Genomic DNA, 57,197 nt, shown 5'->3' with positions numbered 1-57,197 from the left:
AGCCTCTCCACGATACTGGCCTTTTTCGCCTTTACCTGGTTTATGCTGCATTCCGTTGAAAAGCATTTCGCCGAGCAGGATGTCAGCGATCTGCAGCAAATCAGCACCGCGATGCACCGCATCCTGCAGTCTCCGGGCGATCCTGACCAAAAGAAAATCAGTAAAATCAAAGAGTCGATGGCCAGCTACCGCAACGTGGTCGTTCTGCTTCTGGATCCGCAGGGCAATACCCTGTTCAGCTCGGCGCAAGGGGCGGCTTTGCGCCCGGCAATGAACACGGCGAACTTTAGCGAACACCGCCGCGCGCAGGATGTGTTTCTCTGGACGGTAGAGGACCCGGCCAACCCCATGCACGCCGGGTCCGACATGAAAATGGAAACCTACCGGATTATCGCCTCTTCAGGCACGGCGACGCTGCAGGGCAAAACGCAGGGCTACGTCATGCTTATCGGGCTCTCCATCAATTTTCATCTGCACTACCTTGAGGCGCTGAAAAAGAATCTCCTGGCGATTGCCGCGGCGATCAGCCTGCTGATTATTCTTGTCATTCGCATCGCGGTTCGTCAGGGACATTTGCCCCTGCGTAACGTCAGCAACGCCATTAAAAATATCACTTCAGAAAACCTGGACGCGCGGCTGGAGCCGTCCCGCGTGCCCGTTGAGCTGGAACAGCTGGTCATCTCCTTCAACCATATGATCGAAAAGATTGAAGATGTCTTTACCCGTCAGGCGAATTTTTCCGCCGATATTGCGCATGAAATCAGAACTCCCATCACCAACCTGGTGACGCAAACGGAAATCGCGCTGAGCCAGAACCGCTCGCAGAAAGAGCTGGAAGATGTTCTGTACTCCAGCCTTGAAGAGTACAACCGGATGACCCGGATGGTCAGCGACATGCTTTTCCTGGCGCAGGCGGATAATAATCAGCTCATCCCTGACCGGGTGATGTTTGATTTAAGTGCGGAGGTCATGAAAGTCTTCGATTTCTTCGAAGCCTGGGCGGAAGAACGCAACGTTACGCTGAAATTTAACGGGATGCCCTGCCTGATAGAAGGCGATCCGCAGATGTTCAGAAGAGCAGTAAATAATCTGCTCTCCAATGCCCTGCGCTATACGCCAGCGGGCAAAACGGTGACGGTCTCACTCAGAAAACAGGATAACGACATTGAACTGATGATAGAAAATCCCGGTAAGCCGATCCCTCAGGAACATCTGGCAAAGCTGTTTGATCGTTTCTATCGCGTCGATCCGTCGAGGCAGCGCAAAGGCGAAGGCAGCGGGATCGGGCTTGCCATCGTGAAGTCCATCGTCACCGCGCACCACGGAAAAGTCCGCGTGGAATCGGATGCGGTATCGACGCGCTTCATCCTCTCCGTGCCGGGAAAAGTGGCCTGAGGCGTCAGCGCACGGTCCGACACACTTCCAGCACCTTTTCCCTGAGCCATCGATGCCCCGGGTCCCGTTCCATGCGCGGATGCCACATCTGTGACACCGTAATGGTCCGGGTTTTAAACGGCAGCTCAAAAACGTGCACGCGCTCGTTCATCGGCTGATTGAGCAGGTACAGCGCCGGCACCATGGCAATGAGATCGGACGCCAGCGCCACGGATAGTGCCGTTGGAAATCCGGGCACCACGCTGGCGACCTTGCGTTTCATCCCCCGTTCCGCCAGCGCGTCATCGACAAACCCGTGTAGCGATCCGTCCGGTGAGGCCACCACATGGCCCCACGCGACATAATCGTCAAGGCTGACGTCAGGTTGTAATGACAGCGGATGTCCCTTGCGCACCGCGCCAACAAAACGATCCTGAAAGAGCCGTTGCAGCCGTATTTCCGGCCCCATATTGCTCTGCACGCCGATCTCCAGGTCGACCAGCCCCTCACGCAAATAGCGCGAGGTTTTTTCAGGTTTCGGCGAGAAGCGGATGCACACCCCGGGCGCAACGCTCGCCACCGCCGCAATCAGCAGTGGCCCAAACGCCACCACAAAACCGTCGTTGGCTCTGATGGTGAACAGCCGCTCGAGGCTTTCCACCTTGAGCGCGTCGGTGGAGGGCTGCAGCACAGCCCTCGCCTCATGAACGGCGCTTCTGGCGCGGTCCCGCGTGGCTTCGGCCCAGGGCGTCAGCACCATATGACGACCGGCCCGTACCAGGATCGGATCGCCTGTCACCTCCCGCAGCCTGCTCAGGGTGCGGCTCATGGCAGAGGTGCTGAGGTTCAAACGTCGCGCCGCGCCCGCCACGCTGGCTTCGGCCAGCAGAACGTCGAGCGCAACCAGAAGGTTAAAGTCAGGATCGACCACGGTGACTCCTAAGATAAGGCGTTATATGCAACGATTAAGTGCAAATGCTGCGTCTTCCGCCCTGTATACCGCATGATTATAGTTTCGTCATCACTATTCTTATGCGGAGTAACGACGATGACGCTATTTTCAAACCTGCCCGGCGATGAAGGCTTACCCGGTCATGAACGCGCCCGGGTCATGGCCGCCGTCATGACCACCACGCTGATGGGCGTCTTTGACGGCACCATGATCAACATCGCGCTGCCCTCCATGGCAAGGGCGATGCAGGTTCCCGCGAACGTTGCGGTCTGGTTCGCCAACGGTTACCTGCTGTCAGCGGCAATGACGCTAGCCATCTTCGCGGCGCTGGCGGCGCGCGTGGGCTATCGCCCGGTGTTTCTTGCCGGGCTTGCCACCTTTACGCTCACCTCGCTCGGCTGCGCGCTGGCAGCAACGCCGGAAATGTTAACCGGCATGCGTATTCTGCAGGGCATCGGCGGCGCGGCCACCCTGAGTATCGCCCCGGCGATCCTGCGCTCCGTTTTTCCGGGTCGACTGCTTGGCCGCATTTTGGGGCTGCACGCCCTGCTTATCGCCTCCAGCACGGCGATTGCCCCCGTGCTGGGCGGAACGATACTGGACGCGCTGAGCTGGCAGTGGCTGTTCGCCATTAACATTGTCCCGGGCAGCGTTGCCCTGCTGCTGGCGTGGCGGGCCTTGCCGCGGGAAACGGCCATTGACCGCTCGCCCTTTGACGCGCCGGGCGCCGTGCTCTCCGCCGCGCTGTTAGGTTCGGCGATTATGCTGGCCGACAGCCTTCAGCGCGTGACGCAAGAAATTAACCAGGCGGCCACAGGCTGGGGGCTGCTCACGCTGGTTAGCGCCCTCGCCTTTATCTGGCGGATTCGGCGCGCGCAAAGTCCCATACTGCCGCCCGTCATGTTCAAAAACGGACGCTTTACCCTCGCAGCCCTGACCTCACTGGCCTCGTTTGTCAGTCAGGGCATCACCTTTGTCGCGCTGCCGTTCCTGTTTCAGAGCGTGTATGGCTACAGCCCTGTGGTCTCCGCGCTGCTGTTCACCCCGTGGCCGGTTGGCATCGTGTTGATTGCACCGCACGCGGGGCGCTGGGCAGATACGATTTCCGCGCCGCTGATCTCGACAATCGGGCTAATGATTTTTGTCGGTGGGCTGATCCTGCTGGCGACGCTGCCGGAAAGCCCTTCCGCATGGAATATCTGCCTGCGCAGTCTGGTTTGCGGGATTGGGTTTGGCTGCTTCCAGAGCCCCAATAACCGGGAGATGCTCTCTAACGTGGCGCGGGAATATGCCAGCTACGCCTCCGGCGTGTTGTCGATTGTGAGGACATTCGGCCAGTGTCTCGGTGCCGCCGCGGTGGGCGTGCTGCTGGCGACGATCGAATCAGACCATGACCGGGCCGTGCATTTTGCGCTGTGGATAGCCGTGATAGCCTCAACGGGATCGGTGTTATTTAGCGTGAGTCGGCTGCGCCCTGCAGTTCGGGCATCAGCGTAAACTGTTGCAGCGCCTTCCGGCGCTGCTCGTTTATAACGCCTACGCTGTAAGGCGTTCATTCCACGCATCAGTGTATTGAATATTTCCGTCCAGGATTTTCCATGTGATTTTTGCGTATCGCAAAGATACATTTTCCAGGTGACCAGTACCGGGACAATCTCTTGTATCATGCATAACTGGAGTTATTGAAATGACTTTCACACCTTCCATAAGAATATTGAAGTATTCCACTTCCTGACCAGCATCATTGATGTGATAGAACTTTAATTCAGCACTTTGAAGCGTTTGACCTGTAGCCACTGCTTTGTATAGATAGGGTGAAGATGAATCAATTGCTTTTGTTAAACTGAAAGCTGAGTGTTGCCTTGTACCTGTAAGTTTACCTGTTGCCTCATCTGTTGGAATGCTCAGGTTATGGATAAGATCTCTAAGCTCTATGCTTCCTTCACGGTCTGCAACATCAGAACCGCCACGGATCATTGCTCCACCATCGTCTTTCAAAAAGAGGTGTACTGGTACAGCCATTTCTAAAACTCCTTATGCTAATTAATCTCTTATTCCATTTGCTATGAGGTTAATTACAGGCATGATCGCTACACCATCTGCATAGAACAGATCCGAATTAGTGAATGAATAAACCTTACCTGTGATTTTTATATTTACCGTGTTCCCATAAGCAGAAGCTGTAACATTGCTTGTATTGGCTTCAAGGAACGGCGATCGATCTTTAAGGGCCTTCATAATGTTCCCGCTTTTGTCTTTATCTAAATAGAAGCGGTAAATATCCGACACCGTAGCTCCTCCGTCATCATACTTTGTTATGTACAGTGTGACGGTATCAGATAGTTTCTGTTTGCTGACAAAGCTATCGCGAGGAGGTGCATTAAAATAGTATTGATATGTCAGAAACCCGCAAACAACGATCAATAAAATCGTTGTGAGTAAACAATGAAGCCGTTTAATAACCGTGTTTCTTTGCATATTCAATCCCTTGACTTATCCAAAACTGATCGTGAGGATCATCCCCATATGGCGGTTTTTGATACCAGTGCCTCCATTTCTTTTTGGAGGTTTTAGCTCTTTCCTGCGCCCATCCTGCCCCCATCAATAACGTTTCTGATGGTATCCCGGCAGCATAGCCAGCCGAACCATAATTGAAGTTCCCAAAGTTTGCTAACTCAGGGTGTCCTTGCTTGTAATCCCACGGCCCCTTATTTCTTACTTTTTGATAAAACCAAAGATAGGTTGTAGGGATAGCCATATTTCTACTCATACCATGCGCTCTTGCAATCCTCATGTTTGCTAATGCGAGCGCGATTCCTTCTTTTGGTAACAAAGGTATAACAGCCATATTAACCATTCTTTTCACATAGATATATGGCCGCGTATCGTACACTTTTGCGATAGTAAAAAAGATATCTGTTTCAAGACAAATGACGGAAAAATAACCGATTAAGGTATTGATCGCATTAAAAATCAAAGAAATTTAGGCTGCGCCCTGTGGTTCGGGCATCAGCCTGATTCGCCCGACGGCGCTACGCTTGCACGGGCCTACAAGGAAGCTTTGCACAATGTAGGCCGGGTAAGCGCAGCGCCACCCGGCAAGAAAGACGGCGCGTTCGTTTACTCCAGCGCCAGCAGCGCAAAGCTCGCCAGCCAGTGCCCGCCGCTGTAGTGGCTGCCGACAACATGCTCAACGCTAGCCGTCAGGTGTTTCGCTACCGCCTCGCGCAGCGCCTGCTGCGCCGGATGGCTAGCGGGAAGCGCTCTGGCAATATGCTTCATGCACCAGGCGCGGCTGAGGTTTAATCCGTCGAGATGGGCAATTTTCGGGTCGGTACGATCGCTCACTTCCGCCGGGTTCATCAGCGCCGCAACGGAGCCGACATCCGGCAGAAACGCGTCAAACCAGGCCGGGAAGTCTTTTAACACCTTGCTCATCAGCAGCGCCTCGGTCAGCGCCCCGGAAATATACTCATCGCCGCCGGGCTCGTAGTGGGCAGGATAGCGCGTGTCGGCGAGATAAAACCGCTCCGCCGCCGTCACAATCGCCTGCTCAAGCGCGCTATCTTCCACGGCGCGGGCGTAATCCAGCGCCAGCGCGAGGGCAAACGCCGTGTTGTAGTGCGTGCCTACGCGGATCGGATAGGTGAGCTTGCTGAGATAATCCACCAGCCGGTTTCGAATATCCTGGGTTATCGGCTCAAGCGTCCGGTACCAGCCAGCGGCCTGCGGCAGCGACGACTGCTTTAGCTCCTGGGCCAGCGCCAGCAGCCAGCCGTAGCCATACGGGCGCTCAAACGAGGCGCGGAATGGCGCGGTGAAATAGGCCAGCTCCTTCGCCACGTTCTCGTCCGTCAGGTGCTCGTCGACAAGCGCGACGATCGCATCCCGGCTCGGCAGTTCAGGGTAGAGGCGCACGCAGCGCAGCAGCAGCCAGTAGCCGTGCACTGCCGAGTGCCAGTCAAAACAGCCGTAGAAAATCGGGTGCAGTTCGCGAGGCGGCAGCACGTCGCCATCATCATTCAGCAGGTGCATGATGTGGTTCGGGTATTCCTGGCGCAAATAGGTCAAAGGCATGCGGGCAAACGCGTCAGCCTGATGTTGCGTTAATTCCATAACAGCTCCTTAGCGAAACACGAGGAAATACATGAGGAACACGTTCACCACCAGCAGGGTTAACGCGGTCGGGATCTGGATCTTGATCACCTGATATTTGTCTTTCAGCTCCAGCAGCGCGGCGGGAACGATATTGAAGTTAGCGGCCATCGGCGTCATCAGCGTGCCGCAGTAGCCCGCGTACATGCCAATCGCCAGCAGCGGCGCCGGGTTGCCGTGATGCACGTTAATCAGGAACGGCAAGGCGATGCCGGCGCTCAGCACTGGGAAGGCCGCAAACGCATTCCCCATGATCATGGTAAACAGCGCCATCCCCACGCAGTAAATCACCACCAGCATAAAGCGGTTATCCGGGTTAACGAACAGGCTCACCACCTTCTGAACCGAATCACCAGTATTGGCAGCCACGAACACGCCGCCGAGCATGGCCAGCATCTGCGGCAGGATCACCGCCCAGCCGATGGTATCGACAAGACGACGAGACTGGCGAATAGCGTGCAGCGGCGTGCCTTTGGTCAGCCACCAGCCGGTGAGGATCGCCGCGACGCAGGCCACGCACAGCGCCGCGAGGGTGAGCTGCTTCTGGTCGAGAAGATAAACGCCGCCAATCGACACGCCCTTCAGGAACAGCGTCCCGATAACCGTCACCACAGGGATCATCAGCGCCGGCAGGAATAGCCAGTTTTTAAGCCGATTTGACGACGCGAGACGTTCGTCTTCGGTGGACATTTTATAGTGCCCTTTCCCGACAAGACCAAAACCCGCCAGCAGCGCGATAGCGATAACGCCCCCGCCGATTATTCGGTACGCCAGCGATTTGCCCAGCTCCTGAACCATCAGATCGCCAAACAGGAAGATCCCGCCAAACAAGAACCAGAACAGCGCAGTAGTAAAACGCTTCGGATTGGCGCGATCGCGCAGGGTCATCACAACCAGCAGCATCACGACGAAGCCGATCAGGTAGTACACGCGGTTAATGGTAATAAGCGTCATCATTGCGCGGCCTCCTGCGTGTCCTGCTCTGCACGCCAGGCCATGACGTCGCGACGGATGCTGGCATCGAGGCGCAGCAGGCGCGTCATATGAATAACTAATGCCGCAATAGCGGTTGGGATAGCCCACAGGCCGATATGCAGCGGTTCGATGCCCGCAATACCGTTTTCTTTCAGGAACGCGTCGATCAGCAGCACCGCCCCGAAGGCAATAAAGATATCTTCGCCAAAGAAGACCGCGATGTTGTCGCACGCGGCGGCATGGGCTTTGATTTTGTCGCGAATGTGCTGCGGCAGCTCGCCGTATTCGTTCAGCGCCGCCCCTTCGGCCATCGGCGCCAGCAGCGGGCGCACCGTCTGAGCATGACCGCCCAGCGACATCAGCCCCAGCGCGGCGGTGCCCTCACGGGCGACAAAATAGAGCATCAGAATACGCGCCGAGGTGGCACTGGCGATCTTAGCCACCCAGGCCTGGGCGCGCTCCTTGAGACCGTAATATTCCAGCAGACCAATCACGGGCAGGATCAGAATGAAGGTCGCCAGCGATCGGCTATTCACGAACTTTTCGCCAAAGGTCTCCAGCAGCATCCCGAAATCCATACCGACCAGCAGACCCGTCGCCAGCCCCGCCACCACGACCACCAGCAGCGGGTTGAAGCGCAGTGCAAAACCAATAACCACGATCGGTATCCCAATCAGCGGCAACAGCGTAGTACCGTCCATAACGTTTACCCTATCCAAAGTGAGCGTTGCGCGCCGACGGCTATTTTTTTAATTTGCGGCGAGCGATGTTGTGTTTTTCGTCAGGTTTCGGAAAACCTGCGCTAAAAAGCTATATCTGAACCTCAAAAACATGTAAACAAATTATCAATAAAATGTTCTTATTTTATCGATGAGTTTACATTTCTGGCTAAGGAACGTTATGACCTCGAAAAAGAGTGCTTCAACCGATCGCGACGATATCAACGATGGCCGGATCGTCTCTTCCCGTCATCTGGTGTCCGAGCGCTGCGCGGAGCTGTCAGAGCTGGAGTACGCGCTGATCATGACCAGCAACGCGTTCAATAAATGGATGGTGCGCTGCATGACAGCAGCCGGCGAACCCGATATGGGCGCATTTGACGTCTCGCTGCTGCATCACGTGAACCACCGCGACCGCAAGAAAAAGCTGGCCGATATCTGTTTCGTTCTTAACGTGGAAGATACCCACGTGGTGACCTACGCCCTGAAAAAGCTGGTCAAAGCGGGGTACGTGACGAGCGAGAAAGCGGGCAAAGAGCTCTTTTTCTCGACTACCGAGGAAGGAAAAGCGTTGTGCATGAAATACCGGGACGTGCGGGAGGCGTGTCTGATCGCAATCCACGCGGAGAGCGGCATAGCCGGGAAGTCGATTGGCGAAACCGCGCAGCTGTTACGCACGATCTCCTCCCTGTATGACACCGCCGCCCGCGCGGCGGCATCACTCTAGGGCTAAGGACGTCTGAACAGCGTAATACTGCGTCCGGCCAGTTCGTACTCTACGGTTTCGGTGAACGCTGTCCCGGTGGCAGCGCCATCTGCCGTAGACAGCTCCAGCACCCATCCCCCTTCGCCAAACTGCGGGATCTGGAACGGCACGGTGCCTTCAAACGGGTTGAACAGCATCAGCACGTCGTGCCAGATGCCGTCCTCCTGCCTGAGATCCGGCCTGCTGATGGAGACGCCGAGCGTTGAGCCTTCATCCCACTGCTCGGCCTGCTGCGGGCCGCCTCCGGCATTGAACCAGCGGATCTCCAGCCCGTCGCGCCAGCTTTCACGGCGCAATAACGGCTGCGATGCGCGAAGCGCAATGAGCCGTCGGGTAAACTCGCGCAGCGCAGCGTCTTTTTCGGTTATTCCGTTCCAGTCGATCCACGAAATTTCGCTGTCCTGGCAGTAACCGTTGTTGTTGCCCTTCTGCGTGCGGCCAAACTCGTCCCCCGCCAGCAGCATCGGCGTGCCGTGGGAAAACAGCAGCGTGGTCAGGAAATTACGCTTCTGCCGTTCGCGGGTAGCAATAATATCTGGGTTCTCCGTCGGCCCTTCTTCGCCATAGTTGTACGAGCGATTGTCATTATGCCCGTCGTTATTGTCCTCGCCGTTGTCGGCGTTGTGCTTCTCGTTGTACGACACCAGGTCATTCAGCGTAAAGCCGTCGTGAGCGGTGATGAAGTTAACGCTGGCCCACGGACGACGCCCGCGCAGATCGTACAGATCCCCGGAGCCCAGCAGGCGTGCGGCAAAGTCGTTGGAGACGTTATCACCCTTCCAGTACTCGCGTACGGTATCACGGTATTTGTCGTTCCATTCACCCCAGCCCGGCGGGAAACCGCCGACCTGATACCCGCCGGGTCCAATATCCCAGGGTTCACCAATCAGCTTAAGTCTTGATAACACCGGATCCTGAGTCATGGCGTCGAAGAAACCGCCGCGCGGATCAAACCCTTCCGGCTCGCGGCCCAGTATCGTCCCCAGGTCGAAACGAAAACCGTCAATATGCATCGATTCCGCCCAGTAGCGCAGCGAATCCATCACCATCTGCAGCACGCGCGGGTGCGAGGTATTGACCGTATTTCCCGTCCCGGTGTCGTTGATGTAGTACCGGTGCTGGTCCGGCAGGGTGCGGTAATAGCTGTAGTTATCAATCCCCTTAAACGAGAGCGTGGGGCCAAGCTCATTTCCTTCCGCTGTGTGGTTGTACACCACGTCCAGAATCACCTCGATGCCCGCATCGTGATACGCGCGCACCATGTCGCGAAAGCCCTGGATCCCCGCCGGGCCGTAGTAGCGCGACGCCGGAGCAAAAAAGCCGAGCGTGTTATAGCCCCAGAAGTTCTTCAGGCCGCGGTCAAGCAGGTGCTGGTCGTCGGGGAACCAGTGAACAGGCAGCAGCTCCACCGAGGTGATACCAAGACTCTTGATGTAGTCGACCGAGGCTTTGTGTCCCATCCCCTCAAACGTGCCGCGCAGCTCCGGCGGAATGGCCGGGTTCATCTGGGTAAAGCCCTTCACGTGGCTCTCATAGACGACGGTATGCGGCCAGGGCACGATTGGCCGGCTGTTGTCCTGCCAGTCAAAGGCGTTCGGGTCGATGACCTTGCATTTCGGGGTGAACGGCGCGCTGTCGCGCGTATCAAAGCTTAAATCTAATTCGTCATGCCCCAGCTCATAGCCGAAATGGGCATCGTTCCAGTCGATATCGCCAACCAGTTCTCGAGCGTAGGGGTCGATAAGCAGCTTGTGCGGGTTAAAGCGGTGACCGTTTTCCGGATCGTAAGGGCCGTAGACGCGATAGCCGTACAGCGCGCCGGGCTTCAGATCCGGCACATAGCCGTGCCAGACCTCATGGGTATATTCCGGCAGTTCCAGCCGGGCGATTTCGTTTTTCCCGGACGGATCAAACAGACAGAGTTCCACCCGCTCGGCGTGAGCGGAGAACAGCGCGAAGTTGACGCCCTTCCCGTCATAATTCGCCCCCAACTGCTGGCCATGACCGGCCCGAATTTCAAACGTAGTATCCTTTGCCATTTTCGTTCTCCACGATTATTCGCAGGTAAGCAGAACCAGTACACATCCCTTTTCTGACGTTAAATCCAGCGTCTCTTGCAGAATGCGGCTCTCACCGCTGAACAGATCCCGATAGCGTTTCCCCGCCAGCTCCTCGGGTATCGCCACTGTGGTATTGACCCACAGCTGATGATTATCGGTGACATCAAAAACCAGACGCGGCACGGCGACAATCAGCGCCTCCTCGTCCTTAACGCGCGCATAGACAATCAGATTCTCCTCGCGCTCGCCGGAGACCTTAAGCGGCAGCCAGTCGCCGTAGCGGAAAAGCGCGTCGTAATGCGGACGCAGCCGCAGCAGCGTGGCGGTGACGAACTGCTTAACGCGCCCGTCTCGCCAGCCGGCCGGATTGTCAAACACGCTGGCATCCGCCGCGCTGAGATTTTGCACCAGGGTCGGAAAATCCGGCTCCCGCCGGTTATCCGGGTCGACAAGGCTAAAGTTAAGCGCCTCGCTGCCCTGATAGATATCCGGCACGCCGGGAGCCGTCAGCTTGATCACCGTCTGGCTGAGGCTGTTCATCAGCCCGGCCCGGATAAAGGGCTGCATCGCCTCGCTAAAATCATGCAGGAACAGCGCATTGTCCGGCGAAAGCAGGTGCCGCGCGTAGCTCAGCACCACGCTCTCATAGCTCTCGTTGCTGTCGATCCAGTCGGTGCGCTGTTTTGCCTCGCGCAGCGCTTTCTCGAGGAAGCCGATAAAACGCGCTTCCAGGGATGCAAGCCCTTCGGCGTCGTCCGGAGACAGCGTGGCGGGCCAGACGCCCGCCAGCGCCTGATAGATCATCCAGGTATCGGCAGCGTTCGGCGCGGTGCCGTCATTGAGAAAACGCACCTGGGTCTGGTTCATCTGTCGCCAGCGGGCCAGGTTCTCGCCCCAGCGTTCCGGCGCTTCCGTCAGGGTGTAGAGTCGCGCCCGGGCGTCTTCCCCGCGCTTGGTATCGTGAGTTGAGGTGCCCAGCAGCGCGTCGGGCTGACGGGCCAGACGAATGCGCATCTCCTGGTGGAAGCGGGATAATGAAAACGCGCGCGGCGTCGGGTCGGCGCCCACTTCATTGAGCGCCAGCTCGAGGTTGTGGCGAAAGAACAGCGTGTCTTCAACGGACTTCGCCATCAGCGGCCCGGTAAGCTGCTGGAAGCGGGTTCTGAAAAGCGCGGCGGACTCGCGACAATCTTCCGGCAGGTCGCCGGTAAGAATGCGCACAAGCAGGCTCAGCGCCGCTTCCGACGTCTCCACGCTGGCAACCACGCGGTTAAGCAGCGCCACGTCAGGCGGGGTTAATCCCTCCCGGGTGCCGTAGGTGCGGTAGACCGGAAAGGCGATAAGCAGCTCGCGCAGCGCGTGGCGGATCTCCTCGCGCAGCAGCGCAACCTCATTGCGGCGGGCCAGATCGTCAGCAAGGTTAAGCAGCGTGGTGAACTCACCCTCAAAATTGCGATCGGTCATCAGGCCCTTGGCATCGCGCAGTTCCGCGTGGCGATCGACCGTTATCCCCAGCGTTTCGCCGTGGATGGTCTCCAGGCGCGACAGGTTATCATCGTCGACCAGCACTTCCGCCAGCGAGGCGATAAACTCGTAGCCGGTGGTGCCGGATACCGGCCAGTCGGCGGGGAGCTGTTCCCCTTTGGCGAGAATCTTTTCGACCGTGATGTAGCAGTCGGGCCCGGCCGCCTGCCGCAGGCGCTGCAAATAGCCCAGCGGATCCGCCAGACCGTCGACATGGTCAATGCGCAGACCATCCACCACGCCCGCGTGGACCAGCTCAAGGATCAGCCGGTGCGTATCGTCGAAGACTGCGTCATCTTCAACCCGAACGCCGACCAGCCCGGTTATCTCAAAGAAGCGCCGCCACGAGAGCTGCTTCGGCGCTTCCCGCCAGGACATCAGCCGCCAGCTTTGCGCTTCATGCAGTTCAGCGATGCTCTTATCCTCGCTGTACGTGCCGGGGTTGAGCGGATACGCCGTGTCGTAATAGACCAGAGAGGCCTTTCCCGTGACAGTGTCACTCTTCAGGGTGATGGCCCCCTTCTCCAGCTCCGCCTCAAAGGTGTCGCCGAGGAACGGCAGCGTTAGCGGGCGCGAACCGTCGATATCAAAATAGCGGAAATAGCGGCTCTGCTGGCCGTATTCAATTACGTCCCGCCACCAGGCGTTTTCCAGCGAGGTGGACATATGGTTCGGGACAATGTCCAGAATCAGCCCCATGCCGGCCTGCTTAAGCGCCGCGGCCATGCGGTCGAAACCGTCTCGTCCGCCGAGTGCGGGGTCAATTTCATTCGGGTTGGTCACGTCATAGCCGTGGGTGGAACCCGCGGTGGCGGTAAATACGGGCGACGCGTAGAGATGGCTGATGCCGAGATCTTTCAGGTAAGGCACCAGCGCCGCAACGCGGTCGAAGGTCATGCCATTGCGGAACTGAATACGGTACGTGGCGGAAGGGATCATAACGATGCTTCTCCATCAGCAAAGCGAACGACAATACCGTTCGGCGGTAAAACGTCAGTGACTTCCGGCCAGGCAAAGCGCGTCTCACCCGCGAGATCGGGCAGCGCGGCGGGCTTATTACCGATATTCAGCGCCAGAGAGAGCGTCCCTGACGGGAAATGCCAGCTCACCGCCACCATGCCTGGCGCGGTCTTAATTACCTTGCCCTCAACGGCGCCGCTATGACGCAGAAGCGGAACGATATGGCGATGACGCAGCGTCAGCAGGTGGCGCGTGAAGCGCAGCCACGTTTTGCCTTCGTCGGTGGCAATCTTATTCCAGTCGAGTTTTGAACGGATGAAGGTGTTCACGTCGTTCGGATCCGGGACGGTTTCATCGTGCCCGGCATGGCCGGTAAACTCTTTCGCGCGCCCTTCCCGCACCGCCTTTGCCAGATCGCCGTGAAAATCGGTGAAGAACAGGAACGGATGCGTTTCCCCAAACTCCTCGCCCATAAACAGCAGCGGGATATGGGGAGAAAGCAGCAGCGCGGCAAGCAGCACCCGCGTCTTGTCGGCACCGGCCAGGGCGATCAGCCGCTCGCCCTGGGCGCGATTCCCGGTCTGATCGTGGTTCTGAATAAAATCGACGAAGAACTGCGGCGGCTGCGTCTGGCACTCCACCCCGCGGGATTCGCCGGTTTGCAGCGAAATCTCGCCCTGGTAGACAAAGCCTTCCGCCAGCGCCCGGGCGAACTTTTTCTCCGGCTCAAAGGCAAAATCCTGGTAATACGCGTGGCTCTCGCCTGTGGCAAACACGTGGGCAGCGTTGTGGAAGTCATCATTCCACTCGGCGGTGAACAGCGGCGTGTTGCCCTGTTCATCGCGCGGATGCAGGAAAATCACGTTGCGGCTGTCTTCCGTGGTCAGGTGAACGTGGCGGTGCGGGATCGCCTCGCGGATTTTAGCGGCAATCTCCTCCAGAATGTGCGTCTCAGCGCTGTCTTTAATCTGGTCGATGGCGTCAAAGCGCAGGCCGTCCAGACGATACTCCGTCAGCCAGTAGAGCGGCGCATCGGTGATGTACTGCCTCACCGGCTCGCGTTCGTAAGCGATGCCGTTGCCCCACGGCGTCATCCGATCTGCATCAAAGAACGAGGGCGACAGCAGAGGCAGATAGTTCCCCTCGGGGCCGAAGTGGTTAAGCACGATATCCAGCACCACGGAAAGCCCCAGCCCGTGCGCGGCGTCGATAAACGCGTGGAAATCCTCCGGCGTACCGTAGGCTGAGTGCGGGGCGTACAGCAGCACGCCGTCATACCCCCAGCCGCGGGTACCGCCAAACTGAGAGACGGGCATCACTTCAAGCTGGGTAATACCGAGCTCAGCCAGATACGGCAGCTTGTCGATAGCGGCCCGGAAGGTGCCCTCAGGGGTAAACGTGCCGATGTGCAGCTCGTAGATAACCGTGTCTTCCCACGGCCGCCCTGCCCAGTCCCGGTTGAGCGGCTGGTAGCGTTGGGGATCGATAACGATGGAGGGGCCGTTAACGTCTCCTTTTTGCGCGCGCGAGGCGGGATCGGGCACCGTCATGCCGTCCTGCAGAACAAATTGATATTCTGCACCGTGCGTGACGCCGGATACGTCTGCCTGAAACCAGCCGTCGCCAGCTGCCGTCATCGGCACGTCGGCGGCCGCCAGACGTAGCGTAAGTTCTTTCTGTCCTTCTGCCCAGACGCGAAAACGTACAACGTCATCGGAAATAAACTCAGCACCCCACTGCTTTTGAAATGTCCTGAATTCCATTCATTGTCCTCGAATGACCCACATTTTACGCGGAACGAAGTACAAGCTTAGTTCAGGATTAAAAGTGTGTTAGGCCAGCGAATTTAACCGCTTCGTCTATTCTTTATGAAATTACTCACTACCGGGAATACTATGCAGATTCGAAAAGGACTCAGTACCGACCTCACGCGCCTTGAATGCTGTGACTTTTCTTTCACCATTAGCCACATTGCGCGAGAGCCCTTTATCCACTGCGATTTGCATATCGAAGCCGTCGCCGTGCCCTGGATTAAAACCTACGAGCTCGATATCCAAACCCTTGAAAACCACTGCGTTAATCCGGACGCCATATTTCTTATTGCCGAAACGGATGACGGTGAAATTGCAGGATTTATTACCGCTTCGATCGGCTGGAATAAATTTATCTCAGTGGATTATATTGCCGTTGAGCGTACAAAACGCAGAACCGGCGCCGCGCAAAAATTGATGGCCGCCGCCCACGTCTGGGCCCGCAGCGTAAACGCGCCGGGATTACGGCTTGAAACACAAAATGTGAACGTTTCTGCCTGTCTGTTTTACCGCAACTACGGGTTTACCCTGGGCGGATACGATCGTTATCTCTACAACGCCTTACCGGAAAAAGACGAGATCGCCCTGTTCTGGTATTACATGCTGGTCTAACGGCACGGCCTTCATATTTCTGTCATTGAATTTCATTACGCTTTCGGGATTTTAACAAGGGTGTTGAGGAAAAAAGTGTGAATTCAATGGCTAAGGCATTACTGCTGGCATTACCTGTTTTGAGTGCAACGGCAGCGGCGACGGCCGCCGGGGGCGATCTGTGTGAACCCAAAGCGTACGAAATGGCGCTGCGCTATCAGCAGAAATCGGCAGAGATCGTGGCTCTTCAGCTGCAGACGTATCGGTTTGCCACCGAGCGTTTCAACGAAAAGTTAAAAGATCTGAAAACGCCTGAAAATTACGCCGTGGTTATGGACCTGGATGAAACGGTACTTGATAACACCCCTCTGCTGGTGCGCGACACCGAACAGTGTCACGACTATACAAAATGGGACACCTGGAGCGACTGGGAAAAACAGGGAAAACCCGGCTTAATTCCGGGCGCGAAAGCGTTTCTTGACCATGTGAATCAAAGCAAGGTCCGTATCTACTACGTCTCGGACCGCATGCAGGAAAACAAAGCCGATACGCTCAGGACGTTAGAAGCTCTGGGACTTCCGCAGGTGTCCGATGAAAGCGTGCTTCTGGACACGGTCAGCAAGGAAGAGCGTCGCCAGAGCATCCTCAAAAAGCAGCAGATCGTGATGCTTTTTGGCGACAGCCTGCCGGATTTCGCCGTGCAGTTTAAAAATAAAAAGCCGAGCGAGCAGCAGCGTGAGCTGGTTGAGGCCAGCGCGGAACACTTCGGTAACGACTGGATTGTGCTGCCAAATGCCGCTTATGGCTCCTGGTCCAAAGCCACGCCGGACAGCTGGAACGCACCTCTGAAAAAATAACGTGTTACGAGCCGGGAAAGGCAGCATCGCCACCCGGCTTCTGCGCTGTGCTATCCACTGCGTTTATAGGTCCTATCATTTCTGGGCAGGTTCTTATAATTTTACGAAGAAGTAAGATGAGCGCTTTCAAAGGAGACTCGTATGCTTACCGTGAAAAAACTTGCTCTTTCTACGCTGATTTCCAGTTCATTGCTTTTCTACCCTGCGCTGCAGGCGGCGGCAGAGACGCCCCAGCACGTCGTTAAACAACCGGCGGGCGGATACAGCGTTCAGGTCGGCGACGTTCTGGTCACCTCGTTTACGGACGGGACCGTCGCGCAGGATCTACACAAGCTGCTGCGCCGGACAACGCCGCAAAAAATCGATGCGCTGCTCGCGAAGAATTTCCAGACCAACCCGCCTGAAGTGTCCATTAACGCGTTCCTGATTGCGATGCCCGGACATAAAATTCTGGTGGATACGGGCTCAGGCCAGCTCTTTGGCCCCGGCAACGGCGGACGTCTGATTGAGAGCCTCGCCACCCAGGGGATTAAACCCGAGGACATTACTGAAGTCCTGCTGACCCACGCCCACTCCGATCACGCGGGCGGCCTGGTGAAAGACGGCAAGGTGGTGTTCAGCAACGCGCGCGTTTTCGTTGGCAAACCGGACGTCGACTTTTTCTTTAATGACGAGAATCAGAAAAAAACCGGCTACGGCAGGAACTACTTTGACGTCGCGCAGAAGACCTTAAAACCCTATCTTGACGCCGGTAAAGTGGTGCCGTTTAGCGGCACTTCGGAGATTCTCCCGGGGCTCACCGGCACGGTTCATCCCGGCCATACGCCCGGCTCAGCCTTCTACACGCTGACGAGCAAAGGCGAGAAGATCACCTTTGTCGGCGACATCATTCATGCCGCGGCGGTACAGTTCCCGCAGCCTGACGTGACCATTACCTACGATGAAGATCAGAACAAAGCGGCAAGCGTGCGCGAACATGCGTTTGCGGACTTTGTGAAAAATAAAGACCTGGTCGCCGCGCCCCATCTGCCGTTCCCGGGTATCGGCTATGTCACCAAAGGCGAAAACGGCGGCTATGCCTGGGTCCCTGTGACCTATACCAACCGGGACGCCGGCAGCGCGAAATAAGATGACGCCCAGCTCTGACATGGACATCGACCTGATCCTGACCCTGGACGCCCTGCTTCAGGACAGGAATATCACCCATGCGGCCGCGCGGCTGGGCATCAGCCAGCCCGCGCTGTCCGCTCGTCTCGCGCGTCTGCGAACGCTGTTTGGCGAACCGCTGTTTATTCCTTCCCCACATGGACGTGGGGTGCTGCCCACGCCGCGAGCGGAAGCGCTTAAGCCTCAGGTGGAGAGCGTGCTGCGCGGCATCAGCGCGCTGTTTGCCCCCACCACGTTTGATGCCCAGACCAGTACCCGGACCTTTGTTATCGCCCTGCACGAAAACCCGGCGCTGATGCTGGGCACCGGGCTGCTTAACCAGGTGGGTACCGCTGCTCCCGATATTCGCCTGCGCTTCGCCCTGCCACAGATGTCTGAACTGCCGCAGCAGCTGGAAAACGGAGATGTGGATATCTACATCGGCGTAAGCGCGGGCGCCCATGACGGCTGGGTGAGGCGCAAACTGCTCGACGATGCGTTTGCCACCGCCCAGCGTAAAAGCCATCCGCGCGGAACGGGTCTGTTAGATCTGGATAGCTACTGCGCGCTTTCTCATCTGGTGGTGTCATCGGCTGGGGATCCGTTTACCGGCTTTGTCGATCAAACCCTCGCCGGGCTGGGCTATCAGCGACGCGTTGCGATGTCCACGCAGAGCTACGCCGTGGCGCCTGCGCTTGTTGCCGGTACTGACCTGGTGTGCACCCTGCCGGAACGGATGCTGAAACAGTTTGCCAACACGCTGGATCTCTTTGCGCCGCCGCTGCCGCTCCAGCCGATTACCATCTACATGTACTGGCACCCGAAAAACAGCCAGGATCCGGCGAACGCCTGGCTGCGCGAGCAGCTGCTGCAGGCCGCCGGACGTCAGGCGTGATCGAGCGTAACCAGAAACTTTTTAAGCACTTCTGATCGGATAATCCGCTGACAAACCAGCGTCAGCTCGCTTTCACGGAGCCGGTCGAGGATGTCCACGTAAACCACATTCTCAACGCTCACCGCCTTTGCCGAGGCGGGCAGCAGCGCCAGCCCAAACCCCGCCGAGACCAGGCTTATCACCGTGGGCACGTCGGTCGCGTTTTGCACCACGTCCGGCTGAAAGCCCGCCCCGCTGCAGGCGTCATAAAAGTATTGTTCCAGCCCCATTCCCTCCGGGTCGCGCAGGGAGATCCATTTTTCGTCCTTCACCGACGAAAGCGTTAGCGCGGAAGATCCCGCCAGCGGATGCTGACGATACAGCGCCAGCACCGTTTTCTCCGAGGCGAACGGGCGGCTTTGCAGATCGTCAGGCAGCGACGGCAGCGGCGCCCGGATAATAGCCACATCGAGCTGGTTGCTCTGCACGGCCGCGTAGAGCGTCTGCACGTTTCCCGTCACCAGCGACATGGTAATGGCCGGCCAGCGCGTGTGCATCTGGCGCAGCGCGGTGGGCAGCCTGCCGTCGAACATCGCGCTCGACACGCACCCCAGGTTTAATACCCCCTGCTCGCCTCTTGCCGTTTGCCTGGCGTCCAGAACCGCCTGCTCGGTGAGGGAAATGGCGAGCCTGGCTTTCACCAGAAATGCTTCACCCGCGGGCGTCAGGGTTAAGCGGCGGTTCGCCCGGCTAAAGAGCGTGACGCCTAAACGTTCTTCCAGCGCCTTTATCTGCTGGCTCAGGGCCGGTTGCGCCATGTTCAGACGCTCAGCGGCCCGGTGCATGTGGAGCTCTTCGGCCACCACGATGAAGTGGCGCATCTGACGAAACTGCACGGAACGCTTCCTTTTTTGATATGGATTTACTTATCAATTTAGCAGTAATGATGCAATTGATGCTATTGGTCATTGCCATAAAAATGGAGGTATTCAAACGAGGGAGGAAAATATGGAAAACCCGATCAACGATCTCCGCAGCGCCATCGCCCTGCTTCAGCGCCACGAAGGGCAGTATCTTGAAACCGATTATCCGGTCGATCCCAACGCGGAGCTGGCGGGAGTCTACCGCCATATCGGCGCGGGCGGCACGGTAAAACGTCCTACCCGTACTGGCCCGGCCATGATGTTTAACTGCGTGAAGGGCTATCCCGGCTCCCGCATCCTGGTGGGCATGCACGCCAGCCGCGAGCGCGCGGCGCTGCTTCTTGGCTGCGAGCCCTCTGAGCTGGCAAAACACGTCGGCCAGGCGGTGAAAAAGCCGGTTGCGCCGGTTGTCGTTCCGGCCTCGCAGGCGCCCTGCCAGGAACAGGTATTCTACGCAGACGACCCTGACTTCGACCTGCGCAAGCTGCTTCCGGCACCGACAAACACGCCGATTGATGCCGGCCCGTTCTTCTGTCTGGGGCTGGTGCTGGCAAGCGATCCGGAAGACAGCTCGCTGACGGATGTCACCATTCACCGCCTCTGCGTCCAGGAGCGCGACGAGCTTTCCATGTTCCTTGCCGCCGGTCGCCACATTGAAGTCTTCCGCAAAAAGGCGGAAGAGGCCGGGAAGCCGCTGCCGGTGACGATCAACATGGGGATCGATCCCGCCATCTATATCGGCGCGTGCTTTGAGGCGCCCACCACGCCGTTTGGCTACAACGAGCTGGGCGTCGCCGGGGCGCTGCGCCAGCAGCCGGTCGAACTGGTGCAGGGCGTGGCGGTAAAAGAGAAAGCAATCGCGCGGGCGGAAATCATCATCGAGGGCGAACTGCTGCCGGGCGTGCGCGTAAGAGAAGATCAGCACACCAATACCGGCCACGCGATGCCGGAGTTCCCGGGCTACTGCGGCGAGGCGAACCCGTCCCTGCCGGTGATCAAAGTGAAAGCGGTGACCATGCGAAACCACGCGATCCTGCAAACGCTGGTGGGACCAGGAGAAGAGCATACCACCCTGGCCGGTTTACCGACGGAGGCCAGCATCCGCAATGCCGTTGAAGAGGCGATTCCGGGCTTCCTGCAAAACGTCTATGCGCATACCGCGGGCGGCGGTAAATTCCTCGGGATCCTGCAGGTGAAAAAACGCCAGCCGTCAGACGAAGGACGTCAGGGCCAGGCGGCGCTCATTGCCTTAGCCACCTATTCGGAGCTGAAGAACATCATTCTGGTCGATGAAGACGTGGATATTTTCGACAGCGACGACATCCTGTGGGCGATGACCACCCGCATGCAGGGCGATGTCAGCATCACCAATATTCCGGGGATCCGCGGTCACCAGCTGGATCCGTCCCAGTCGCCGGATTACAGCACCTCAATTCGTGCAAACGGCATCTCCTGCAAGACCATCTTCGACTGCACGGTGCCGTGGGCGCTGAAGGACCGCTTCGAGCGCGCGCCGTTTATGGAGGTGGATCCTCGTCCGTGGGCGCCGGAGCTGTTTAACGAGAAATAATGACAAAAGGCCACGTTAATGTGGCCTTTATCGTTATACCCTTATCGGTTTTTGGGTTTCATCCGCAGCTTTTTCTGTTTATTGATATGCGCCAGTGCCCAGGGATCGTCATTGCCCGGTAACGGAGCCTTGCGAGTTAGTCCACCCCATGGCGAGCGGTGTTTCTTAATGATTTCCGGTAAATCATTAACTAATCGTGTCTCTTCCTCCAGGATTTTTTTTGTTAGTTTTGGAAGTGCTAGATATTCCGATAATGCATTAAAGTAATCACCGTAATTTTCGTGGGATATTTTTCTTCGCATAAAGGGAGTTAAGGCACCAATTACTCTGCGTATTTTTACTTGAGAAGAAAGTGATGCAGTGAGTTTTTCTTTAACTTCTGCGATACTTACACCGATCTTATCTTTGGCAAGATTAAGATCGACTATCTCTTTTATCAGAAGGTATACCCCAAGTCTTAACTTTAATTTTCTCTTAAAACCTAAGCACATTCCTGAAATGCCAAAGTTAATGTTGTCATATTCTGGCGCATACACGAATACCCAGTCATCCATTCCGGTTAGCTTTTGTAAACGGCTTGTTTTAATGATAGACAGCGTATCGAAAAGACTGATTAATGTTAGCTTTGAGAGAAGGACGCAAATATCGGGATTGATAATAAGGGGTCGCGCGCGCTCCGGAACAGGATCAACAACGTCGATAGTAATATCCTTATCTGCATCGATCGACGTATGAGTACAGACGAAGGTAATGATTTTTTCAGGCGTTCCACTTTTGCGGACAATCTGAGTAACGCTGTCTAATTGTGCGACCGCCTCTTCTATTCTCTGCCATCGTGAAGTATGTTCGCCCCCTTTACTTTCAAAAACATGCCATTTCCCCTCTTGGGTCTCGATAAGATAATCTGGCGTTTTTCGTTTATCTTCATCCGGGTAAAACTGCAAAGAGGCTTTCTTAATTAGCCCCGCGTGAATAAAATGTTTTATCTGCTCATGTCTGGACTTAAGCCAGTAATTTGCCGACTGATAGCAGAAAAAACCGCCGAGAATAAATGATAGGGTGGATTTTTCGGAAGACTCGATACACTGGTAAAACTTTCGCATTTTGAAGGCCTTGCCATCGCTTATTTCAATGCATGACCCGGCAAGTCTTAATCTGGTACGTGTGTAGAAGCCAATCCGCTTATAAATTCCTTCATCTAAAATACCGTCAGCCTTCCAGTCAATACACTGCGAATATCCACATTCCAGTGCCCCAGGGGTTGCAAGCAGAGACGTTTCGGCTATGAGCCGTTTCTCTGGATCCTCCATGTCCCCCTGTGGATCATAATCAATGCAGACAATTTCGTAGGAGGGATACAGAATTCTTTTTGTGATCCCTTTTTCCTTATTGCTTGCTTTTATTGCATCAATTTCTTTTTTTTTGTTATCTCTTTTAATCACGGACTGCGCCGAAACCTCAAACCAGGTAAAGACGTTCCCATTTTTTTCCATACTCTGTTTTTCCCTGAACGCAAATAGTAGGTTAGTGAACAATCTTTATTATACCGTTCTGGGTAAAATTCTTGACGCTCAAATAAGGTAGGTTTGTTGCCGCTTCCTCCACTTTCTTGTACCCTTTCACCGGTAACCCTGCCCCCACAAACATTGAGACATCCGGACACCTATGACTGCACATATTTCCAAAGATCCTTTGCATGGCGTAACGCTGGAGATGATGGTCAATGCCCTGGTGGCAAAATATGGCTGGAGCGAACTGGGCGACCGAATCAAAATTAACTGTTTCAGAAAAGATCCCAGCGTTAAATCGAGCCTGAAATTTCTGCGCCGCACCCCGTGGGCCCGCGCGGAAGTGGAAGCCCTGTATCTGGACTCCCTCAACGATGAGGTAAGCACAGAACAGGCGGAGCCCGCCTTTAATCCCTGGGCCAACAGTCGGATTATCAAGAGCTAATACGCAAATGACGCGACACGTAAAACGGATTGGTGCGCTGGCTGCCTGCGCGCTTTTACTTGTGAGCTGCTCCTCAAAACCACCCAAATCACTGGTTACCCCTCTCCCCAACGTCAGTAAACCGACGCAGCAGGCAAACGAGCCGATGCGCGGGATCTGGCTGGCAACCGTCTCTCGTCTCGACTGGCCGCCGGTGGCCTCGGTGAACGGCCGCAGCGCCGATCAGCGCATCGCGATGCAGAAGCAGGCGCTGATAAGCAAGCTCGACAACCTTAAGCACCTCGGTATTAACACGGTGTTTTTCCAGGTGAAGCCGGACAGCACGGCCCTCTGGTCATCAAAAATTTTGCCGTGGTCGGATATGCTGACGGGCAACATCGGCGAATATCCGGGATACGATCCGCTGCAGTTTATGCTGGATGAAGCGCACAAGCGCGGCATGAAGGTCCATGCCTGGTTCAACCCGTACCGCGTGTCGACCAACACCAAACCGTCAACCATCGCCGCCCTGAACCGGACTTCCTATCAGACCCCGTCCAGCGTCTATGTCCAGCACCCTGAGTGGGTGCGCATCTCGGGCGACCGCTTTGTTCTCGACCCCGGCATTCCGGAAGTGCGCGACTGGATAACCAAAGTGGTGACCGAAGTGGTGGCGAATTACGCGGTAGACGGCGTGCAGTTCGATGATTACTTTTACGCCGAATCTCCGGGGTCCGCGCTCAATGATTCGCAGACCTGGCGGCAATACGGCCAGGGATTTGCCTCAAAGGCCGACTGGCGTAGACACAACACGCAGCAGCTGATCGTCCAGGTTTCCCGCGCGATTAAACAGACTAAGCCCGACGTTGAGTTTGGCGTCAGCCCGGCGGGCGTGTGGCGTAACCGCTCCTTTGACCCGGCAGGCTCGGACACCCGCGGCGCCGCGGCCTACGATGAATCCTACGCCGATACGCGTCAGTGGGTTCAGCAGGGCCTGCTCGACTACATCGCTCCGCAGATTTACTGGCCCTTCTCCCGGGACGCCGCGCGCTACGACGTGCTGACCAAATGGTGGGCCGACGTCGTTAAGCCGACCCACACTCGCCTGTATATCGGCATTGCGTTCTACAAGGTGGGCGAGCCGTCGAGAAACGAACCGGACTGGACGGTTCAGGGCGGCGTGCCGGAGCTGAAAAAGCAGCTAGATCTCAACGATTCGCTGCCCAACGTGAACGGCACCATCCTGTTCCGGGAAGATTACCTGAACCAGCCGCAGACGCAGCAGGCGGTGAACTACCTGAAAGGACGCTGGGGAAGCTAAGTCACTATCAGGCAGAAACGCCCCGTTTCTGCCTGTTTTTTTACGGCTTCGGCCCGAACATCGCCTCAAGCTGCTGCGCATCCGGCATACCGACCACCTGCTGCAGCTCATTTTCCGCATTCAGATAGTAAATGGCCGGCGTGGCGTTAGCGCCCAGGCTGTCCATCAGCGTCTGGTGCTTCTGCAGGATCTCAACCGTCTCACGGGAAGCCTCGCCCTCTGGCTTCGGTAATTTTTTCCCACCGGAAAGCTCGTATTCGCGCCACGCCGAAACCGGATCTTTCGCATTCAGAATCGCCGAGGCGTTACGCCCGCTGTTGGGGTTGAGAAACGCCACCAGCAGCGTGTTGAGCTGCACCTCGCCCGCCTTCACCCACGGCTGCGCTTCGGCCCAGAACTGCTTGCAGTACGGACAGAACGGATCGGCAAATACAAAGACTTTACGCGGGGCGTTATCCGCCCCTTCCTTCAGGGGATGCGCCGCGTTGAGGTTCTTCCACATTTCGCGTCCCATCGGGGCGTAGATCTCTTTCTGGAAATAGCCTTCGCTGAGGTTCTTCCCTTTGTCATCATAAAGATAGCCTGAAATGACGTGCTTGCCGTCCGGGGTTAAAAAGAGCGTCACGCCCATGTCCTGATACTGCCCAAGCCAGGCGGGCGCGCCGCCGGGCGCATCCAGCTTCTTGATGATTTGAATGTTCTGCTGCTCGCCGAAGTGCTTCACCACGTCCGGTATGGCTTCAGCCGCCTGCGCCAGCCCTGACGTCGCCAGCGCTGAAAGTAACAGTAATTTTTTCATTTCCCTCTCCGGTTTGTCGGGGGCATTCCGCCCCCTTCAGGTTAGCGGTTTTTCAGTGCGTCACTGACCATTTCGTCGAACTGTTCAAACGGCACCCAGCCGGGCAGCAATCCCTCGCCGATGAGCGTGGCGGGCGTGCCCTGGATCCCCATTTTTTCCGCGACGATCAGGCTGCGCTTGATCGTCATCAGGCTCTCGTCATCCGGCGTCGTGACGCTCACGCCCGCCCGCCTCTGCGCCTCCTGAATGCTGGCGTCATCGTGGTAGCCCTTCTTCGCCATCAGAGTGTGGTTAAGCTTCATAAACTGCCCCGGATCCTGACGCCAGAGGGTTAACGCATCCCGCGCCGCGGTCAGCGAACTTTCCGAGCGGAAAGGTAAAAACTTAAAGACCACCGCGACGTCCGGATGCTTTTCGACGATCTTCTCAAGGTACGGATCGAATTTTTTACAGTACGGACAGTTGTAGTCGGTAAACACCACCAGGGTGAGCTTTGGGTTTTTCGCGCCGATGCGCGGGGAGTTCGGATCGTTAAACAGGAAATCAGCGATCATCTTCTGCGCACGCTGCTCCTGGTCCGGCGTCAGCGGCTGGGCAGCGAACACCTGAACCGGGGCCAGCAGGAGCAGAAGCGTAATAAGGATTTTTTTCATAACACAGTTAGCCTTTTGCGTTGTTCAGGGTGGTGATGAGGGTGCGCTTGTCCAGCAGCGGCGAGAGGATTTCGCCGTCAGACAGGCCGGGGCCATACACCGCGTTAAACGGAATAGCGTAACGGTTTCGCTTCGCCAGAAAATCCGCGATAAACGCGGACGGCTGGCTCCAGTCTCCGCGCAGGGCCACCACGTCCGGCTGGCGCAGCGCGGCAATGACGTCCGGCTGATTCAGCACCCGATGCTCGTTAACTTTGCAGGTCACGCACCAGTCCGCCGAGATATCCACAAACACCCGCTTCCCCTGCGCCAGCGCCTGCTGGATGGCCTCCTCGCTGAGCGGCTGCCACGGGATGGACTGAGCGGCATTCTGCGCCGGAGCGTCAGGCGGCGCGTTAAGCAGCCCGCGCGCCTGATACCCGCCGAGCGCCGACAGCGCGATAATCACGAGCCAGAACAGCGGTGAGGATTTTTGCCCCTTCAGGGCTAACAGCGCGAGCGCGACGGCGATGAGCACCAGCATCACAATCTGGCTGACCGCCTCGCCCAGATGCACGCTTAACAATGTCGCCAGCCACAGGCTGGAGGCGAGCATCATCAGGCCCAGAACGACTTTTAGCGTATTCATCCAGCGGCCGGGTTTCGGCAGCAGCATGGCCGTTTTCGGCACCAGAGCGACAAACAGCCACGGCAGGCTCATGCCCACGCCGAGCATCAGGAAGCTCAGCCACAGGGAGTGCAGTGGTGCGCCAAGGGCAAAGGCGACCGCCGTACCGAGGAACGGCGCGGAGCACGGCGTCGCCAGCAGCGTGGCGAACATCCCTTCGCAGAAGCTGCCGCCAATCCCCGCGCCACCTGCCGTAGCCAACCGTCCCGTAGCGGCGGAAGGCAGCAGCATCTCAAACACGCCAAAAAGGTTCAGCGCAAACAGGAAGGTGACGGCGACCATCAGGCCGATAAACCACGGGTTCTGGAACTGAATGCCCCACCCCAGCGACGCCCCGGCCAGCTTCAGCGCGGTCACCATTCCCGCCAGCAGCATAAAGGAGGTGAGGATCCCGGCGCTGGTGGCCAGAAAGCGCAGCCTGATGGCGTGCCTGTCCGATCCCGCCAGCAGGATGCTGTTAAGCTTCATCCCCATGACCGGCAGCACGCAGGGCATCAGGTTGAGGATCAGCCCGCCCAGCAGCGCAAAGAGCACCATTTTGCCCGTCCCTTCAGGCGCAGAGGGCGCTACGGGCGTCGCGCCAACGCTCATGGTGGTTTGCTGCGCGTGACCGCCACTGGTCAGCACAAACGACAGCCTCTTGCCCTCCAGCGAGGCGGGCTTGTCTCCCCATTCGTCGGTCACGGGTACCGTCACCCGAAGCGTATTGCCGTCGTGTTTGATGACCGGCTCGCCGGGAAGAATGTCACCCTCCAGCGGGTCAAAGTAGATCCCCGGGTTATCCCACTTCCCGTCCGTCGTGCCGGTAATCACCAGCTTGTCGCCAGCGAGCCAGGCGGAGAGATCCGCGGATACGCCTGACGTACCGGGCACGGCACGCATCGCCTGCTCGAACTCGCTGCGGAAGCCCTCGTCCACCGGCTGGGTAAAATCGAGATGCAGCGGGTAGTCCGTCAGCAGGCAGACATTACTGCACGTCGAGAGCGTGAGCGTCCCGTCGAGCGTGTCGCCCTTCACCCCGTCGAGCGTAATCGGGATAGCGACCTTATCGTGATAGCCCTGCGTGGTCATGCCGGAGATATCGAAGCGCGACGGGACCGGCCAGGACCAGCTATCCGTTACGCCTTCCGGCCAGCTGATTTTTGGCGCGACGCCGCCCTCGCCCGGCGATCGCCAGTAGGTTTTCCAGCCGGGCTTTAGCTCAACGGTGAGCAGGCCTTTAACGTGCGTTTGCTCCCTCTCCGCCTGAAAGCGGATGCGAGCGTGATCGTTTTGTGGGGAAACCTGCCAGCTGGTGTCTGCCGCATGGACAATGCCGATGCAGGACAGCCACAGGAAGACGAATCCCCTGAAGAGGTTAACCATGTTTTACTCCGTGAACAGTGAAAATTATCGTGTGAGGACGATGATTTTCATTCACGGAAAACGCAGTTTTTCAGGTGTATTCGGGGAGGCGGTGCCTGAACGGGCTGTTCTGCGGGAGCCAATGCCCGCCCTTGCGTAAACAGCTGCAGCAGCGCGAAGAAGATAATAATGGCCGGTAGCGCGCCGTCGAAGAACAGCGGCTGGGCGCAAAGCAGCGAGTGTGCGCCAAGTTGGCAAGGCGACGGGCCGGGCTGTTCGGTGCTGGTTTGCGTTGGGGCATCAGCACTCAGAGAAATCTGCGGATCCAGCCCCTGTAAAAAATGGTTGAGCATCACCGCACGCTGCACGAGGCAAAGCGCCATCGCGAGACAGGTGATAATCAAAAGCCATTTTCCGAGGAGCTGACGGTTGCGCATAACGTTCCAGAGTGACAAGACGCCCCGATCATAAACGATAGTGATGAATCTACAAGTGCCGGAAGTGTAAGGTTTTGTCTGTCGCCGCTATTCGCCCGTCAGCGCGTCATAGACGTCCCGCAGCCGCGTGCGCAGAAACAGCACCGCCTTGTGCTTGCGGGATAACAGCGCCTGCTCGCTGGCGCCCGTCTCCTCTGCCAGCATTTTAATGCTGTAGCCGTGGAGTTCGGTCTTTTCAAACACCTCGCGCTGCGGCGGCGGGAGTTCAGACAGCGCCTGCCCAAGCTCTTCCCACAGCAGCGTTTTGAGGTACTCCTCTTCCGGCGTGTGCGGTACGCCGAACAGGGTTTCGGCCAGCTCGTCCTCCGGGAAACCGTCGTCGTCTTCGCCCGTAAAATAACCGGAGAGCGACACCTCGCGCTTTTTACGCGCCCGGTCGGTCATCTCGTTACGCGCCGCGCGGAACAGCCAGGCGGCGACGTTTTCGACCGGCTGCTCCACTTTCATCAGCTGATAGGTGACTTCCTGCAAAATGTCGTCGGCATCATCGCGAACGGAGGTCCGTCCGCGAATGAAGGCTGTCAGCCGGGCGCGGCAGGCATTGAGCGCCGACATCAGCATGGATCCGCCCGCCTCCCCGGCTTTCATTTCGCTCACTCTGCTTCCGGCGCTTTTGGCGTGGCGTCGTCGCGCTTATCGTCACGATGACCGTGCCAGCCGCAGTGGCCGCGACCGTGGCGACCAAAACCTTCGCGGCGCTGCTGAATAAACGCCTCGCGCTGTTCGGGCGTCATGTTCATCCAGCGCTCGTGCATCCGGCGGTGCGCGCCAAACATCCCCGGGCGGAAACCTAACCCGCCAAACAGAATGCGGCTCAGCACCAGAATGCCCAGCGCCTGCCAGAAGCCAATAGCCTTAACGCCGAGAATGGCCGGGAGCAAGGCGTTCCACAAGGACATCACCAGCAGGCCGAGCACGATGAAAATCACCGCGCCGATGACTAAGCCCTTACCCATACGGTGGCGACCGAATCCGCGCCCGTGACCTCTGCCGTGCATTTCAAAATCTCTCATGGTGTTTACCTCGTTTACAGTAACTGATTATGGCTTGTGATGAGGTAGACGGATGAGGGATGGAAATATTGCTGGGGGGAATAAAAATTTTTGGGCTGACGATTTGGACTCATAGCGGTAACGGCTGGCGGGCGCTATGAGTCGCTTGCAGGCAAATCATCTCGTACGAAGAATTCGCTTAACCAGTGCGATAGCAATAACGGCCAGTATGATTGACACCAGTGCCAGGAAGATAAGCAAGGATAATAGTGGATTTAACAAGCCACCTAAACTGGTGAAGTCGCTGATACGGCCAAGTTGCTCGGACGTGCATACACGCAAAATGATCTCAGGAATAATAAGCAGAAATATAATGACGGTCAGGACATAAACCAGAGCACTCTTGCGCTTTCCCATTTTCGTTGTTGCCCCTTTCTCAATCATGATCACTGATAATAAGGTAATGATAATGCAAGGTTGTATAAAATGTCACAAAATTAATTAATTGCAGACCGCCCGAGGCATTAAAGTTTTGCTAACAACTGCCGATTTATGAATTACCACCTAATATTGAGGCGCCAAAATGTTCTTTGAAAACTTTAAAAATAAGGATTTTATAATTTACTTTATCTATGTCGCTGTATTTATCGTGATTGTGAATAGAGCATATGGAATGTCTAATTTACTAAGATTTGTCTTTCGCTATCTGGCAATTGGTTACTCAGATGCAAGAATGAAAAAACTTGATGACAAATGGTTTGATATCCAACTATTCAAAATAACCAATGGAATTAACACCACCAATTTAAACGACGCAAGACTAATACAAAGAGGGTTAAATGAGGGGGTACTAAAACCATCATGGTTTTTATTTACCAGTTCATGGGGAGACATCACCATAAAGATGTCGAAAAAGAAATTAATCTTATCCTATCTAATGGGACTGGTTATATTTATCATGGGGAATTATGCATGGATTGAGCAAACCAAGATTGTAGATGGATTCGTAAAAATCGACTATAAGGAATTTAGTTATTACCTTTCTAAAGAAAAGCTGATCATAACATCACTTGACAGATCCATTGATAACGCCGCCGTTCATAGTAAAGAGGATTGCAAGAATATCCCGAACTCAATCGCTAAGGACTCAATGTTCTCTATAGCATGCACGAAGCTACTTGATGATAGACTGTCGTATAAATGGTGGCTTGAAAAAGAAATCCAGTCCGTAAATAGCAGGAAAAATACGCTAAGGCTTATTTCTTACATTTATTGTATCACTAGCGTTTTGTGGGGATTTTCATTATACCAATTCAATCGCGCCAGCACTCATGTCGTAAATTATAAATTATCGATGCAAAATCAAAGTTCATAGATAAAAGTATAAAGCCGCCTTTCACAGAAAGGTAGCTTTCGATAATGGCTCTGTAAGGGGGTATTGCGACTGTAAGTGTACCCGTTATAACTCCATGCATTTTCTGAGATGTCCATTAGTGGAGGTAGTAAACGGCGAGGCTCCAGAGGGAGCCTCGCCTGATACCATCAAGCCTGCACCGGCAACCTAAAACTCGAAATACTCCGCGAAAGCTGCTGCGCCTGCTCTTCCAGCGATGCCGCTGCCGCGGCGGACTGCTGCACCAGCGCGGCGTTCTGCTGGGTGACGCCGTCCATCTCGGTCACCGCCTGTCCGACCTGGCCGATCCCGCGGCTCTGCTCTTCGGAGGCGACGGAGATCTGCTCCATCAGCGTATTCACTTTATTCACTGACGAAATAATCGAGTCAATCACCTCGCCTGAGCGGCTAACCAGCTCCGCGCCGTTTTTCACGCTGGAAACCGACTGCGCAATCAGGCTCTCGATGTCCTTCGCCGCCACCGCGCTTTTCTGCGCCAGGGTGCGTACCTCGCTGGCCACGACCGCAAAGCCGCGACCCTGCGTACCGGCGCGCGCCGCTTCAACCGCAGCGTTCAGCGCCAGAATGTTGGTCTGGAAGGCGATGCTGTTAATCACGCTGGTAATGTCTTCGATGCGCTTCGAGTTCGCCGCGATGGTGTTCATCGTGTCGATCACTTCACGGGTCACCGCTTCACCGGTGTGGGCATTTTTCACCGCGTCCTGCACCAGCTTTCCGGCCTGATAAACGTTGTCGGTATTGTTCGCCACCGTCGCGCTCAGCTCTTCCATGCTGGCCGCCGTCTGGGTCAACGCGGAAGCCTGCTGTTCGGTACGTGACGCCAGGTCGATATTCCCGGAGGCAATCTCCTGCGCCGCGTGCGTTACGGTATGGCTCGCATCGCGCACCTGGGCGATGGTCGCCAGCAGCGCCTGACGCATCTGCTCCATTGAGCTCATAAGATGATCGATTTCGTTATGTGCGCTCCCCTTGACCGGTACCGGAACGTCCAGCTTGCCCGCCGCAATCTGGCTGCAGTGCTCGCGCGCCAGGTTTACCGGCGCAAAGACAAAGCGCTTCATCAGCAGGCTGACGGCGACAATCACCACCACAAACAGGCTGGCGATAGCGGCAATGATCGCCAGGCCAGAGACGAAATTGCTGCTCGCATCCTCGTTCAGGCTTTTGGCGTATTTCTGGTGGACGGAAAGGACCTGGTCGAGAACGATCTCGTACTGGCGGTCGAGGCGGGAGACTTCCGGGATCAGCGCGTTAAATTTGGCCACATCGTGCGCCTCGGCGGCATCGATCAGCGGCGCCAGCCCCTGGTTGCGGTAGTTTTGCCAGGCGTCCTGATAGGCAGTCACCAGCGGCGCTTCATCCGTCAGACGCGGCGAAGCCATAAAGGCCGCAAAGGCGTGGTCCGCTTTGGTCAGCGCCTCTTTCACGGCGGTTAGCTTTGCAGCCCCGTCTGCCGAGTTGCCCGCTTCCACCATCTTCACATACTCCATCACCCGCACGCGCAGCGTACGGCTGTGGTTGATGGGGTCAATAATGGACAGCACAACCTGGATCTCTTTGTTGACGTTATCCAGGGAATTATTACTTTTAATGATGAGGCCAACGCTGGTCACGGTGCTGACAACAAAGAAGAAAAGCAGCGAGAGCAGAACGATCAGGGACGACTTTTTCAACGACATAAACCAATACCTCAAGGAGAATTATTCCTTATGGTTATCGGCTCTTCCAAAACTTAAATTAATTAAAGTTATTGATGTATCGGTCCGAGCTATATTGCTCACTTATAGCGCCGCTGCAGGGTGGCAGCCAGCTTGCGTTGCAACGGTTCCGGGGTCTCTCCCTCGATCAGTTTGCTAATCAAATCAAAGCAGTGCCACGCCAGCTGGCGGTTATCCTGACGAATCGTATCCACCGGGATCGTCAGCGAATCGTAGAGATAGTGATCGTCAAAACTGGCTAACCTGATATCACTTTGCAACAGGTTGTGCTGGCCCATATAGCGCAGCACCCCTTCCAGCAGCCCGCAGGCGGCGGCGAAAAGCGCTTTCGGCGGGCGCCCCAGGCGGGCGCAGAGTTCAGCAAACATCTCGTATCCGGAGCTCGGGTGATAGTTGCCGTGAATGATCCACTCGGGGCGCAGCGCCACACCGGCCTCACGCAGCCCTTGCTTAAAGCCTTCCAGGCGGTCGCGCGTCGGGGATAAACGGGGCTGGCCGCCGAGGAAGTAGAATTCATCCGGATGCTGGCGCGCAATGTCCGCCACCAGTTCCGCCGTCGGGGTAATGGAGTCGGTGATCACCAGCGGCAGCGCGCTGTCGTTGATGTGGCGGTCAAACAGGACAACGGGCAGCTGCTCGCTCAGCTTGTGGTAGTCCGCATCGTTGAGCATGCTGGAGGCCACAATCAGCCCGTCCACCTGACGCGCCACCATGTTGTTCACCACCACCGTCTCCTGCCCCGGGTTTTCATCGCTGCAGGAGATCAGCAGCTGAACCCCCGCCTCGCGGCACAGCGTTTCCAGCTCGTGAGAAAACACGGCAAAACCGTAGTTGGTGATCTCCGGAACCACCAGACCAACGGTGTGGCTGCGGTTATCGCGCAGCGACCGGGCGTGAATGCTGGGCTGATAGTGGTGCTCTTTTGCAATCGCCAGCACGCGCTCGCGCGTCTCCTCCGCCACGCGAAGCTCTTTGCTACGCCCGTTCAGGACCAGGCTGGCGGTGGCTTTTGACACCCCCGCCAGCTCCGCGATGTCTTTAATGGTGACGCGTTTTGTTTTTCTCACAACGACTTAGATCCGGCTGCCAAAACCCTCATTCTATCATGCAGGCGCGCAGCGACCAGTAGCGTAATGTGATATCGGACGCACCTTCGAATCGCACCCGGGCCGGATGGTCAGGAAAATAGCGGCTGCTCATTACCCCTTCACCGTGATTGATGAAGATTTCAACGCTGGAGCGGTCGCAGAGAACGCATAAGTGAGTGACGTCGCCCTGCCAGTAGCGGGTCAACGTTTCACCGGTTTTCAGGCTCGCGCGTTCAAGACGTATACCCTGCTCATCGACCATGAGACGCAGCGCGCCGCCAAAATCGACATTCACCTGCGATGCGCTCAGCTCAAACTCCAGCCGCGTCGCGTCCAGGTCCGGTGCCTCGCTGGCGCGCCCCTGCCAGCACTGTTCATCTTCACGCAGCGCCGCCAGCTCGCGAGCCGGGGTCTGCCAGAGCCTGCCGTCGCGATAGCGTAATTCGCGCGGGCAGGTCATCTGGTGCATCCAGCCGTGTGTCCGGGTTGGCTGAAGCATCTCTTCCCCGTCCGGTACGCCCATCCAGCCGATCAGAATGCGTCGTCCGTCCTCCGCCAGGGTCGTTTGGGGTGCGTAAAACTCAAAGCCCGCGTCCAGCTCGTGCAGCTCGCCGTGATCGAACGCGGCGTTTTCATAGTCAAACGCCCCGCTCATCCAGGTCGCCGGATAGGTGTTGAGATAGCGATGCGGCTCGCGCGCCAGCCCCTGCGGACAGCTGATCAGGACGTGCGTTCCGTCGAGGGCGAACAGGTCCGGACACTCCCACATATACCCCGCGTCCGTCAGGCCGTTGACGCCGTGACCGGCGATTTCCCCGCAGGACGTCCAGGCGTGCAAATCGGCTGATGTAAACAGCAGCACCTTGCCGCGCTTTTGCAGATCCTGCGCGCCGAGCACCATGTACCACATCCCGTCGTGCTGCCACACCTTCGGGTCGCGCACGTGGCCGGTGTAGCCTTCCGGCAGCGCCAGCACCGGCCCCAGCTTCTTAAAGGTCCCGTCCGGCTGTTCCACGGCGAGGCACTGCCAGGCCGTGCGGCTGCCGTCATCGAACTTGACGTTGCCGGTGTAGCACAGGGTCAGAACGCCGTGATTGTCCACGGCGCTACCGGAGTAGCAGCCGTTGCGGTCATACTCTTCATCCGGCATCAGCGCCAGCGGCTCATGCTGCCAGTGCACCAGGTCCGCAGAGCTCCAGTGCCCCCAGCATTTAAACCGATGCTCGCAGTCCAGCGGGTTCCACTGATAGAACAGGTGGTAGCGCCCGGCAAACCAGATGAACCCGTTGGGATCGTTCATCAGCCCCGTCACCGGCGCGGGGTGCCACTGCGGATAGTGGCTATCCGCCAGCGCCCGCGGCTGACCTTTCATAACGGCCTGCAGGATCGCAGGCCAGCGGGAAGGTAACGTCATTATTCAGAATCCGTTTTATATTTCAGCAGCAGTGAGACGGTGAACGCCACGCCGAAGGCAATCACCATGCCGATAATATAGTTCAGCAGCGAGCTGGCCTGCACGATGGCCATCCCCGGAATCGCGGTCAACCCAACGGCGGTCATGTAAACATGAACAGATACCACCCAGGCCCCGCCCACCGCGCCGCCGATTAGCGCGGCGATAAACGGTTTCACGAAGCGCAGGTTGATACCAAAAATAGCCGCTTCGGTGATGCCCAGCATCGCAGAAAACGCCGACGGTAAGGTAATGGCTTTGATTTTGGCATCTTTGGTTTTGAACCACACCGCCAGACAGGCGCCGCCCTGCGCCACGTTCGCCATGGCCCAGATCGGCAGCAGGAAGTTCACGCCAATCGACGGGTTGCCCAGCAGACCGGCTTCAATCGCGTGGAAGCTGTGGTGAATACCGGTGATCACAATCACCGAGTAAAGCCCACCGAACAGCAGCCCGGCTAGCCAGCCCGCGTGTTCAATTAACGTGCTCAGGATAAAGGAGATGCCGTCGCCCAGGGCGCGCCCCGCCGGGCCGATAATCAGCAAGGCGATAAAGCCGGAGATAACGACGGTGAGGAACGGCGTCAGGATCAGATCTAACGCGTCCGGGATCGCGCGGCGCAGATTTTTCTCCACGATGCTCATAAACCAGACGGCCAGCAGCACCGGGAACACAGTGCCCTGATAGCCAATCATCGCGATCTCAAGGCCGAAGAAGTTCATGGTGTGGAAGCCGGAGGCCACGCCCCAGGCGTTGGTCAGCGCCGGGTGCGTCAGAATGCCGCCCAGCGTCGCGCCGAGATACGGGTTACCGCCAAATTCCCGCGCGGCGGTAAAGCCGATCAGAATAGGCAGAATGATAAACGCCGCGGAGCTGCACATGTCCAGCATGATGTAGAGAGCGTTATCCGCATTGACCCAGCCGTAGGTTTTCACCATGCCGAGCAGGCCCATCAGCAGGCCGGAGGCCACAATCGCGGGAATGATCGGGACAAAGATGTTTGAGAGCAGACGGGCAATGCGCTGGAACGGGTTCAGCTTGCGCGCCGCCAGGTCCGCGGCCTCCGACTTGCTGGATTCGCTAATCCCCGCCGCCTGAATAAACGCGGCGTAGACCTTGTTGACCACGCCCGTGCCAAAAATCACCTGCATCTGTCCGGCGTTACGAAAACAGCCTTTTACGCCGTCGACCTTGCCGATCGCCTGCTGATCGGCAAGCGCGTCATCGACCAGCACCAGACGAAGACGCGTTGCGCAGTGCGCCGCGCTGGCGATATTTTCCTTGCCACCGAGCAGCGGAATAAGCTCGCGGGCGATTTGATTAAAATCCATAGATACCTCTGCCTGACTTCTTTTTATGATGTGCGAAACGCTCCCGCAAAGCGGGAGCGTGATGGGTTAAAACCAGGTTTCCATCTGGACCCCAAAGTTCCATTCCCCGCCGGCGTTGAAGCCGCTGCTGCCAAAGGCATCATCGCTGGCGTAATGATCCAGTTTGCTGCTCCAGTCCATCCAGGTGGCAAACAGACGCAGCTCCGGACGGCTGAAGAAATCGCCGATTTTGCTCGCTTTTAACGTCGGCGCAAAGGTCAGCTTGTAGAAACTGCCGTTGACGGCGTTGCGGTCCTTATAGCCTTCCGGATTTAAATCCATGTACTGATAGCTTCCCTCAAACGCCAGGGCGAAGTTCTGCGTCACCTCTTTAATCAGGCGGGTGTTGAGCGTCACCCACTCATAGCTGTCGCCCTTGACGTAGCGATCTTTACTGCTCTGCGCCAGCACGGCGGGCGCAACGCTCCAGCCGCCGCCGACAGGCGTGACACCGTAACTTGCGAAGCGCCAGGTATCCGCCTCAGACAGCAGCGCGCCGTCGGAACCGATGCTTTTCACTTCCGCACCCAGCCCGTGACCGTACAGCAGCGCCGTTTTGGCTGTCCCTTCCCGCAGGCCGTAGAAGCTCTCGTTGTGCAACCCGACCAGGGCATGAACGCCGGTATTGGCGGCGTCGGTTTTGATGAGATCGCCGTTGGTGTCTTTACGGTCGTCGTTATCCTTCGCCCGCAGGCCGCTCACCATCAGCTGGAACGGGCCGGCGAAGTGGTTCATGCTGAGGATATAGTTCTGAACGTTGTTGTCGGTCTGCTCCACGCTGCCAAAGTTGCGTCCGTAGATGGAGAAGTTGCTGCGCAGCGAATCGTTCCACTTCACGTCATAGACGCCGCCGCCGGTACCGGCGAGGAACACCACGTCGGAGTCCAGCCAGTGAATATCAAAGTTGTCGCGGTCGAAGCGTTTACCCGCCCAGAAGGTGCTGCCCTTCAGCGCGCCGGTAAAATCAGGCAGGTTACCCAGCTCCGCGAAGGCCTGGCGAATATTGAGATCGCTTGTATCGGCTGACCAGTCGTTATAGGTTCTCTGACCGTCGGCGAGCATCGCTTTAAAGCGCGTGGTGGCGCCGTTATCCAGAGTTTGCTTGTGCTCCAGGTTCAGCTCGACGTAGGTGTCGGCTTCGTTACCCAGACGCCCTACCGCGCCGCCGGTTTCTCCGGCCGGGGTCAGATAAGGACCGCTTTTGCTGCTGGAGGCCGCATCGTTCATCAGCAGGCCCGAACGGGCGTAGCCGTGGAACTCAAACCCGCTGCTTTGATCCGCCTTCTTCTCCAGCGCGGTGGTGCGCTGCGCCACCGCCTGGGCTGTCGTTTGCGTCTGCTGCTGCGCGGCAACCAGCTGCTGCGTTTTTTGTTCCGCATCCGTGGCGCGTTTCTCAGCCACCTGCGCACGCGTTTCCGCCGCCTGGAGGCGCAGCTCCATCGCGGCAAGACGCGCTTCGATACTTGTCATATCCGTTTGGGCAAAAACAGAGGTACTTCCGGCCAGCATGCCTATCATCACGGCAAGTCTGCGTTTTTTATACATTTTGTCGCATTCCTAAAAGAAGTCATTAAAAGTGCTAAATTGCTAAACCGGTTTAGGTTGCTGATACTAAACCTCTGAATTTTGGATCGGCAATCTTTTTTGCTAAACCGTTTTAGTAAGTGTGATCGAGGCGACAATTCAGGCCGCCGGATGGCGGCCAGTGGAGGAAGGAATTACAGATCGTGCTGCCAGGGCAATGCAGTCATCGCCCCTTTGGCCGTGGTGGCTAATGCGCCGCAGCGCTGGGCTAAGGCGATGACCGGCGTCAGGTCCTGCCCGGCAGCCAGCCCGTAGAGCAGCCCCGCCACGAAAGCATCGCCCGCGCCGGTGGTATCGACACACTCAACGGGCGTTGCCGGATAGTGCTCCACGGCGCCGTCATGCCAGGCGATCACCCCCTCTTTTCCCTGGGTGACCAGCACCAGACGCGCCGGGCAGCGCGCCATCAGCGCGTCCAGACCGACGTTAACCTCGACATCTCCGGTTAAAAACGCCAGTTCTTCAACGGAGAGTTTCACCACGTCGGCGCTCTGCAGGGCCAGCCCCAGGCAGCGGCGCAGCGCGTTCTCATCCGGCCAGAGATCCGGGCGAATATTGGGGTCGAAGCTGACATAGCCGCCCGCCTCGCGAATGGCGGCCATCGCCTCAAACGTCGCGGAGCGGCTCGGCTCTGCGCTTAACGCGATGGAACAGACGTGCAGCCACTCTCCGGCGCTGAACGTCGGCAGATCGGAGGATTCGAGAAACAGATCGGCGCTCGGGCGCACCATAAAGGTAAACGAGCGTTCGCCGTGGTCGTCGAGATCGACCACCACCGTTGAGGTGCGGTGCGCCGGGTCAAGGCGCATAGACTTCACGTCAACCTTTTCGTCAGCGAGAGTTTTCGCCATAAAGCGCCCGAAGGGATCGTCGCCAACCCTACCGATAAAGGCGCTCTGGCCGCCCAGCCGGGCAATACCGACCGCAACGTTTGCCGGTGCGCCGCCGGGACACTGCAGCAATCTGCCTTCTCCATCGGGCAGCAAATCCACTACCGCATCGCCAAGTACCCAGATTTTTTTCATGCTTTCCTCGCAGCTAAACAATATTAAACCGTTTTAGCTATTTAAGCACAGGCAAGGCGAAGGGGAAATAACGCGGGAGGAAAATTGGCTAACGCACCAGATGTGGCCAGTGAATATCACCGACGCCATTAAGCTGCGGGCGGGCAAACAGAAAGCCCTGGAAGCGGCGGATCCCGGCAGACTCGAGCCAGCACCACTCCTCTATCTTCTCGATCCCTTCCGCCACCAGGGTAATTTCGAGATCGGAGCAACAGCTGACGATGGAACGCACAATCGCCTGCTTCGGGCCGCTGAGGTGGATATCGCTGACTATCTCCCGGTCAATCTTAATTTTATCCGGCTGAAAGCGGGTCAGCAGCGAAAGACCGGCATAGCCGGAACCGAAATCATCGATCGCCAGGCCAATCCCCTCACCGCGAAGCTGCTTGATGGCGCTATTAAACTGGTTGAAGCCGGAGATCATCTCGTTTTCCGTCACTTCAATGACCACCTGCTCCGGCTGAAGGTCATGTTTTTTTATCTCGCTGACCAGGAATTCCACAGCGTTGGGGACATTCACCAGCGACATCGGCAGCAGATTTACCGCAATCTTATGGCTGCCAATGCCCAGCTTTTCCGCGAGAGCAAAGGCATACGCTTTCGTCTGGAGATCGACTTCGTAGATTTTGTCCGGGTCGAGGGCGCTGAAGAAATGCTCCGGGCTGCCGCCTTCGTTGCCGCGAATAAGGGCTTCAAGCGAACTGATCTTCCCTTCCGAGGGCTCAACGATGGGCTGGAGCGCAAACTGACAGGTTTGGTTGGCCATCAGCCCCAGGTGTTCGCCAAAGGGCAACGCTTCGGATGAAAGCGTCCATTTTTCAGGTACGTAGCGTGCACCCGACAGGGCCGGACGTTTGCCTGTGATAAACGTCTGGATAAATTTGAACACCCGGTCATCGGATGTGAGATAGCTTTCCAGCTTGCTGTAATTCAGAACCGACTGCAGCACCTCTTTCGGTGACTGCGTCTGCAGATCGAACAGCAGCATACCGACGTTTTCGAAGCGTCTGCGCGGGCCATAGTCCCGCATCAGCTCCACCACTCCACTGTGCCGCTTGTCGTCACGGATTTTATGGAACAGCTTAAGCACGCTCTCTTCCGACCCTTCGAGTATTTGCAGCACGTCACTGCCTTTTGCAAGCAGAACCCCGGTGATATTCAGACTGGCATTGCGGATCCGGGCGCGCTCCACCAGTTCCCGCAGCTCGGTGGAGGGGCGGGATAAATTCAACTGGCTTCGGTAAATCAGAGTCGTCAGCACAAAAATGGGTTCCGATGAGAAAGAGTGGTGCCTTGAAGCTACTATTTAACATACTTAATCAATGCAACCTAACATATTCACACCACAGGGGAACGTTACTTTTCCCCATCGCCAATCCGGCTGTCGATCCTCTCCTGCATATAGTCGTAGAACGGGTTCGAGGTGACCCGCATCAGCGCCTCTTTTCCGACGCTCAACACTGACGTTTCGCCCCATAGCGCAATTGTCCCCAGGCTGATGCCGTAGCGGTTTTTCATCCCAGGCTCACGGCCATAGAGATCGTCATCCGGGGGGAACGGCACCGCAATATGCGACAGGGAATAGACATCCTGCGGCCAGGCCTGCGCAAGCGGCACGACCGTCTCCCGGGTGCTGCCTGCCGGAGTGATCTTCGCCACCGTCGAGAAACTGTGCTCGCTGGCATTGGTAATAATCGTGACACCGTAACGCCTCTGCGCAACCGGCAGCAGCGCCGAAGTTGCCGTCCACGACGACGGTTTGAACAGCGGACGGAAGCTGGCTGCCTGATTGATGTCAAACACCACCAGCTCGCTGCCGTTTGCCGGAAGCTGGTCAAACAGGCCGGTCACCACCGCGCGGGTGCTGACCGTGGAATCCATGACCGACTGGAACGCCAGGATCGGCGGCAAATTCGCCAGCCTGTTCTCCCGCGCCTCGCGGCCGATTTGCTCCTGCAGAGCCTTCGTCAGAAGCCATGACTGGCGGGCAGCGTTCACCGGGAACGAGTTATATTTGTACGGGTTATATTCCGGAGAGATATTCAGCCACGCCGCTTTGGCAAACGCCGGCAGCAGCGCCGGTAACCCGGCGAAACCGGCAAACCGCGCAAAGGCCGTCACGCCAATCATAGGTGAGAGGAGTATCACCTGCTGCGGTTTACGCAGCGAAGGCGCGTCCAGCGCATCGAGGGCATACTTCATCGCCAGCGCCCCGCCGTTGGAGTAGCCCACCAGATGCAGAGGCGCAGCCTCGCCCGCCAGACGCGTGGCCTCCCGCACCGCAAGACGCGTCGCCGCGAGCCACATCTCCCAGTCAACGTCCGTCAGCGCGCCGGGCGCGGTGCCGTGCCCGGGCAGGCGCGGGACCACGGCCACAAAGCCGTGCTGTTGATAGTTCACCGCAAGGCGCCGGACGCTATAAGGCGAGTCCGTCAGACCGTGCAGCAGCACCACCGCGCCGCGCGGCTTTCCGGCAGGCATCAGCACAAAGGAGCGGTTGGCATCGGGCGTAAACTGTCCCGGCCATACCAGGCTCTGGCGGTAATAGCGGTTTAACGGCGTACGTTCCTCGCCCTCTGTTTTCGCCGTCACCGCATTATCAAGATCGGCGAAAATGGCGTTTTCCCGGGCGATATACCCGGCAAAATCGGCGTTATCCATCTCGCGCACGGACATCTCATCGGCCCGCCAGGTATGCCAGAGGTGCAGTTCCGGTCCCTGCTGCGAGAGATAGACCCGAACCGCCAGCAGGACGACCAGTACGATCCCAACGACCATCCCTATTTTCTTTGCAAGCGCCATCAGGCGCACGCTGACTCGCCAGGGCAAATTTGCCATGCCGGGATCCCTTTTATATTCACAGTACATCTATCTTATCAAAAATGTGAACGGACTGACGTATTCACCAAATTCATACCTGCCGCGTCAGACAGTGCACCAAAAGTGAACTACGCTGCACAAATGTTGATCATTGGTTAAACAAATATTGCATGAAGTTTACTATACAGCGGGTTTCACCCGTCCTGTGAACTTGGCACGCGTCATGCATTGTTAACCAGGTAACAAAAATTCGGCCTTTGACAGTCTGTTAACAGCGAGGCGGTATGACGACGAAACCTGAGATGTTGAGCCGTATCGAAGCGACGTTCAGCCAGCTCACGCCCAGCGAAAAGCGGGTCGGAAGCTGGCTGCTGGCGCACGCGGCGCAAATCCCGTTTGAAACAGCGGAGAGCATCGGTCAGGCGAGCGGGACCAGCGGAATTACCGTCGGACGCTTCCTGCGCAAGCTGGGGTATCGCAACCTGGAGGATGCCAAAAAGAGCCTGCGCGATCCGTATCAGCCCTGGGGCATGAACGAGCGGCTGGACTCCTGGCAGCAGCAGCGCCCTCTTTCCAGCCGCCTTCAGCACGCCCTGTCGCTGGAAGTGGATGCCATCACGCAGGTGTACCAGCTGGCGCAAACGGACGCCTTCCGTCAGGTGGTGCACAACCTCGCCCGCGCCGATGCGGTGTTTGTGCTGGGGATCCAGTCCACGCGCGGGATTGCCAACGCCTTCTTTAGCCACCTTGAGTACCTCCGCCCGCGCGTGAGCTATTCGGAGGGCGCTTCCGGCAGCTGGGTGGAATCCCTCAACTCGGGGTTTTCGCACCCGTACGTCGTGCTGACCGATACGCGCACCTACTCCTCGATGGCCCGCCAGTACTGCCGCGTCGCCAGCGAGAAAGGCATTCCGCTGGCCTTAATCACCGACATCTGGTGCCCGTGGGCGAGGGATTACCCGATTGATTTACTGCAGGTGAAAACCGATACCGGTCACTTCTGGGATTCGCTTGCCCCTGTGAGCTGTCTGTTCAACCTGCTGCTGTCGGGCGTAGTGGAAGCGCTGGGTGATGCTCTCCCGGCGCGTCTGGCGGTAAACCGGCAATTACAACAAGAGTTTGGTCAATTCGAACGCTAAAGGAGCGGAGCTATGCCCGAAGAGAGTGAACTGATTGATGTGGCGAAGACGTTTCCCACGCTGCATATCGATCTGAAGTACGCCACCGCCGACAACATCACCGGCCGTCCGATCTATCAGGAGGCGCTGTGCCTGCTGCATACCGACGCGGCCACCGCGCTGGCAAAAGCCATCAGCATTGCCTCGCTGGCCGGGCTGAAGCTGGTGGTGTACGACGCCTATCGGCCGCAGCAGGCGCAGGCCCAGCTGTGGGATGCCTGCCCGAACCCGGAATACGTGGTCGACGTGGCGATTGGCTCCAATCACAGCCGAGGTACGGCCATCGACGTCACCCTGATGGATGAACATAACGCCGTGCTGGATATGGGTGCCGGTTTTGACGAAATGCACGACCGCTCGCATCCGTATCACCCCTCCGTGCCGCCGCACGCCCAGCGCAACCGTCTTCTGTTGAACGCCATCATGTTCGGCGGTGGTTTTGTCGGTATCAGCAGCGAATGGTGGCACTTCGAACTGCCGAACGCCGCCAGCTACCCGCTGCTTGACGACCGTTTTGCCTGTTTTCCCCTGACGCACACTTCTCTTTAAACCTGGAGCACCGCCATGAAAACATCGCTTGTCTCGACCCTGATCGCCGCCACGCTGGCCCTGAGCGCCCCGCTGGCGCTGGCTGCCGTTCCGAAAGACATGCTGGCGATCGGTAAAGCCGCCGACCCGCAAACGCTCGATCCTGCCATCACCATTGATAACAACGACTGGACCGTCACCTATCCGTCCTACCAGCGTCTGGTCAAGTACAAGCCGGGCTCTACCGAGGTGGAAGGCGATCTGTCGACGGGCTGGAAGGCGTCTGAAGACCAGAAAGAGTGGACCTTTACCCTGGCGGATAACGCGAAATTTTCCGACGGCACGCCGGTTACCGCCGAGGCGGTAAAACTCTCCTTTGAGCGCCTGCTGAAGCTCGGCCAGGGGCCGTCTGAAGCCTTCCCGAAAGATCTGAAAATAGATGCCGTCGATGACCATACGGTGAAGTTCACCCTCAGCCAGCCCTTCGCGCCTTTCCTCTACACGCTGGCAAACGACGGGGCGTCCATCATTAACCCGGCGGTGCTGAAGGCCAATGCGGCGGACGATGCGCGCGGTTTTCTGGCGCAAAACACCGCCGGTTCCGGGCCGTTTATGCTGAAAAGCTGGCAGAAAGGCCAGCAGCTGATTCTGGTCCCTAACCCTCACTGGCAGGGTGAAAAGCCGTACTTTAAGCGCGTATCGGTGAAAATTATCGGTGAGAGCGCCTCGCGCCGACTGCAGCTTTCCCGCGGCGATCTGGACATTGCCGACTCCCTGCCGGTCGATCAGCTCGCAGCCCTGAAGCAGGAAGGCAAAGTCGCCGTCGCGGAATACCCGTCCCTGCGCGTGACTTACCTCTATCTCAACAACAGCAAAGCGCCGCTCAATCAGGTGGATTTACGTCGGGCCATCTCCTGGGCGACGGATTACCAGGGCATGGTGAAAGGCATCCTGAGCGGCAACGGCAAGCAGATGCGCGGCCCGATCCCGGAAGGCATGTGGGGCTTTGACGCCACGGCAATGCAGTACAGCTTTGACGAGGCCAAAGCCAAAGCGGTGCTGGAGAAGGTCAAAGACAAGCCCGCCAGCCTGACCTTCCTCTACTCGGACAACGATCCGAACTGGGAGCCTATCGCCCTCTCCACTCAGGCCAGCCTCGGCAAGATCGGCATTAGCGTCAAGCTGGAAAAACTGGCCAATGCGACCATGCGCGACCGCGTCGGAAAAGGCGATTACGACATTGCCATCGGCAACTGGAGCCCGGACTTTGCCGACCCGTACATGTTCATGAACTACTGGTTCGAATCGGACAAAAAAGGGCTGCCGGGCAACCGTTCGTTCTATGAGAACAAAGAGGTCGATTCGCTCCTGCAGGCTGCGCTGAAAACCACCGACCAGGCGGAACGCACCAAAGATTATCAGCAGGCGCAAAAGGTGGTTATCGACGAGGCGGCCTACGTTTATTTGTTCCAGAAAAACTACCAGCTGGCGATGAACAAAGAGGTCAAAGGCTTCACCTTTAATCCGATGCTCGAGCAGGTGTTCAACATCGCCACCATGAGCAAATAACGGTTCTCGCCGGGGGAAAGCGTATGACGTTCTGGAGCATAGTGCGCCAGCGCTGCTGGGGGTTAATCCTGGTGGTGGCCGGTGTCTGTATTATCACCTTTATTATTTCACACCTGATCCCCGGCGATCCGGCCCGTCTGCTGGCCGGCGACCGCGCCAGCGACGAGATCGTGCAGAACATCCGCCAGCAGCTGGGGCTGGACCAGCCCCTGTATGTTCAGTTTGGCCGCTACGTGGACGCTCTGGCCCACGGCGATTTAGGCACGTCCATCCGTACCGGACGCCCGGTCGCGGAAGACCTGAAGGCCTTTTTCCCCGCCACGCTGGAGCTGGCCTTTTGTTCTTTGCTGCTGGCACTGGTCATCGGCGTGCCGCTGGGGATTTTGTCGGCGGTGTACCGCAACCGCTGGCTGGATCACCTGGTGCGTTTAATGGCGATGACCGGGATCTCCACGCCGGCCTTCTGGCTCGGGCTGGGCGTCATCGTGCTGTTCTACGGGCACCTGCAGATCCTCCCGGGCGGCGGCAGGCTGGACGACTGGCTCGATCCGCCGACGCACGTCACCGGGTTTTATCTGCTGGACGCGCTGCTGGAGGGCAACGGTGAGGTCTTTTTTAACGCGCTTCAGCACCTGATTTTGCCCTCGCTGACGCTGGCGTTTGTTCACCTGGGGATCGTGGCGCGCCAGGTTCGTTCGGCGATGCTGGAGCAGCTCAGCGAGGACTACATCCGCACCGCGCGCGCCAGCGGACTGCCCGGCTGGTACATCGTCCTGCGCTACGCTCTGCCGAATGCGATGATCCCGTCCATTACCGTGCTCGGGCTGGCGCTGGGCGATCTGCTTTACGGCGCCGTGCTGACCGAAACCGTCTTTGCCTGGCCGGGCATGGGCGCCTGGGTGGTGACGTCCATTCAGGCGCTCGATTTCCCTGCCGTGATGGGCTTTGCCGTCGTCGTTTCGCTGGCCTACGTGCTGGTTAATCTGGTGGTCGATCTGCTTTACCTGTGGATTGACCCGCGAATCGGGCGCGGAGGTGCCGAATGATGTTAACGCAGGAAACGCCCGTCCCGGCTAAAACCGCCGGACAACGCATCAACTGGGCAAAGCTGTTCTGGATGCTGCGTCAAAGCCCGCTCACGATCGTTGGCGGCATCATTATGAATGCGATGCTCTTCCTGATGGTGGCTTCGCCGTGGATTGTGCCGCATGACCCGAACGCGCTGGATCTGACTGCACGCCTGCAGGCGCCGTCTGCGCAACACTGGTTTGGTACCGATGAGGTGGGACGCGACCTGTTCAGCCGCGTGCTGACGGGCAGCCAGCAGTCGATTACCGCCGGGCTGGCGGTGGTGGCGATTGCGGGCGGCATTGGCTCACTGCTGGGCTGTTTTTCCGGCGTGCTGGGCGGGCGCGGCGACGCCATCATCATGCGGGTGATGGATATCATGCTCTCCATTCCCTCCCTGGTGCTGACCATGGCGCTGGCCGCCGCGCTCGGGCCGAGCCTGTTCAACGCCATGCTGGCGATTGCGATTGTCCGCATCCCGTTTTACGTCCGCCTGGCGCGCGGGCAAACCCTGGTGGTGCGCCAGTTTACCTACGTTCAGGCCGCCCGCACGTTTGGCGCGTCCCGCTGGCATTTGATCCGCTGGCATATCCTGCGCAACGCCCTTCCGCCGCTGATCGTGCAGGCTTCGCTGGACATTGGCAGCGCCATTCTGATGGCCGCCACGCTGGGGTTTATCGGCCTGGGCGCGCAGCAGCCGACCGCCGAATGGGGCGCGATGGTGGCCGTTGGCCGTAACTACGTCCTGGACCAGTGGTGGTACTGCGCCTTTCCCGGTGCGGCGATTTTGATTACCGCCGTAGGCTTTAACCTGTTTGGCGACGGTATCCGCGATCTGCTGGATCCGAAATCGGGAGGAAAACAGTGATGACCGAACCGGTATTACGTATTGAGGACCTGCACCTGAGCTTCCCGATTTTTCGCGGTGAGGTCCACGCGCTGAACCACGTCTCGCTGGAGATCGGCAGGGGCGAAATCGTCGGCGTGGTGGGCGAGTCGGGTTCGGGTAAATCCGTGACCGCCATGCTCGCCATGCGGCTGTTGCCGGAAGGGAGCTACCGCATTCATCACGGACAGGTGAAGTTACTCGGCGAAAACGTCCTGACGGCGTCCGAGAAGCAGCTTCGCCAGTGGCGCGGTGCAAGAGTGGCGATGATTTTTCAGGAGCCCATGACCGCCCTCAACCCGACGCGGCGGATTGGCAAACAGATGGTGGAAGTGATCCGCCAGCATCAGCCGCTTTCGCGGCGCGAGGCGCAGCAGAAGGCGATTGCCCTGCTGGAAGAGATGCAAATCCCGGACGCGAAGCAGGTCATGGAGCGTTATCCGTTTGAACTCTCCGGCGGCATGCGCCAGCGGGTGATGATCGCCCTTGCCTTCTCCTGCGAGCCGGAGCTGATCATCGCCGACGAGCCGACCACCGCGCTGGATGTCACCGTCCAGCTCCAGGTGCTGCGCCTCCTGAAGCACAAGGCGCGGGCCAGCGGGACCTCGGTGTTGTTTATCAGCCACGATATGGCCGTGGTGTCGCAGCTCTGCGACAGGATGTACGTGATGTATGCCGGGAGCGTGATCGAGAGCGGTGCCACGCAAACGCTGATCCACCGACCCGTGCATCCCTACTCCATCGGCCTTCTGCGGTGCGCGCCGGAAAACGGCCAGCCGCGCGACCTGCTTCCTGCCATCCCCGGCACGGTGCCCAACCTCAGCCAGCTTCCGCAGGGATGCGCCTTCCGCGAGCGCTGCTTTGCCGCCGGGGCGAAATGCAGCGAAACGCCGCGCTTACAACCCAACGGTGCAGAGGGCCAACAGGCTGCCTGCTGGTATCCACAACGGGAGAAACACCATGTCTGATGTACTGCTGGAACTGGATAGCGTGCACGTGAACTTTGCGGCGCGCAAAAACTGGCTGGGCCGCGTAACAGAACAGGTCCATGCCCTCAACGGGCTCGATCTGCAGATCCGCCGGGGGGAAACGCTGGGCATTGTCGGTGAATCCGGCTGCGGGAAAAGCACGCTGGCCCAGCTGCTGATGGGCATGCTTAAGCCCAGCACCGGCGCGTGCCAGCGGGCGCACCACGCAGGCGGCATGCAGATGGTGTTTCAGGATCCGCTCTCGTCGCTCGACCCGCGATTGCCGGTCTGGCGCATCATCACCGAGCCGGTGTGGGTGCAAAAACGCAGCAGCGAGCGCGAGCGCCGTCAGCTGGCGGAGGATCTGGCGCTGCAGGTGGGCATTCGCCCGGAATACCTCGACAGGCTTCCGCACGCCTTCTCCGGCGGGCAGCGCCAGCGCATCGCCATCGCCCGGGCGCTCTCGTCCGATCCCGATATTATCGTGCTTGATGAACCCACCAGCGCGCTGGATATCTCCGTGCAGGCGCAAATCCTCAACCTGCTGGTGAACCTGCAACAGCAGCGTAATCTGACCTACGTGTTAATCTCGCATAACGTCTCGGTGGTCAGACACATGAGCGACCGGGTGGCGGTGATGTACCTCGGGCAGATTGTGGAGCTGGGAAGCGCCGCGCAGGTGCTTGGCGAGCCGCGCCATCCCTATACCCGTCTGCTGCTCGACTCGGTTCCCCGCACCGGTGAACCGCTGGATGAAAATCTGGCGTTACGCAAAACGGAGCTTCCCGGCAACCGTCACCTGCCCGAGGGCTGTTTTTTCCGCGACCGTTGTCCGATAGCAACGCAGGGGTGTGAACGTCCCCAGCCGCTACAGCCCTCACGCGAGGGCCGTAACGTCCGATGCTGGCGCAGTCTGGATTAGATTTGCGCCATTCCGCCGTCCACAAACAGCTCGATGGCGTTAATAAAGCTGGCCGCGTCGGAGGCCAGAAACGCCACCGCTTTACCCACCTCGCCCGGCGCGCCTAAACGCCCCAGAGGTACCTGGGCGGCCAGCGCGTCGTACAGCCCCTGGCGGTGTTCTTCCGGCACCAGATCGCCGAGACCTGGCGTTTTGATCGGGCCCGGGCTCACCACGTTGACGCGGATCCCGCGGCCCTGCAAATCCAGCGCCCACGAGCGGGCAAAGTTGCGCACGGCGGCCTTGCTGGCGCTGTAGACGCTGAAATTGGCCGTCCCTTTAATGGACACCGTCGAGCCGGTCAGAATAATCGACGATCCGGCGGAGAGCAGCGGCAGCGCCTTCTGCACCGTAAACAGCACCCCGCGAACGTTGGTGCCGAAAATCCGGTCAAACTGTTCTTCGGTGATCGCGCCCAGCGGCAGCATATCGCCGCCACCGGCATTGGCGAACAGGATATCAAGACGGCCTTCTTCTTTTGCTATACGGGCATAAACCTCATCCAGATCGGCAAGCTTTGAGACGTCAGCGCGAATGCCCACTGCGTCAGAAGCAATCTCTGCTACCGCGGCGTCCAGTTCGGCCTGACGACGACCGGTGATGTACACCTTCGCGCCCTGCGCCGCCAGCTCCTGCGCCGTGGCAAGACCAATACCGGTGCTGCCGCCGGTGACCAGTGCGATTTTTCCTGAGAGAGTCGTGTTCATGTCATTTACCTTTTGTTGGGTTTGCGGTGCGCGCTTTCGCTCGCGTTGAACAAACTTTAGCCCTTGCGGCATTAGTGAAAAACAGGCAAAAATGAAAATGACTATTCACATACAGAAATAATCAGAGGTCATCATGGACCAGCTCATGGCGATGCGCGCCTTTACGCGGGTCGTGGAGTCCGGCAGCTTTACCCGCGCGGCGGACTCGCTGAATATGCCGATCGCCACGCTGAGCAAGCTGGTCAAATCGCTTGAGTCGCACCTGGAGATACGCCTTCTGCACCGCACCACTCGCCGGGTGGTCGCGACGCCTGAAGGGATGGAATACTATGAAAAAGCGCTCAGGGTGCTGATTGATATCGAAGATATCGACACCTCGTTTCGCGTTTCCCGCGCGACGCCAAAAGGGCATTTGCGGGTTGACGTCGGCGGCTCCACCGCCCGGGACGTGCTCATCCCCCTGCTTCCGGACTTTATGCGGCGCTACCCGGAGATCCGCATCGACCTTGGCGTGGCCGACCGGCCGGTCGATCTCATCAGCGGTAACGTAGACTGCGTGATCCGCGGCGGTCCGCTGGACGACTCGACCCTCATCGCCCGTCATCTCGGTAACGCCGAGATGGTCACCTGCGCGACGCCGGGTTACCTGAAAAATCACGGCGTTCCGGCCTATCCGCAGGAGCTGTGCAACGGGCACAAGCTGATCAGCTACCTTTCGCCCGTCACCGGGCGGGCATTTCCGTTTCGCTTCCGGCAGAACGGCGAGGCGCTGGAAATCAACATCCCGCACTATCTCGGCGTCAATGAAAGTAATGCCCATCTGGCGGCTGCCGCGGCGGGGCTGGGGATCGTTCAAACCTTTGAGTATTCGGCAAAGGCGTATTTGCAGGCGGGGGCGCTGACGGCGATCCTGGGCGACTGGCGCCCTGCCGCGTATCCGTTTCATGTGGTTTACCCGCAGAACCGGCATTTGACGCACAGGCTGAAGGTATTTATCGCCTGGCTGGCGGAGGTGTTCCCCGCTGCGCTGAAGGGATAGCCGGGCGCAAACCCGGCGGGGTGTTAATTAAGCTTATAGTCCAGCGTAATCTCGGCCTTCAGGAGCTGTGATACCGGGCAGCCCGCTTTGGCTTTCTGAATAATGCCGTCGAACTGCTGTGGAGCGATGCCGGGAACGGTCACCTTGCTTTTCAGGGCAACCTTAGTGATGGCAAAGCCGCCGTCGGTTTTATCCAGAGAGACGTCCGCCGTGGTATCAATGGAATCGGCGGTATAGCCCGCTTCCCCGAGCATCAGCGACAGCGCCATCGAGAAGCAGGCCGCATGTGCAGCGCCAATCAGCTCTTCGGGGTTGGTCCCCTTTTCACCCTCAAAGCGGGTATTGAAACCATAAGGCTGCTGATTGAGAACGCCGCTCTCAGTGGAAACCGTTCCTTTTCCGCGCTTAATGTCGCCAGACCAGTGTGCCGAACCGTGCTTATGAATAGTCATTCTTGCTCTCCTTTTGGCTTACAAAGGGTTAAGTATAGACTACGCATCTGGCCCACCCTGGAACACAGACAATTCCAGGACTTTCACCTGCTGTACCGACAAAAAGGATAATGATATGGCGCTAAAAATCAGGATGGCCGTTGCCGTCACCACGCTGGCTCTGTCGCTCTCTTCACTGGCGAAAACGCCGGAGAACTTTATCTATACCAGCTCAGGCGATCTCGACGCGGCGTTTCCGCTTGTTGCGCGAAGCGATATCGGCGGCGTGCAGATCGTTTACAACTGGCGCCTGCTGGAACCCGAGAAGGACAGCTATGACTTCTCGCGGATTGAACAGGATCTGGCGCGCGTTAAGGCCGCCGGAAAAAAGCTCTTTATTCAAATCCAGGATCGTTTCTTTGAGCCGGACGCCCGCTACGTTCCGGACTATCTGATGCACGACACGAAGTACGGTGGCGGGATTGCGCCGCAGTTCGATAACCCCGGCGAAGGCAAGCCGGTCGGGTCAGGATGGGTGGCGCGTCAGTGGGATCCTGCCGTGCGCCAGCGCTACCAGGCGCTGCTGGCCGCCCTCGCGAAACGCTTTGATGGCAAGGTGTATGGGGTAAACCTGCCCGAAACCGCCATTGATATCGACGAAAAAAATCCGCCCGCCGGATTTACCTGCGACAGCTATTTCGCGGGTGAAATGGAAAACCTGGCCTTTGCGCGAAAGGCTTTTCAGAAATCACATGTCGTACAGTACGTAAACTTCTGGCCGTGCGAATGGGATAATGACCACAACTATATGGGGCGTCTGTTTGCGTACGCCAGCGCTAACAATATCGGCCTGGGTGGGCCGGACATTGTTCCCAACCGCAAGGCACACATGAAGAATGCCTATCCCTTCTTCCATAAAAATAAACAGACGCTGCCGCTCATCGCCATGGCGGTTCAGGAGCCGACCCTGACCTATAAGAATCCTCAGACCGGCAAACCGTTCACCAAAGCGGAATTTGTCCGCTTCGGCGAAAGTTATCTCGGTGCCGATATTATTTTCTGGAGCACGACGTCTCCCTGGCTAAAGGCGAAGTAATCCCTTCTTATGCCAGGTAGCGCGACAGTTCGTCAAGGAACACGCGCAGCGCGGCAGGCTGGTATTCCCGTGACTGATAAATGCCATGGATGGCAAGCGCTTTCGGCTCGAGCGCCTCCAGTACCGGCACCAGCAATCCCTGTTCCAGCGCGGCACGCGCTTCGCGCTCCGGCAGCATGGCGATACCGCAGTGCTTAATCGCCGCGTCCATCAACAGCGAAGAGATACTGGCGCTCAGGTTGCCGCTGACGGCCACGCTCATGCTTTCCCCTTCCGGCGTCAGAAAGTGCCAGGACTGCCCGGCGAAAAAGCTGTAGTGCAGGCAGTTGTGCTGCGCTAATTCTTCGGGGCTGACGGGGATACCGTGCTGTGCCAGATACGCCGGCGAGGCGCAGAGCACCGAGCGACATTCCCCCAGCCGGCGGGCAATCATGCCGGGTTCGGGGTTGTCGGTAATGCGCACGGCGACATCAATGCGCTCTCCCACCAGGCTGACCGGGTGGTTATTCACGTCCAGCTCGATGCGCAGCTGCGGGTAGCGCAAGAGCAGACCGGGCAGGACCGGCGCAATCAGGTGCATGGCGGTAAAATGGGCGCAGGCCACGCGCAGCGTGCCGGACGGCAGATCTTTCTCCGACTGGCCCTCGATTTCCTGCGAAATCTGCGAGAGCGTCCGGGTTTTTTGCAGTACCTTTTCCCCTGCCGCGGTCAGCGTCAGCTTGCGCGTGGAGCGGTTTACCAGCCGCGTTCCCGCCCATTTCTCCATTTGTTCAAGGTAGCGGCTCACCATCGGTCGGGAAATGCCCAACGCGCGGGCCGCCGCGCTCAAACTGCCCAGCTCGCATATCCGGTTGTAGACCTGAGCGGCGATAACGCGATCCATATAAGCTCCATCTGCTCGATTTATGAAACTAAGCATGTCTTGTTTCAGGAATTCTGGCAAATGCGAATATCCGTACAATAGACACATTCCTGAACAACAGAGACAACAGCATGAAATTCACTCACCTTGCCCTGCTTTCCACCCTTTTCACTCCGGCCGCGTTTGCCGCGCCGTTGACGATCGATACCTATAACCCGCAGGAAAAAGGCATTTTCCCGGTCTCCTCCACGCTGGTTTCCGGCCCGAAAGAGGCGGTGCTGTTTGACGCGCAGTTCAGCGTGAAGGATGGCGAAGCGCTGGTAGAAAAAATCCGCCGCAGCGGTAAAACCCTGAATAAGATTGTGATCACCTCCGGCGATCCGGATTTCTATTTTGGCCTGCAGCCGCTGGTCAAAGCCTTCCCGAATGCCAAAGTGGTGGCCACACAGCATGTGGTTGACCATATTAAAGCCACCAAAGACGCCAAGCTCGCCTTCTGGGGGCCGCAGATGAAAGACGGCGCGCCAACGAAGCTGGTTGTCCCGCAGGTGCTTGCCTCCACCACGTTCATGGTTGACGGGGAAAAGGTGGATATCGAGCAGCCAGACAGCTACGCGGCCTATGTGTGGATCCCGTCAGCAAAAACGATCCTTGGCGGCACCGGGGTAGCCTGGGGTATTCACGTCTGGACAGCAGACACCCAGACGCCGGAAAGCCGCAAGCAGTGGCAGGAAACGCTGGAGAATATGACCGCGCACAAACCTGAGCGCGTCATCCCGGGGCACTATCTGGGCACCCCGCCAGCGGGCACTGGCGCAGTTGATTTTACCCGCGACTATCTGCAGCGCTTTGAAAAGGCTTTAACCGCGCATAAAGATTCCGCAGGCGTTATCAATACCCTAAAAAAACAGTATCCAGGCCTGGCTGATGAAAGCTCGCTGGAATTAAGCGCCAAAGTGAACACTGGCGAAATGAAGTGGTAATTTAAAAACGGCTCCTGCTATATTTCCGCGATAGCAGGAGCCCCGACAAAATATCCCCGCCGTTACCCGTAGATATAGCCACATCTTTTAAAAGCGCATAAAAGCATGCACTTATGTCATTTTTATTTCTAAGATGAATCTGAACCACAACCGGGAAAATATTTGCCATTCTGTTTATGAATTAAATTTTTTGCGAGCCGTACCATTAAACAGACAACGACACGGAGGCAGCATGTTTACTTATTACCCGGCTAATACTGCAGCAGCACAACCTGAACTCGTTAACGCGATTGCGCAGGGTCTTCACGCCGAGCACGGTGCTGTGACTGAAGATGACATTTTGATGGAACTGACCAAATGGGTGGAATCCACGGATAATGACATCCTCAGTGACATCTACCAGCAGACTATTAACTACGTCGTCAGCGGGCAAAACGCACCCTTGTAAAAACCTGCTAAGCTGGATCTGCAACCTAAGGGGTTACATTTCGTTTGCGTGAGCAAACTGGTCCTTAAAACTATCAACAGGATTGAGGAGTTAACATGAAATCGAACCGTCAGGCACGCCATATTCTGGGACTGAACTACAAGCTTTCTAATCAGCGTAAAGTGGTGATTGAAGGCGACCATGAAACGCAGGTCACTCACGCCACCGGCAGAAAACGCCACGCCGGCAAGTAAGTTCCAGACTGAGATCCAGGACACCATCGGTAATCCCGATGGTGTTTTTGTTTATGTGTTGCGGTAATTAATATTTAGCTCCTTTATAATACCGCCTGACCGCACCCCATCGCACAGGCCAGAAAGATGACAAACAGCAGTGTCAGGGACGGATCTTCATAAAAAGAGTGAGTGACATGGACAACAAACTGAAAAAACATCGTTCCTTATACATCCCATACGCCGGACCGGTTTTACTCGAATTCCCCCTGCTCAACAAAGGCAGCGCCTTCAGCATGGAAGAGCGCAGCAGCTTTAACCTGCTGGGTTTACTACCCGAAGTGGTTGAAACCATTGAAGAACAGGCGGAGCGCGCGTGGATCCAGTATCAGGGTTTCAAAACCGAAATCGACAAGCACATCTACCTGCGCAACATTCAGGACACCAATGAAACCCTCTTCTATCGCCTGGTGCAGAATCATCTCGAAGAGATGATGCCGGTGATCTACACCCCGACGGTGGGTGCGGCCTGCGAGCGTTTCTCAGAGATCTACCGTCGTTCACGCGGGGTATTCATCTCCTATCAGAACCGTCACAACATGGACGATATTCTGCAGAACGTGCCAAACCACAATATCAAAGTGATTGTGGTGACCGACGGCGAACGTATTCTCGGCCTCGGCGACCAGGGCATTGGCGGGATGGGGATCCCAATCGGTAAACTCTCTCTCTACACCGCCTGCGGCGGCATCAGCCCGGCGTATACCCTGCCGGTGGTGCTGGACGTCGGGACCAACAACCAGCAGTTGCTCAACGATCCGCTCTATATGGGCTGGCGCCATCCGCGCATTACCGACGACGAGTACTACCAGTTTGTCGACGACTTCATCCAGGCCGTGAAGCACCGCTGGCCGGACGTTCTGCTGCAGTTTGAAGACTTCGCGCAGAAAAACGCGATGCCGCTGCTGAACCGCTATCGCGATGAGATCTGCTCCTTTAACGACGACATCCAGGGCACCGCGGCCGTGACCGTGGGTACGCTTATCGCCGCCAGCCGCGCAGCCGGCAGCCAGCTGAGCTACCAGAAAATCGTCTTCCTGGGCGCAGGCTCTGCGGGCTGTGGTATCGCCGAGCAGATCATCGCCCAGACGCAGCGCGAAGGCTTAAGCGAAGAGCTGGCCCGCTCCCGCGTCTTTATGGTTGACCGTTTCGGCCTGCTGACCGACGCTATGCCGAACCTGCTGCCGTTCCAGAACAAGCTGGTGCAGAAGCGCGAGAACCTGAAAAACTGGGATACCGACAACGAAGTCCTTTCCCTGCTGGACGTGGTGCGCAACGTGAAGCCGGATATTCTGATCGGCGTTTCCGGGCAAACCGGCCTCTTCACCGAAGAGATCATTCGCGAGATGCACAAGCACTGCGAACGCCCTATCGTTATGCCGCTTTCCAACCCGACCTCCCGCGTGGAAGCGACGCCGCAGGACATCATCGCCTGGACCGAAGGTAACGCCCTGGTCGCCACCGGCAGCCCGTTCGACCCGGTGGTGTGGAAGGATAAAATCTATCCGATCGCCCAGTGCAACAACTCTTACATCTTCCCGGGCATTGGGCTGGGCGTGATCGCTTCCGGCGCATCCCGCATTACCGATGAGATGCTGATGTCGGCGAGCGAAACCCTTGCGGGCTACTCTCCGCTGGTCAACAACGGTGAAGGGCTGGTGCTGCCGGAGCTGAAAGACATTCACAAGGTGTCGCGCGCGATCGCGTTTGCGGTAGGTAAAATGGCGCAGCAGCAGGGCGTGGCGGTGAAAACCTCTGCCGACGCGCTGCAGCAGGCCATCGACGACAACTTCTGGAAGCCTGAATACCGCAGCTATCGCCGTACCTCGATTTAATCCGCTCCGACCGTTCCCTCTCCCTGTGGGAGAGGGAACCACAGTAATTTCTCTACCCGAAGCGATGGATCTTGCTTCCAGAAAATAGATGACTTACAGCGATACCCTGGTCCGGCTGTAAATCGCTGAGGCGTTTGCCTTCCGGCCGGGGCGAGGCGCAGGGATGCGCCGAGAGGGCGGGCTTTACATGGACGTTGCCTCCGCCCGTCCCCGATAAGCCGGAAGGAATAAGCCGAGGGCACCGCGAAGCGGCGATTTACCGCCGGGAGCCCGGGTCGCCAGGGTGGTGGCGACTGAGCCACCCTGGCACGTTCACAGGTCATGTCGTTACAGAGTAGCAAGGAACATAAAGTGAACGGAATGACCACTACAGCCGTATGTTCCCCTCACCCT

Annotated in this window: 54 protein-coding genes (1 of these 54 cut by a window edge); 24 read left to right on the top strand and 30 right to left on the bottom strand. The window is 57.6% G+C overall.

Features of this window, described 5'->3' with window-relative positions; genetic code table 11:
- Positions 1-1,395, top strand: the 3' portion of a protein-coding gene (locus INF68_RS04900; RefSeq protein WP_126786883.1) for a Cu(+)/Ag(+) sensor histidine kinase. It extends 60 nt beyond the left edge of the window; 1,395 of the gene's 1,455 nt are visible here — the last part of the coding sequence; its start codon lies off the left edge, out of view; its stop codon occupies positions 1,393-1,395.
- Positions 1,396-1,399: 4 nt separating this feature from the next.
- Here INF68_RS04900 and INF68_RS04895 read toward each other — a convergent pair whose 3' ends face one another.
- On the bottom strand, positions 1,400-2,305 hold the full coding sequence (locus INF68_RS04895; protein ID WP_126786884.1) for a LysR family transcriptional regulator: 906 nt from the start codon (positions 2,303-2,305) through the stop codon (positions 1,400-1,402).
- Positions 2,306-2,422: 117 nt separating this feature from the next.
- Here INF68_RS04895 and INF68_RS04890 point away from each other — a divergent pair, with 117 nt between their 5' ends.
- Entirely contained in the window at positions 2,423-3,823 is a 1,401-nt protein-coding gene (locus INF68_RS04890; RefSeq protein ID WP_126786885.1) for an MFS transporter, read from the top strand.
- Positions 3,824-3,862: 39 nt separating this feature from the next.
- On the opposite strand, the gene INF68_RS04885 is transcribed toward INF68_RS04890, so the two are convergent.
- From INF68_RS04885 to INF68_RS04860, 6 genes are all read right to left on the bottom strand, one after another.
- Positions 3,863-4,348, bottom strand: coding sequence for a type VI secretion system tube protein TssD (locus INF68_RS04885; RefSeq protein WP_023311839.1), 486 nt, complete (start codon positions 4,346-4,348; stop codon positions 3,863-3,865).
- 21 nt (positions 4,349-4,369) lie between these two features.
- Positions 4,370-4,804, bottom strand: a complete 435-nt coding sequence (locus INF68_RS04880) for a hypothetical protein (protein ID WP_109844144.1) — start codon at positions 4,802-4,804, stop codon at positions 4,370-4,372.
- Positions 4,782-5,303, bottom strand: a complete 522-nt coding sequence (locus tag INF68_RS04875) for a polymorphic toxin type 44 domain-containing protein (RefSeq protein ID WP_227412789.1) — start codon at positions 5,301-5,303, stop codon at positions 4,782-4,784. Before INF68_RS04875 ends, INF68_RS04880 begins: the two co-directional genes overlap by 23 nt.
- 143 nt (positions 5,304-5,446) lie before the next feature.
- Complete coding sequence (locus INF68_RS04870; RefSeq protein ID WP_126786886.1) at positions 5,447-6,442, bottom strand: DUF2891 domain-containing protein; 996 nt, start codon at positions 6,440-6,442, stop codon at positions 5,447-5,449.
- Positions 6,443-6,451: 9 nt separating this feature from the next.
- Entirely contained in the window at positions 6,452-7,438 is a 987-nt protein-coding gene (locus INF68_RS04865; RefSeq protein WP_047741882.1) for a DUF979 domain-containing protein, read from the bottom strand.
- On the bottom strand, positions 7,435-8,157 hold the full coding sequence (locus INF68_RS04860; RefSeq protein ID WP_059445947.1) for a DUF969 domain-containing protein: 723 nt from the start codon (positions 8,155-8,157) through the stop codon (positions 7,435-7,437). Before INF68_RS04860 ends, INF68_RS04865 begins: the two co-directional genes overlap by 4 nt.
- 199 nt (positions 8,158-8,356) lie before the next feature.
- Here INF68_RS04860 and INF68_RS04855 point away from each other — a divergent pair, with 199 nt between their 5' ends.
- Positions 8,357-8,902 carry a winged helix DNA-binding protein gene (locus INF68_RS04855; RefSeq protein ID WP_126786887.1) on the top strand — a complete coding sequence of 182 codons (546 nt, stop codon included), beginning with the start codon at positions 8,357-8,359 and terminating at the stop codon, positions 8,900-8,902.
- A gap of 2 nt (positions 8,903-8,904) precedes the next feature.
- On the opposite strand, the gene glgX is transcribed toward INF68_RS04855, so the two are convergent.
- The 3 genes from glgX to treZ are packed head-to-tail and all read right to left on the bottom strand — an operon-like array spanning position 8,905 to position 15,248.
- Positions 8,905-10,980, bottom strand: coding sequence for a glycogen debranching protein GlgX (gene glgX / locus INF68_RS04850; RefSeq protein ID WP_126786888.1), 2,076 nt, complete (start codon positions 10,978-10,980; stop codon positions 8,905-8,907).
- A 15-nt stretch (positions 10,981-10,995) separates the two neighbouring features.
- Positions 10,996-13,464 carry a malto-oligosyltrehalose synthase gene (gene treY, locus INF68_RS04845; protein ID WP_126786889.1) on the bottom strand — a complete coding sequence of 823 codons (2,469 nt, stop codon included), beginning with the start codon at positions 13,462-13,464 and terminating at the stop codon, positions 10,996-10,998.
- The gene (gene treZ, locus INF68_RS04840) at positions 13,461-15,248 is read right to left on the bottom strand and encodes a malto-oligosyltrehalose trehalohydrolase (RefSeq protein WP_126786890.1); all 1,788 of its coding nucleotides are present in this window, start codon (positions 15,246-15,248) and stop codon (positions 13,461-13,463) included. Before treZ ends, treY begins: the two co-directional genes overlap by 4 nt.
- Before the next feature lie 132 nt (positions 15,249-15,380).
- Here treZ and INF68_RS04835 point away from each other — a divergent pair, with 132 nt between their 5' ends.
- The 4 genes from INF68_RS04835 (at position 15,381) to INF68_RS04820 (ending at position 18,785) form a co-directional block, all read left to right on the top strand.
- Positions 15,381-15,908, top strand: coding sequence for a GNAT family N-acetyltransferase (locus INF68_RS04835; RefSeq protein ID WP_029741295.1), 528 nt, complete (start codon positions 15,381-15,383; stop codon positions 15,906-15,908).
- Between the two features lie 86 nt (positions 15,909-15,994).
- Positions 15,995-16,744 carry a 5'-nucleotidase, lipoprotein e(P4) family gene (locus tag INF68_RS04830; protein ID WP_227412795.1) on the top strand — a complete coding sequence of 250 codons (750 nt, stop codon included), beginning with the start codon at positions 15,995-15,997 and terminating at the stop codon, positions 16,742-16,744.
- A gap of 141 nt (positions 16,745-16,885) precedes the next feature.
- Complete coding sequence (locus INF68_RS04825) at positions 16,886-17,872, top strand: MBL fold metallo-hydrolase (protein WP_126786893.1); 987 nt, start codon at positions 16,886-16,888, stop codon at positions 17,870-17,872.
- A gap of 1 nt (position 17,873) precedes the next feature.
- On the top strand, positions 17,874-18,785 hold the full coding sequence (locus INF68_RS04820) for a LysR family transcriptional regulator (protein WP_126786894.1): 912 nt from the start codon (positions 17,874-17,876) through the stop codon (positions 18,783-18,785).
- Here the strand turns inward: INF68_RS04820 and INF68_RS04815 are convergent.
- Positions 18,776-19,660 (bottom strand): LysR substrate-binding domain-containing protein, encoded by an 885-nt coding sequence (locus tag INF68_RS04815; RefSeq protein ID WP_109844135.1) that lies wholly within the window; start codon positions 19,658-19,660, stop codon positions 18,776-18,778. The two genes, INF68_RS04820 and INF68_RS04815, sit on opposite strands and share 10 nt — an antisense overlap.
- 112 nt (positions 19,661-19,772) lie before the next feature.
- Here INF68_RS04815 and INF68_RS04810 point away from each other — a divergent pair, with 112 nt between their 5' ends.
- Complete coding sequence (locus INF68_RS04810) at positions 19,773-21,257, top strand: UbiD family decarboxylase (protein ID WP_126786895.1); 1,485 nt, start codon at positions 19,773-19,775, stop codon at positions 21,255-21,257.
- 41 nt (positions 21,258-21,298) lie between these two features.
- On the opposite strand, the gene INF68_RS04805 is transcribed toward INF68_RS04810, so the two are convergent.
- Entirely contained in the window at positions 21,299-22,750 is a 1,452-nt protein-coding gene (locus INF68_RS04805; RefSeq protein ID WP_126786896.1) for a hypothetical protein, read from the bottom strand.
- 172 nt (positions 22,751-22,922) lie between these two features.
- On the opposite strand from INF68_RS04805, the gene INF68_RS04800 reads away from it, so the two are divergent.
- Positions 22,923-23,210, top strand: coding sequence for a VF530 family DNA-binding protein (locus INF68_RS04800; protein WP_045399853.1), 288 nt, complete (start codon positions 22,923-22,925; stop codon positions 23,208-23,210).
- A gap of 7 nt (positions 23,211-23,217) precedes the next feature.
- Positions 23,218-24,510: a glycoside hydrolase family 10 protein gene (locus INF68_RS04795; RefSeq protein ID WP_126786897.1), complete on the top strand. Its 1,293-nt coding sequence runs from the start codon at positions 23,218-23,220 to the stop codon at positions 24,508-24,510.
- 40 nt (positions 24,511-24,550) lie between these two features.
- On the opposite strand, the gene dsbG is transcribed toward INF68_RS04795, so the two are convergent.
- From dsbG to INF68_RS23190, 7 genes are all read right to left on the bottom strand, one after another.
- Positions 24,551-25,309 carry a thiol:disulfide interchange protein DsbG gene (gene dsbG, locus INF68_RS04790; protein WP_126786898.1) on the bottom strand — a complete coding sequence of 253 codons (759 nt, stop codon included), beginning with the start codon at positions 25,307-25,309 and terminating at the stop codon, positions 24,551-24,553.
- Between the two features lie 41 nt (positions 25,310-25,350).
- Positions 25,351-25,962, bottom strand: coding sequence for a DsbA family protein (locus INF68_RS04785; RefSeq protein WP_126786899.1), 612 nt, complete (start codon positions 25,960-25,962; stop codon positions 25,351-25,353).
- Positions 25,963-25,969: 7 nt separating this feature from the next.
- Complete coding sequence (locus INF68_RS04780) at positions 25,970-27,994, bottom strand: protein-disulfide reductase DsbD (protein WP_126786900.1); 2,025 nt, start codon at positions 27,992-27,994, stop codon at positions 25,970-25,972.
- 47 nt (positions 27,995-28,041) lie between these two features.
- On the bottom strand, positions 28,042-28,410 hold the full coding sequence (locus INF68_RS04775) for a hypothetical protein (protein ID WP_023311871.1): 369 nt from the start codon (positions 28,408-28,410) through the stop codon (positions 28,042-28,044).
- 87 nt (positions 28,411-28,497) lie between these two features.
- Positions 28,498-29,058, bottom strand: a complete 561-nt coding sequence (locus INF68_RS04770) for an RNA polymerase sigma factor (protein WP_023311872.1) — start codon at positions 29,056-29,058, stop codon at positions 28,498-28,500.
- A 5-nt stretch (positions 29,059-29,063) separates the two neighbouring features.
- Complete coding sequence (locus INF68_RS04765) at positions 29,064-29,483, bottom strand: hypothetical protein (RefSeq protein WP_025756496.1); 420 nt, start codon at positions 29,481-29,483, stop codon at positions 29,064-29,066.
- 156 nt (positions 29,484-29,639) lie between these two features.
- Entirely contained in the window at positions 29,640-29,879 is a 240-nt protein-coding gene (locus INF68_RS23190) for a hypothetical protein (protein WP_045399879.1), read from the bottom strand.
- Positions 29,880-30,045: 166 nt separating this feature from the next.
- On the opposite strand from INF68_RS23190, the gene INF68_RS04760 reads away from it, so the two are divergent.
- On the top strand, positions 30,046-30,837 hold the full coding sequence (locus tag INF68_RS04760; protein ID WP_109844127.1) for a hypothetical protein: 792 nt from the start codon (positions 30,046-30,048) through the stop codon (positions 30,835-30,837).
- Between the two features lie 167 nt (positions 30,838-31,004).
- Here the strand turns inward: INF68_RS04760 and INF68_RS04755 are convergent, their stop codons facing one another.
- The 8 genes from INF68_RS04755 to INF68_RS04720 form a co-directional block, all read right to left on the bottom strand.
- The gene (locus INF68_RS04755; RefSeq protein WP_126786901.1) at positions 31,005-32,555 is read right to left on the bottom strand and encodes a methyl-accepting chemotaxis protein; all 1,551 of its coding nucleotides are present in this window, start codon (positions 32,553-32,555) and stop codon (positions 31,005-31,007) included.
- Positions 32,556-32,653: 98 nt separating this feature from the next.
- Positions 32,654-33,661, bottom strand: a complete 1,008-nt coding sequence (locus tag INF68_RS04750) for a LacI family DNA-binding transcriptional regulator (RefSeq protein WP_126328566.1) — start codon at positions 33,659-33,661, stop codon at positions 32,654-32,656.
- Between the two features lie 28 nt (positions 33,662-33,689).
- Positions 33,690-35,096 carry a sucrose-6-phosphate hydrolase gene (locus tag INF68_RS04745; protein WP_126786902.1) on the bottom strand — a complete coding sequence of 469 codons (1,407 nt, stop codon included), beginning with the start codon at positions 35,094-35,096 and terminating at the stop codon, positions 33,690-33,692.
- Positions 35,096-36,466 carry a sucrose-specific PTS transporter subunit IIBC gene (locus tag INF68_RS04740; RefSeq protein ID WP_032656958.1) on the bottom strand — a complete coding sequence of 457 codons (1,371 nt, stop codon included), beginning with the start codon at positions 36,464-36,466 and terminating at the stop codon, positions 35,096-35,098. The genes INF68_RS04745 and INF68_RS04740 overlap by 1 nt, the downstream gene beginning before the upstream one ends.
- A gap of 66 nt (positions 36,467-36,532) precedes the next feature.
- Complete coding sequence (locus tag INF68_RS04735; protein WP_193525270.1) at positions 36,533-38,050, bottom strand: carbohydrate porin; 1,518 nt, start codon at positions 38,048-38,050, stop codon at positions 36,533-36,535.
- Positions 38,051-38,223: 173 nt separating this feature from the next.
- A complete protein-coding gene (locus tag INF68_RS04730; protein ID WP_126786904.1) occupies positions 38,224-39,114 on the bottom strand; it encodes an aminoimidazole riboside kinase in 891 nt (296 codons plus the stop codon).
- An 88-nt stretch (positions 39,115-39,202) separates the two neighbouring features.
- Positions 39,203-40,414 carry a diguanylate phosphodiesterase gene (locus INF68_RS04725; RefSeq protein WP_109844122.1) on the bottom strand — a complete coding sequence of 404 codons (1,212 nt, stop codon included), beginning with the start codon at positions 40,412-40,414 and terminating at the stop codon, positions 39,203-39,205.
- A 95-nt stretch (positions 40,415-40,509) separates the two neighbouring features.
- Positions 40,510-41,991, bottom strand: coding sequence for a carboxylesterase (locus INF68_RS04720; protein WP_126786905.1), 1,482 nt, complete (start codon positions 41,989-41,991; stop codon positions 40,510-40,512).
- A gap of 266 nt (positions 41,992-42,257) precedes the next feature.
- Here INF68_RS04720 and INF68_RS04715 point away from each other — a divergent pair, with 266 nt between their 5' ends.
- From INF68_RS04715 to INF68_RS04685, 7 genes are read left to right on the top strand one after another with little or no spacing between them, the layout of a single operon-like run.
- The gene (locus INF68_RS04715; protein ID WP_126786906.1) at positions 42,258-43,112 is read left to right on the top strand and encodes a MurR/RpiR family transcriptional regulator; all 855 of its coding nucleotides are present in this window, start codon (positions 42,258-42,260) and stop codon (positions 43,110-43,112) included.
- 12 nt (positions 43,113-43,124) lie between these two features.
- Positions 43,125-43,700: a D-alanyl-D-alanine dipeptidase gene (gene ddpX / locus INF68_RS04710; RefSeq protein ID WP_023311885.1), complete on the top strand. Its 576-nt coding sequence runs from the start codon at positions 43,125-43,127 to the stop codon at positions 43,698-43,700.
- Between the two features lie 15 nt (positions 43,701-43,715).
- Positions 43,716-45,248: an ABC transporter substrate-binding protein gene (locus INF68_RS04705; RefSeq protein WP_126786907.1), complete on the top strand. Its 1,533-nt coding sequence runs from the start codon at positions 43,716-43,718 to the stop codon at positions 45,246-45,248.
- A gap of 23 nt (positions 45,249-45,271) precedes the next feature.
- Positions 45,272-46,294: an ABC transporter permease gene (locus tag INF68_RS04700; protein ID WP_033145620.1), complete on the top strand. Its 1,023-nt coding sequence runs from the start codon at positions 45,272-45,274 to the stop codon at positions 46,292-46,294.
- Complete coding sequence (ddpC, locus tag INF68_RS04695; RefSeq protein ID WP_126786908.1) at positions 46,291-47,184, top strand: D,D-dipeptide ABC transporter permease; 894 nt, start codon at positions 46,291-46,293, stop codon at positions 47,182-47,184. Before INF68_RS04700 ends, ddpC begins: the two co-directional genes overlap by 4 nt.
- Positions 47,184-48,170, top strand: a complete 987-nt coding sequence (locus INF68_RS04690; RefSeq protein ID WP_126303355.1) for an ABC transporter ATP-binding protein — start codon at positions 47,184-47,186, stop codon at positions 48,168-48,170. Before ddpC ends, INF68_RS04690 begins: the two co-directional genes overlap by 1 nt.
- Positions 48,163-49,092 carry an ABC transporter ATP-binding protein gene (locus INF68_RS04685; RefSeq protein WP_126786909.1) on the top strand — a complete coding sequence of 310 codons (930 nt, stop codon included), beginning with the start codon at positions 48,163-48,165 and terminating at the stop codon, positions 49,090-49,092. Before INF68_RS04690 ends, INF68_RS04685 begins: the two co-directional genes overlap by 8 nt.
- On the opposite strand, the gene INF68_RS04680 is transcribed toward INF68_RS04685, so the two are convergent.
- Positions 49,089-49,838: an SDR family NAD(P)-dependent oxidoreductase gene (locus INF68_RS04680; RefSeq protein ID WP_109844114.1), complete on the bottom strand. Its 750-nt coding sequence runs from the start codon at positions 49,836-49,838 to the stop codon at positions 49,089-49,091. The genes INF68_RS04685 and INF68_RS04680 overlap by 4 nt on opposite strands.
- Positions 49,839-49,971: 133 nt before the next feature.
- Here INF68_RS04680 and INF68_RS04675 point away from each other — a divergent pair, with 133 nt between their 5' ends.
- On the top strand, positions 49,972-50,877 hold the full coding sequence (locus INF68_RS04675; protein ID WP_126786910.1) for a LysR family transcriptional regulator: 906 nt from the start codon (positions 49,972-49,974) through the stop codon (positions 50,875-50,877).
- Between the two features lie 23 nt (positions 50,878-50,900).
- Here INF68_RS04675 and INF68_RS04670 read toward each other — a convergent pair whose 3' ends face one another.
- Positions 50,901-51,329 carry an OsmC family protein gene (locus INF68_RS04670; RefSeq protein ID WP_023311893.1) on the bottom strand — a complete coding sequence of 143 codons (429 nt, stop codon included), beginning with the start codon at positions 51,327-51,329 and terminating at the stop codon, positions 50,901-50,903.
- A 115-nt stretch (positions 51,330-51,444) separates the two neighbouring features.
- On the opposite strand from INF68_RS04670, the gene INF68_RS04665 reads away from it, so the two are divergent.
- Positions 51,445-52,404 (top strand): hypothetical protein, encoded by a 960-nt coding sequence (locus INF68_RS04665; protein ID WP_126786911.1) that lies wholly within the window; start codon positions 51,445-51,447, stop codon positions 52,402-52,404.
- A 7-nt stretch (positions 52,405-52,411) separates the two neighbouring features.
- Here the strand turns inward: INF68_RS04665 and INF68_RS04660 are convergent, their stop codons facing one another.
- A complete protein-coding gene (locus INF68_RS04660) occupies positions 52,412-53,287 on the bottom strand; it encodes a LysR family transcriptional regulator (RefSeq protein WP_126786912.1) in 876 nt (291 codons plus the stop codon).
- A 110-nt stretch (positions 53,288-53,397) separates the two neighbouring features.
- Here INF68_RS04660 and INF68_RS04655 point away from each other — a divergent pair, with 110 nt between their 5' ends.
- The 4 genes from INF68_RS04655 (at position 53,398) to INF68_RS04640 (ending at position 56,804) form a co-directional block, all read left to right on the top strand.
- The gene (locus INF68_RS04655) at positions 53,398-54,249 is read left to right on the top strand and encodes a Vmh family MBL fold metallo-hydrolase (protein ID WP_126786913.1); all 852 of its coding nucleotides are present in this window, start codon (positions 53,398-53,400) and stop codon (positions 54,247-54,249) included.
- A 232-nt stretch (positions 54,250-54,481) separates the two neighbouring features.
- Positions 54,482-54,697, top strand: coding sequence for a biofilm-dependent modulation protein (gene bdm, locus INF68_RS04650; RefSeq protein WP_013096534.1), 216 nt, complete (start codon positions 54,482-54,484; stop codon positions 54,695-54,697).
- Positions 54,698-54,792: 95 nt separating this feature from the next.
- The gene (sra, locus tag INF68_RS04645) at positions 54,793-54,930 is read left to right on the top strand and encodes a stationary-phase-induced ribosome-associated protein (RefSeq protein WP_008501714.1); all 138 of its coding nucleotides are present in this window, start codon (positions 54,793-54,795) and stop codon (positions 54,928-54,930) included.
- Between the two features lie 176 nt (positions 54,931-55,106).
- Positions 55,107-56,804, top strand: a complete 1,698-nt coding sequence (locus INF68_RS04640; protein ID WP_109844108.1) for an NAD-dependent malic enzyme — start codon at positions 55,107-55,109, stop codon at positions 56,802-56,804.
- Positions 56,805-57,197: the final 393 nt, after the last annotated feature.

Origin of the sequence: Enterobacter cloacae complex sp. P16RS2, assembly GCF_014982155.1 — a bacterium.
In the GTDB taxonomy this organism is placed as follows: Bacteria; Pseudomonadota; Gammaproteobacteria; order Enterobacterales; family Enterobacteriaceae; genus Enterobacter; species Enterobacter cloacae_M.
This window is presented reverse-complemented; position numbering and strand designations above follow the sequence as displayed.

Bases quoted from the DNA above. Each gene is read 5' to 3' on its own strand.
- INF68_RS04720 (WP_126786905.1), bottom strand. From the start codon at position 41,991: ATGGCAAATTTGCCCTGGCGAGTCAGCGTGCGCCTGATGGCGCTTGCA.
- INF68_RS04640 (WP_109844108.1), top strand. From the start codon at position 55,107: ATGGACAACAAACTGAAAAAACATCGTTCCTTATACATCCCATACGCC.
- dsbG (WP_126786898.1), bottom strand. From the start codon at position 25,309: ATGAAAAAATTACTGTTACTTTCAGCGCTGGCGACGTCAGGGCTGGCG.
- INF68_RS04765 (WP_025756496.1), bottom strand. From the start codon at position 29,483: ATGAGAGATTTTGAAATGCACGGCAGAGGTCACGGGCGCGGATTCGGT.
- INF68_RS04730 (WP_126786904.1), bottom strand. From the start codon at position 39,114: ATGAAAAAAATCTGGGTACTTGGCGATGCGGTAGTGGATTTGCTGCCC.
- INF68_RS04735 (WP_193525270.1), bottom strand. From the start codon at position 38,050: ATGTATAAAAAACGCAGACTTGCCGTGATGATAGGCATGCTGGCCGGA.
- INF68_RS04665 (WP_126786911.1), top strand. From the start codon at position 51,445: ATGGCGCTAAAAATCAGGATGGCCGTTGCCGTCACCACGCTGGCTCTG.
- INF68_RS04795 (WP_126786897.1), top strand. From the start codon at position 23,218: ATGACGCGACACGTAAAACGGATTGGTGCGCTGGCTGCCTGCGCGCTT.
- INF68_RS04870 (WP_126786886.1), bottom strand. From the start codon at position 6,442: ATGGAATTAACGCAACATCAGGCTGACGCGTTTGCCCGCATGCCTTTG.
- INF68_RS04760 (WP_109844127.1), top strand. From the start codon at position 30,046: ATGTTCTTTGAAAACTTTAAAAATAAGGATTTTATAATTTACTTTATC.
- INF68_RS04700 (WP_033145620.1), top strand. From the start codon at position 45,272: ATGACGTTCTGGAGCATAGTGCGCCAGCGCTGCTGGGGGTTAATCCTG.
- INF68_RS04805 (WP_126786896.1), bottom strand. From the start codon at position 22,750: ATGGAAAAAAATGGGAACGTCTTTACCTGGTTTGAGGTTTCGGCGCAG.
- INF68_RS04800 (WP_045399853.1), top strand. From the start codon at position 22,923: ATGACTGCACATATTTCCAAAGATCCTTTGCATGGCGTAACGCTGGAG.
- bdm (WP_013096534.1), top strand. From the start codon at position 54,482: ATGTTTACTTATTACCCGGCTAATACTGCAGCAGCACAACCTGAACTC.
- INF68_RS04705 (WP_126786907.1), top strand. From the start codon at position 43,716: ATGAAAACATCGCTTGTCTCGACCCTGATCGCCGCCACGCTGGCCCTG.
- ddpC (WP_126786908.1), top strand. From the start codon at position 46,291: ATGATGTTAACGCAGGAAACGCCCGTCCCGGCTAAAACCGCCGGACAA.
- INF68_RS04780 (WP_126786900.1), bottom strand. From the start codon at position 27,994: ATGGTTAACCTCTTCAGGGGATTCGTCTTCCTGTGGCTGTCCTGCATC.
- INF68_RS04890 (WP_126786885.1), top strand. From the start codon at position 2,423: ATGACGCTATTTTCAAACCTGCCCGGCGATGAAGGCTTACCCGGTCAT.
- INF68_RS04830 (WP_227412795.1), top strand. From the start codon at position 15,995: ATGGCTAAGGCATTACTGCTGGCATTACCTGTTTTGAGTGCAACGGCA.
- INF68_RS04865 (WP_047741882.1), bottom strand. From the start codon at position 7,438: ATGATGACGCTTATTACCATTAACCGCGTGTACTACCTGATCGGCTTC.
- INF68_RS04715 (WP_126786906.1), top strand. From the start codon at position 42,258: ATGACGACGAAACCTGAGATGTTGAGCCGTATCGAAGCGACGTTCAGC.
- glgX (WP_126786888.1), bottom strand. From the start codon at position 10,980: ATGGCAAAGGATACTACGTTTGAAATTCGGGCCGGTCATGGCCAGCAG.
- INF68_RS04755 (WP_126786901.1), bottom strand. From the start codon at position 32,555: ATGTCGTTGAAAAAGTCGTCCCTGATCGTTCTGCTCTCGCTGCTTTTC.
- INF68_RS04835 (WP_029741295.1), top strand. From the start codon at position 15,381: ATGCAGATTCGAAAAGGACTCAGTACCGACCTCACGCGCCTTGAATGC.
- treZ (WP_126786890.1), bottom strand. From the start codon at position 15,248: ATGGAATTCAGGACATTTCAAAAGCAGTGGGGTGCTGAGTTTATTTCC.
- INF68_RS04685 (WP_126786909.1), top strand. From the start codon at position 48,163: ATGTCTGATGTACTGCTGGAACTGGATAGCGTGCACGTGAACTTTGCG.
- INF68_RS04855 (WP_126786887.1), top strand. From the start codon at position 8,357: ATGACCTCGAAAAAGAGTGCTTCAACCGATCGCGACGATATCAACGAT.
- sra (WP_008501714.1), top strand. From the start codon at position 54,793: ATGAAATCGAACCGTCAGGCACGCCATATTCTGGGACTGAACTACAAG.
- INF68_RS23190 (WP_045399879.1), bottom strand. From the start codon at position 29,879: ATGGGAAAGCGCAAGAGTGCTCTGGTTTATGTCCTGACCGTCATTATA.
- INF68_RS04660 (WP_126786912.1), bottom strand. From the start codon at position 53,287: ATGGATCGCGTTATCGCCGCTCAGGTCTACAACCGGATATGCGAGCTG.
- INF68_RS04825 (WP_126786893.1), top strand. From the start codon at position 16,886: ATGCTTACCGTGAAAAAACTTGCTCTTTCTACGCTGATTTCCAGTTCA.
- treY (WP_126786889.1), bottom strand. From the start codon at position 13,464: ATGATCCCTTCCGCCACGTACCGTATTCAGTTCCGCAATGGCATGACC.
- INF68_RS04670 (WP_023311893.1), bottom strand. From the start codon at position 51,329: ATGACTATTCATAAGCACGGTTCGGCACACTGGTCTGGCGACATTAAG.
- INF68_RS04745 (WP_126786902.1), bottom strand. From the start codon at position 35,096: ATGACGTTACCTTCCCGCTGGCCTGCGATCCTGCAGGCCGTTATGAAA.
- INF68_RS04810 (WP_126786895.1), top strand. From the start codon at position 19,773: ATGGAAAACCCGATCAACGATCTCCGCAGCGCCATCGCCCTGCTTCAG.
- INF68_RS04885 (WP_023311839.1), bottom strand. From the start codon at position 4,348: ATGGCTGTACCAGTACACCTCTTTTTGAAAGACGATGGTGGAGCAATG.
- ddpX (WP_023311885.1), top strand. From the start codon at position 43,125: ATGCCCGAAGAGAGTGAACTGATTGATGTGGCGAAGACGTTTCCCACG.
- INF68_RS04740 (WP_032656958.1), bottom strand. From the start codon at position 36,466: ATGGATTTTAATCAAATCGCCCGCGAGCTTATTCCGCTGCTCGGTGGC.
- INF68_RS04675 (WP_126786910.1), top strand. From the start codon at position 49,972: ATGGACCAGCTCATGGCGATGCGCGCCTTTACGCGGGTCGTGGAGTCC.
- INF68_RS04860 (WP_059445947.1), bottom strand. From the start codon at position 8,157: ATGGACGGTACTACGCTGTTGCCGCTGATTGGGATACCGATCGTGGTT.
- INF68_RS04880 (WP_109844144.1), bottom strand. From the start codon at position 4,804: ATGCAAAGAAACACGGTTATTAAACGGCTTCATTGTTTACTCACAACG.
- INF68_RS04680 (WP_109844114.1), bottom strand. From the start codon at position 49,838: ATGAACACGACTCTCTCAGGAAAAATCGCACTGGTCACCGGCGGCAGC.
- INF68_RS04770 (WP_023311872.1), bottom strand. From the start codon at position 29,058: ATGAAAGCCGGGGAGGCGGGCGGATCCATGCTGATGTCGGCGCTCAAT.
- INF68_RS04775 (WP_023311871.1), bottom strand. From the start codon at position 28,410: ATGCGCAACCGTCAGCTCCTCGGAAAATGGCTTTTGATTATCACCTGT.
- INF68_RS04820 (WP_126786894.1), top strand. From the start codon at position 17,874: ATGACGCCCAGCTCTGACATGGACATCGACCTGATCCTGACCCTGGAC.
- INF68_RS04690 (WP_126303355.1), top strand. From the start codon at position 47,184: ATGACCGAACCGGTATTACGTATTGAGGACCTGCACCTGAGCTTCCCG.
- INF68_RS04785 (WP_126786899.1), bottom strand. From the start codon at position 25,962: ATGAAAAAAATCCTTATTACGCTTCTGCTCCTGCTGGCCCCGGTTCAG.
- INF68_RS04655 (WP_126786913.1), top strand. From the start codon at position 53,398: ATGAAATTCACTCACCTTGCCCTGCTTTCCACCCTTTTCACTCCGGCC.